At 66.5% G+C, this 56,086-nt stretch carries 55 protein-coding genes and 4 tRNA genes (2 of these 59 running past the window's edge); 34 read left to right on the top strand and 25 right to left on the bottom strand.

Annotated features, from left to right (window positions below):
* From G6N51_RS15610 to pstB, 4 genes are all read left to right on the top strand, one after another.
* Nucleotides 1–770, top strand: the 3' portion of a protein-coding gene (locus G6N51_RS15610) for a winged helix-turn-helix transcriptional regulator (RefSeq protein WP_083168226.1). The gene continues 7 nt to the left of window position 1, outside the view; only the last 770 of its 777 coding nucleotides appear in the window; its start codon lies beyond the left edge, outside the window; its stop codon occupies nt 768–770.
* Nucleotides 767–1,672 (top strand): mycothiol synthase, encoded by a 906-nt coding sequence (gene mshD, locus G6N51_RS15605; RefSeq protein WP_083168231.1) that lies wholly within the window; start codon nt 767–769, stop codon nt 1,670–1,672. The genes G6N51_RS15610 and mshD overlap by 4 nt, the downstream gene beginning before the upstream one ends.
* Nucleotides 1,673–1,836: 164 nt before the next feature.
* The gene (gene pstS / locus G6N51_RS15600) at nt 1,837–2,961 is read left to right on the top strand and encodes a phosphate ABC transporter substrate-binding protein PstS (protein ID WP_083168236.1); all 1,125 of its coding nucleotides are present in this window, start codon (nt 1,837–1,839) and stop codon (nt 2,959–2,961) included.
* A 180-nt stretch (nt 2,962–3,141) separates the two neighbouring features.
* Complete coding sequence (gene pstB, locus G6N51_RS15595) at nt 3,142–3,918, top strand: phosphate ABC transporter ATP-binding protein PstB (RefSeq protein WP_083168241.1); 777 nt, start codon at nt 3,142–3,144, stop codon at nt 3,916–3,918.
* A gap of 19 nt (nt 3,919–3,937) precedes the next feature.
* On the opposite strand, the gene phoU is transcribed toward pstB, so the two are convergent.
* The 5 genes from phoU to G6N51_RS15570 all read right to left on the bottom strand — a co-directional run bounded on the left by phoU (nt 3,938) and on the right by G6N51_RS15570 (nt 9,824).
* Entirely contained in the window at nt 3,938–4,603 is a 666-nt protein-coding gene (gene phoU / locus G6N51_RS15590; protein WP_083168246.1) for a phosphate signaling complex protein PhoU, read from the bottom strand.
* A gap of 58 nt (nt 4,604–4,661) precedes the next feature.
* Entirely contained in the window at nt 4,662–6,689 is a 2,028-nt protein-coding gene (locus G6N51_RS15585) for an LCP family protein (protein WP_083168250.1), read from the bottom strand.
* 215 nt (nt 6,690–6,904) lie between these two features.
* The gene (gene dusB / locus G6N51_RS15580) at nt 6,905–8,038 is read right to left on the bottom strand and encodes a tRNA dihydrouridine synthase DusB (RefSeq protein ID WP_083168254.1); all 1,134 of its coding nucleotides are present in this window, start codon (nt 8,036–8,038) and stop codon (nt 6,905–6,907) included.
* Nucleotides 8,039–8,044: 6 nt separating this feature from the next.
* Nucleotides 8,045–9,067 carry an acyl-ACP desaturase gene (locus G6N51_RS15575; protein ID WP_083168259.1) on the bottom strand — a complete coding sequence of 341 codons (1,023 nt, stop codon included), beginning with the start codon at nt 9,065–9,067 and terminating at the stop codon, nt 8,045–8,047.
* 151 nt (nt 9,068–9,218) lie between these two features.
* Nucleotides 9,219–9,824: a TetR/AcrR family transcriptional regulator gene (locus tag G6N51_RS15570; protein ID WP_083168263.1), complete on the bottom strand. Its 606-nt coding sequence runs from the start codon at nt 9,822–9,824 to the stop codon at nt 9,219–9,221.
* A gap of 67 nt (nt 9,825–9,891) precedes the next feature.
* Between G6N51_RS15570 and G6N51_RS15565 the strand changes: the two genes are divergently transcribed.
* Nucleotides 9,892–10,920 carry an oxygenase MpaB family protein gene (locus tag G6N51_RS15565; protein ID WP_083168268.1) on the top strand — a complete coding sequence of 343 codons (1,029 nt, stop codon included), beginning with the start codon at nt 9,892–9,894 and terminating at the stop codon, nt 10,918–10,920.
* 6 nt (nt 10,921–10,926) lie between these two features.
* On the opposite strand, the gene G6N51_RS15560 is transcribed toward G6N51_RS15565, so the two are convergent.
* The 3 genes from G6N51_RS15560 to G6N51_RS15550 are packed head-to-tail and all read right to left on the bottom strand — an operon-like array spanning nt 10,927 to nt 12,070.
* Nucleotides 10,927–11,127: a zinc transporter Slc39a7 gene (locus tag G6N51_RS15560; RefSeq protein ID WP_083168272.1), complete on the bottom strand. Its 201-nt coding sequence runs from the start codon at nt 11,125–11,127 to the stop codon at nt 10,927–10,929.
* 13 nt (nt 11,128–11,140) lie between these two features.
* Complete coding sequence (locus G6N51_RS15555; RefSeq protein ID WP_083168277.1) at nt 11,141–11,527, bottom strand: ArsR/SmtB family transcription factor; 387 nt, start codon at nt 11,525–11,527, stop codon at nt 11,141–11,143.
* A gap of 42 nt (nt 11,528–11,569) precedes the next feature.
* Complete coding sequence (locus tag G6N51_RS15550; RefSeq protein WP_083168281.1) at nt 11,570–12,070, bottom strand: nucleoside deaminase; 501 nt, start codon at nt 12,068–12,070, stop codon at nt 11,570–11,572.
* Nucleotides 12,071–12,165: 95 nt separating this feature from the next.
* Here G6N51_RS15550 and G6N51_RS15545 point away from each other — a divergent pair, with 95 nt between their 5' ends.
* Nucleotides 12,166–13,065 (top strand): class I SAM-dependent methyltransferase, encoded by a 900-nt coding sequence (locus G6N51_RS15545; RefSeq protein ID WP_083168285.1) that lies wholly within the window; start codon nt 12,166–12,168, stop codon nt 13,063–13,065.
* Nucleotides 13,066–13,097: 32 nt separating this feature from the next.
* Here the strand turns inward: G6N51_RS15545 and G6N51_RS15540 are convergent.
* Nucleotides 13,098–13,170 (bottom strand) — tRNA-Lys (locus G6N51_RS15540).
* A gap of 122 nt (nt 13,171–13,292) precedes the next feature.
* Here G6N51_RS15540 and G6N51_RS15535 point away from each other — a divergent pair.
* The 4 genes from G6N51_RS15535 (at nt 13,293) to G6N51_RS15520 (ending at nt 14,100) form a co-directional block, all read left to right on the top strand.
* Nucleotides 13,293–13,365 (top strand) — tRNA-Glu (locus tag G6N51_RS15535).
* Between the two features lie 29 nt (nt 13,366–13,394).
* Nucleotides 13,395–13,468: transfer RNA gene (locus G6N51_RS15530), tRNA-Asp, on the top strand.
* Between the two features lie 29 nt (nt 13,469–13,497).
* Nucleotides 13,498–13,574: transfer RNA gene (locus G6N51_RS15525), tRNA-Phe, on the top strand.
* Between the two features lie 181 nt (nt 13,575–13,755).
* Complete coding sequence (locus tag G6N51_RS15520) at nt 13,756–14,100, top strand: antibiotic biosynthesis monooxygenase family protein (RefSeq protein ID WP_083168299.1); 345 nt, start codon at nt 13,756–13,758, stop codon at nt 14,098–14,100.
* Nucleotides 14,101–14,119: 19 nt separating this feature from the next.
* Here G6N51_RS15520 and G6N51_RS15515 read toward each other — a convergent pair whose 3' ends face one another.
* Nucleotides 14,120–15,790, bottom strand: coding sequence for an APC family permease (locus G6N51_RS15515; protein ID WP_163750721.1), 1,671 nt, complete (start codon nt 15,788–15,790; stop codon nt 14,120–14,122).
* Between the two features lie 71 nt (nt 15,791–15,861).
* Nucleotides 15,862–18,948, bottom strand: coding sequence for a GNAT family N-acetyltransferase (locus tag G6N51_RS15510; RefSeq protein ID WP_083168309.1), 3,087 nt, complete (start codon nt 18,946–18,948; stop codon nt 15,862–15,864).
* Between the two features lie 272 nt (nt 18,949–19,220).
* Between G6N51_RS15510 and G6N51_RS15505 the strand changes: the two genes are divergently transcribed.
* Nucleotides 19,221–19,970 carry a GNAT family N-acetyltransferase gene (locus G6N51_RS15505; protein WP_083168312.1) on the top strand — a complete coding sequence of 250 codons (750 nt, stop codon included), beginning with the start codon at nt 19,221–19,223 and terminating at the stop codon, nt 19,968–19,970.
* Nucleotides 19,971–20,211: 241 nt separating this feature from the next.
* Here the strand turns inward: G6N51_RS15505 and G6N51_RS15500 are convergent, their stop codons facing one another.
* Together G6N51_RS15500 and G6N51_RS15495 are read right to left on the bottom strand one after the other, a co-directional pair.
* Complete coding sequence (locus G6N51_RS15500) at nt 20,212–20,529, bottom strand: hypothetical protein (RefSeq protein WP_142274824.1); 318 nt, start codon at nt 20,527–20,529, stop codon at nt 20,212–20,214.
* A gap of 46 nt (nt 20,530–20,575) precedes the next feature.
* Complete coding sequence (locus tag G6N51_RS15495) at nt 20,576–22,285, bottom strand: CocE/NonD family hydrolase (RefSeq protein ID WP_083168317.1); 1,710 nt, start codon at nt 22,283–22,285, stop codon at nt 20,576–20,578.
* 61 nt (nt 22,286–22,346) lie between these two features.
* Here G6N51_RS15495 and G6N51_RS15490 point away from each other — a divergent pair, with 61 nt between their 5' ends.
* From G6N51_RS15490 to G6N51_RS15460, 7 genes are all read left to right on the top strand, one after another.
* Nucleotides 22,347–22,946 carry a TetR/AcrR family transcriptional regulator gene (locus G6N51_RS15490; RefSeq protein WP_142274825.1) on the top strand — a complete coding sequence of 200 codons (600 nt, stop codon included), beginning with the start codon at nt 22,347–22,349 and terminating at the stop codon, nt 22,944–22,946.
* 42 nt (nt 22,947–22,988) lie between these two features.
* On the top strand, nt 22,989–23,690 hold the full coding sequence (locus G6N51_RS15485; protein ID WP_083168673.1) for a M15 family metallopeptidase: 702 nt from the start codon (nt 22,989–22,991) through the stop codon (nt 23,688–23,690).
* A gap of 57 nt (nt 23,691–23,747) precedes the next feature.
* Nucleotides 23,748–24,560 carry a methyltransferase domain-containing protein gene (locus tag G6N51_RS15480; protein WP_083168320.1) on the top strand — a complete coding sequence of 271 codons (813 nt, stop codon included), beginning with the start codon at nt 23,748–23,750 and terminating at the stop codon, nt 24,558–24,560.
* Between the two features lie 97 nt (nt 24,561–24,657).
* Nucleotides 24,658–26,235, top strand: a complete 1,578-nt coding sequence (locus G6N51_RS15475; protein WP_083168325.1) for a methylmalonyl-CoA mutase family protein — start codon at nt 24,658–24,660, stop codon at nt 26,233–26,235.
* Nucleotides 26,235–26,660 carry a cobalamin-dependent protein gene (locus tag G6N51_RS15470; protein WP_083168329.1) on the top strand — a complete coding sequence of 142 codons (426 nt, stop codon included), beginning with the start codon at nt 26,235–26,237 and terminating at the stop codon, nt 26,658–26,660. The genes G6N51_RS15475 and G6N51_RS15470 overlap by 1 nt, the downstream gene beginning before the upstream one ends.
* Nucleotides 26,645–27,601, top strand: coding sequence for an LLM class F420-dependent oxidoreductase (locus G6N51_RS15465; protein WP_083168331.1), 957 nt, complete (start codon nt 26,645–26,647; stop codon nt 27,599–27,601). The genes G6N51_RS15470 and G6N51_RS15465 overlap by 16 nt, the downstream gene beginning before the upstream one ends.
* Nucleotides 27,598–28,635: a CaiB/BaiF CoA transferase family protein gene (locus G6N51_RS15460; RefSeq protein ID WP_083168334.1), complete on the top strand. Its 1,038-nt coding sequence runs from the start codon at nt 27,598–27,600 to the stop codon at nt 28,633–28,635. The genes G6N51_RS15465 and G6N51_RS15460 overlap by 4 nt, the downstream gene beginning before the upstream one ends.
* A 138-nt stretch (nt 28,636–28,773) precedes the next feature.
* On the opposite strand, the gene G6N51_RS29690 is transcribed toward G6N51_RS15460, so the two are convergent.
* The 3 genes from G6N51_RS29690 to G6N51_RS15445 are packed head-to-tail and all read right to left on the bottom strand — an operon-like array spanning nt 28,774 to nt 29,596.
* Nucleotides 28,774–28,917 carry a hypothetical protein gene (locus G6N51_RS29690; protein ID WP_249025990.1) on the bottom strand — a complete coding sequence of 48 codons (144 nt, stop codon included), beginning with the start codon at nt 28,915–28,917 and terminating at the stop codon, nt 28,774–28,776.
* A gap of 5 nt (nt 28,918–28,922) precedes the next feature.
* The gene (locus G6N51_RS15450) at nt 28,923–29,237 is read right to left on the bottom strand and encodes a DUF4286 family protein (protein WP_083168675.1); all 315 of its coding nucleotides are present in this window, start codon (nt 29,235–29,237) and stop codon (nt 28,923–28,925) included.
* Between the two features lie 23 nt (nt 29,238–29,260).
* Nucleotides 29,261–29,596 carry a 2Fe-2S iron-sulfur cluster-binding protein gene (locus G6N51_RS15445; protein ID WP_083168337.1) on the bottom strand — a complete coding sequence of 112 codons (336 nt, stop codon included), beginning with the start codon at nt 29,594–29,596 and terminating at the stop codon, nt 29,261–29,263.
* Between the two features lie 122 nt (nt 29,597–29,718).
* Here G6N51_RS15445 and G6N51_RS15440 point away from each other — a divergent pair, with 122 nt between their 5' ends.
* Genes G6N51_RS15440 through G6N51_RS15425 form a run of 4 tightly spaced genes read left to right on the top strand, consistent with a single transcriptional unit; the run spans nt 29,719 to nt 33,905 of the window.
* Nucleotides 29,719–31,122, top strand: a complete 1,404-nt coding sequence (locus G6N51_RS15440; protein WP_083168339.1) for a class I adenylate-forming enzyme family protein — start codon at nt 29,719–29,721, stop codon at nt 31,120–31,122.
* Nucleotides 31,100–32,005 carry an acyl-CoA dehydrogenase family protein gene (locus G6N51_RS15435; protein ID WP_083168678.1) on the top strand — a complete coding sequence of 302 codons (906 nt, stop codon included), beginning with the start codon at nt 31,100–31,102 and terminating at the stop codon, nt 32,003–32,005. The genes G6N51_RS15440 and G6N51_RS15435 overlap by 23 nt, the downstream gene beginning before the upstream one ends.
* The gene (locus G6N51_RS15430; RefSeq protein WP_083168342.1) at nt 31,992–33,080 is read left to right on the top strand and encodes an acyl-CoA dehydrogenase family protein; all 1,089 of its coding nucleotides are present in this window, start codon (nt 31,992–31,994) and stop codon (nt 33,078–33,080) included. The genes G6N51_RS15435 and G6N51_RS15430 overlap by 14 nt, the downstream gene beginning before the upstream one ends.
* 57 nt (nt 33,081–33,137) lie before the next feature.
* Nucleotides 33,138–33,905 carry an enoyl-CoA hydratase/isomerase family protein gene (locus G6N51_RS15425; protein ID WP_083168345.1) on the top strand — a complete coding sequence of 256 codons (768 nt, stop codon included), beginning with the start codon at nt 33,138–33,140 and terminating at the stop codon, nt 33,903–33,905.
* Nucleotides 33,906–33,910: 5 nt separating this feature from the next.
* On the opposite strand, the gene G6N51_RS15420 is transcribed toward G6N51_RS15425, so the two are convergent.
* Entirely contained in the window at nt 33,911–34,780 is an 870-nt protein-coding gene (locus tag G6N51_RS15420; RefSeq protein WP_083168348.1) for a proline iminopeptidase-family hydrolase, read from the bottom strand.
* Nucleotides 34,781–34,968: 188 nt separating this feature from the next.
* On the opposite strand from G6N51_RS15420, the gene G6N51_RS15415 reads away from it, so the two are divergent.
* From G6N51_RS15415 to G6N51_RS15405, 3 genes are all read left to right on the top strand, one after another.
* Entirely contained in the window at nt 34,969–36,108 is a 1,140-nt protein-coding gene (locus G6N51_RS15415; protein WP_083168351.1) for a thiolase family protein, read from the top strand.
* Complete coding sequence (gene meaB, locus G6N51_RS15410; RefSeq protein ID WP_083168354.1) at nt 36,109–36,987, top strand: methylmalonyl Co-A mutase-associated GTPase MeaB; 879 nt, start codon at nt 36,109–36,111, stop codon at nt 36,985–36,987. It begins immediately after the preceding gene.
* Between the two features lie 141 nt (nt 36,988–37,128).
* Nucleotides 37,129–38,043 carry a thiamine pyrophosphate-dependent enzyme gene (locus G6N51_RS15405; RefSeq protein ID WP_174814318.1) on the top strand — a complete coding sequence of 305 codons (915 nt, stop codon included), beginning with the start codon at nt 37,129–37,131 and terminating at the stop codon, nt 38,041–38,043.
* Here the strand turns inward: G6N51_RS15405 and G6N51_RS15400 are convergent.
* Nucleotides 38,036–38,689: a response regulator gene (locus tag G6N51_RS15400; protein ID WP_083168357.1), complete on the bottom strand. Its 654-nt coding sequence runs from the start codon at nt 38,687–38,689 to the stop codon at nt 38,036–38,038. The genes G6N51_RS15405 and G6N51_RS15400 overlap by 8 nt on opposite strands.
* Before the next feature lie 107 nt (nt 38,690–38,796).
* On the opposite strand from G6N51_RS15400, the gene G6N51_RS15395 reads away from it, so the two are divergent.
* Entirely contained in the window at nt 38,797–40,017 is a 1,221-nt protein-coding gene (locus G6N51_RS15395; RefSeq protein WP_083168684.1) for a sensor histidine kinase, read from the top strand.
* 3 nt (nt 40,018–40,020) lie between these two features.
* Here G6N51_RS15395 and G6N51_RS15390 read toward each other — a convergent pair whose 3' ends face one another.
* The gene (locus G6N51_RS15390; protein WP_083168360.1) at nt 40,021–41,637 is read right to left on the bottom strand and encodes an FAD-dependent oxidoreductase; all 1,617 of its coding nucleotides are present in this window, start codon (nt 41,635–41,637) and stop codon (nt 40,021–40,023) included.
* A gap of 14 nt (nt 41,638–41,651) precedes the next feature.
* A complete protein-coding gene (locus G6N51_RS15385) occupies nt 41,652–42,329 on the bottom strand; it encodes an IclR family transcriptional regulator (protein ID WP_083168363.1) in 678 nt (225 codons plus the stop codon).
* Nucleotides 42,330–42,456: 127 nt separating this feature from the next.
* On the opposite strand from G6N51_RS15385, the gene G6N51_RS15380 reads away from it, so the two are divergent.
* From G6N51_RS15380 to G6N51_RS15345, 8 genes are read left to right on the top strand one after another with little or no spacing between them, the layout of a single operon-like run.
* Nucleotides 42,457–43,320, top strand: coding sequence for an alpha/beta fold hydrolase (locus G6N51_RS15380; RefSeq protein ID WP_083168366.1), 864 nt, complete (start codon nt 42,457–42,459; stop codon nt 43,318–43,320).
* Entirely contained in the window at nt 43,320–45,041 is a 1,722-nt protein-coding gene (locus G6N51_RS15375) for a bifunctional 3-(3-hydroxy-phenyl)propionate/3-hydroxycinnamic acid hydroxylase (protein ID WP_083168369.1), read from the top strand. Before G6N51_RS15380 ends, G6N51_RS15375 begins: the two co-directional genes overlap by 1 nt.
* The gene (locus tag G6N51_RS15370; protein WP_232078400.1) at nt 44,989–45,906 is read left to right on the top strand and encodes a 3-carboxyethylcatechol 2,3-dioxygenase; all 918 of its coding nucleotides are present in this window, start codon (nt 44,989–44,991) and stop codon (nt 45,904–45,906) included. Before G6N51_RS15375 ends, G6N51_RS15370 begins: the two co-directional genes overlap by 53 nt.
* Nucleotides 45,903–47,642 carry an FAD-binding protein gene (locus G6N51_RS15365; protein ID WP_083168375.1) on the top strand — a complete coding sequence of 580 codons (1,740 nt, stop codon included), beginning with the start codon at nt 45,903–45,905 and terminating at the stop codon, nt 47,640–47,642. The genes G6N51_RS15370 and G6N51_RS15365 overlap by 4 nt, the downstream gene beginning before the upstream one ends.
* A gap of 2 nt (nt 47,643–47,644) precedes the next feature.
* The gene (locus G6N51_RS15360; RefSeq protein ID WP_083168378.1) at nt 47,645–48,958 is read left to right on the top strand and encodes an LLM class flavin-dependent oxidoreductase; all 1,314 of its coding nucleotides are present in this window, start codon (nt 47,645–47,647) and stop codon (nt 48,956–48,958) included.
* Nucleotides 48,959–48,978: 20 nt separating this feature from the next.
* Nucleotides 48,979–49,803, top strand: a complete 825-nt coding sequence (locus tag G6N51_RS15355) for a coniferyl-alcohol dehydrogenase (protein ID WP_083168381.1) — start codon at nt 48,979–48,981, stop codon at nt 49,801–49,803.
* Nucleotides 49,791–50,780: a cyclase family protein gene (locus G6N51_RS15350; protein ID WP_083168384.1), complete on the top strand. Its 990-nt coding sequence runs from the start codon at nt 49,791–49,793 to the stop codon at nt 50,778–50,780. The genes G6N51_RS15355 and G6N51_RS15350 overlap by 13 nt, the downstream gene beginning before the upstream one ends.
* A complete protein-coding gene (locus G6N51_RS15345) occupies nt 50,780–51,604 on the top strand; it encodes an alpha/beta fold hydrolase (protein WP_083168387.1) in 825 nt (274 codons plus the stop codon). Before G6N51_RS15350 ends, G6N51_RS15345 begins: the two co-directional genes overlap by 1 nt.
* Here G6N51_RS15345 and G6N51_RS15340 read toward each other — a convergent pair.
* The 5 genes from G6N51_RS15340 to G6N51_RS15320 form a co-directional block, all read right to left on the bottom strand.
* Complete coding sequence (locus G6N51_RS15340) at nt 51,601–53,238, bottom strand: multicopper oxidase family protein (protein ID WP_083168390.1); 1,638 nt, start codon at nt 53,236–53,238, stop codon at nt 51,601–51,603. The genes G6N51_RS15345 and G6N51_RS15340 overlap by 4 nt on opposite strands.
* A 110-nt stretch (nt 53,239–53,348) precedes the next feature.
* Entirely contained in the window at nt 53,349–54,071 is a 723-nt protein-coding gene (locus tag G6N51_RS15335) for an SDR family NAD(P)-dependent oxidoreductase (protein ID WP_083168393.1), read from the bottom strand.
* A 59-nt stretch (nt 54,072–54,130) separates the two neighbouring features.
* On the bottom strand, nt 54,131–54,991 hold the full coding sequence (locus G6N51_RS15330) for an ABC transporter substrate-binding protein (protein ID WP_083168396.1): 861 nt from the start codon (nt 54,989–54,991) through the stop codon (nt 54,131–54,133).
* A 14-nt stretch (nt 54,992–55,005) separates the two neighbouring features.
* The gene (locus G6N51_RS15325) at nt 55,006–55,749 is read right to left on the bottom strand and encodes an SDR family oxidoreductase (RefSeq protein ID WP_083168399.1); all 744 of its coding nucleotides are present in this window, start codon (nt 55,747–55,749) and stop codon (nt 55,006–55,008) included.
* A 29-nt stretch (nt 55,750–55,778) separates the two neighbouring features.
* Nucleotides 55,779–56,086, bottom strand: the end of a protein-coding gene (locus tag G6N51_RS15320; RefSeq protein ID WP_083168402.1) for an SDR family oxidoreductase. Its footprint extends 460 nt past the window's final position; only the last 308 of its 768 coding nucleotides appear in the window; its start codon lies beyond the right edge, outside the window — the gene reads right to left on this strand; the stop codon is at nt 55,779–55,781.

Raw genomic sequence — 56,086 nt, 5'->3', positions numbered from 1 at the left:
TATTACTGCTGACCTCGGAGCTGCATCCCGACCCGGTCCTGCCGTCGCTGTCGCTGCTTCCTCACGCCGTCCGGACGGCGCCGGCCGAACCGTCCTCGTTGCTCGAGGCGGGGACGGCGGACGCCGTGCTCGTGGACGCGCGCACCGACCTGTCGTCGGCGCGCGGCCTGTGCCGGCTGTTGAGCACCGCGGGCCGGTCGGTTCCCGTCCTGGCCGTGGTGAGCGAAGGCGGCCTCGTGGCGGTCAGCGCCGACTGGGGACTGGACGAGATCCTGCTGCCGAGCACCGGCCCCGCCGAGATCGACGCCAGGCTGCGGCTGGTGGTCGGCCGCCGCGGCGGGCAGGCCGACCAGGAAAGCGCCGGCAAAGTGAGCCTGGGCGAGCTGGTGATCGACGAGGGCACCTACACCGCGAGACTGCGGGGCCGCCCGCTCGACCTGACCTACAAAGAGTTCGAGTTGCTCAAGTACCTGGCCCAGCATGCCGGGCGCGTGTTCACCCGCGCCCAGCTGCTGCACGAGGTGTGGGGGTACGACTTCTTCGGTGGCACCCGCACGGTAGACGTGCACGTGCGTCGACTGCGCGCCAAACTCGGCCCCGAGTATGAGGCATTGATCGGCACCGTACGCAACGTCGGGTACAAGGCCGTCCGGCCGGCACGCGGCCGCGCGCCGATAGCGGATCCCGCTGAGGACGAAGCCGCCGACGACGTCGAGGCCCACTCCGAGGACCTGCAAGAACCCCTGGGCGACCCCCTACGCAGTCAGTGACCCCGCCCGCCTGGCGCTCGACGCTGACCGCCGACGAGCAGCGGCAAGTGCGCGAACTCATCAGCGCGGCAACGGAATTCGATGGTGTGGCGCCCGTCGGCGAGCAGGTGCTGCGCGAGCTCGCGCACGACCGCACCGGGCACCTGCCAATCACCGAGGCCGACGAGATCGTCGGCTACCTCAATCTCTCGCGCGACACGGATGCCGCAATGGCCGAACTCGTGGTGCACCCGCGGGTCCGGCGGCGTGGGCTCGGTACGGCGCTGGCCCGTGCGGCGCTGGCCGAGACGGCCGGGCGCAACCGGTTCTGGGCGCACGGCACCCTCGAGCCCGCCCAGGCCACCGCCTCCGCGCTGGGTCTGGTCCCGGTGCGTGAACTGCTGCAGATGCGACGCACGTTGCGTGACGCCCAGGACCTGGCGGACCCGGTGCCCGGCGTGCGGGTGCGCACCTACGCGGGCGACACCGATGACGCTGAGCTCCTGCGCGTCAACAACGCCGCCTTCGCTGACCATCCCGAACAGGGTGGCTGGACCGAAATCCAGCTGGCCGAGCGGCGCAACGAACCATGGTTCGACCCGGCCGGGTTGTTCCTCGCATTCGACGAAGCCGATCAGGGGGGCAAGCTGCTGGGCTTCCACTGGACCAAGGTGCATCCCGATCAGCCCGGCTTGGGAGAGGTCTACGTCGTGGGTGTCGACCCCGCGGCGCAGGGCCGCGGCATGGGGCGGATGTTGACGGCCATCGGTATCGAGTCATTGGCGCACCGGCTGGCCGGCTCGGCCGACCCGACCGTGTTGCTCTACGTGGAGTCCGACAACGTCGCCGCGGTGCGCACCTACCAGCGTCTGGGCTTCAGCACCTACAGCGTGGACACCGCCTACGCGGTCGCTCCCGAGTGACCACCCGCGCAGGCGGCCGCCCGGTATCCCCGGCCGTTCACCTGCGTTTGCTAATGAGATGGTGCCGCGGGGTGCATCGGAGCATACTTTCGCCGCGACCCGGCAACCTCTTGGGGGATGGCCGGCGGCGCACGCGGGTCCGAATGGCTCAGGGAGCGGGATCGGTGAGACTCGACAGGGGAGGCAGGGCGCTGGCGGCGCTGATGGTGGCAGCCATCGTGAGCGCCGCGCTGGCGGGCTGTGGCAGAGATCACGACCGCCGGGCGGCGTCAACGGCAGCCCTCTCCGGGCCAACGGGCACCGCGGGATGCGCCGGCAAGAACAAGCTCACGGCCGAAGGCTCGACGGCCCAACTGAACGCGATGGCGCTGTTCAACCAGGTCTGGGGGCAGTACTGCCCGGGCAAGAGCGTGTCATACAACCCGACTGGTTCGGGCGCGGGTCGCGAGCAGTTCATCGCCGGCCACGTCGATTTCGCGGGGGCCGACTCCCCGCTGGCCGCCGACCAGATCGGTCCGGCCGCCGCCCGCTGCGACGGAAACCCGGCGTGGGACTTGCCGCTGGTGTTCGGGCCGATCGCCCTGGTCTACAACCTGGCTGGAGTCCCGGCGCTGGTGGTGAGCAGCGACGCGTTGGCCAAGATCCTCAGCGGACGGATCACGGCCTGGAACGACCCGATCCTCGCGGCCCTCAATCCCGGTGTCTTACTGCCCGATACGAAGATCACGCCGATCTACCGGGCGGACTCGTCGGGGACGACCGACAACCTGCAGAAGTTTCTGACGGCCGCCGCGCCGCAGAGCTGGACCAAAGGCGTGGGCACCGACTTTCAGGGCGGGGTGGGCGAGGGCGCCCCGAAATCGGCCGGGGTCATTGAGGCCGTGCGGGCCACCCCGGGAGCCATCGGATACGTCGAGAAGGGGTTTGCCGACCAGTCCGCGATGCCCTACGCGCGGATCGCCACCAACAACGGCGTCGTAGTCCCGCTTACCAACGAGACGGCCGGCAACGCGGTGAAGGCGGCCAATTTCGTGGCCGACGGCAATGACCTGGTGCTCGACCTGAACCCGATGTACTCCTCCCAGGAGCCGGGCGCCTACCCGTTGCTGCTGGCGACCTACGAGATCGTCTGCTCGAAGGGATCCGATCCGGACACCTCGGGAGCGATCAAGTCGTTCCTCACCGTCGCCGCTGGCAGGGGGCAGACGGATCTTCCCTCGGCGGGCTACGTTCCGCTGCCCGACAAGGTCAAAGACCGGCTGGCTGCCGCGATCGAGGCGCTGCAGTGACCAGGTGGGGACATTGCGGGAACTTCGTCCGCCGAAAGACCGCCTGGCATGATGTAGAAGCAGACCAGCGCCGGCCTGAACCCGATCCCCACGGATCGGTTGTGGGGTGCCGCCCGAACCCTCATCCTGGTGATCGCCACCATCAACATGGCGCCGAAACGTCGTAGGCAGGAGCAGTAAGTGGCCAAGCGGTTGGACCTCAAAGCCGTCAACATCTACTACGGGTCGTTCAAAGCGGTCGCGGATGTGACGCTGTCCATTCTGCCCCGCAGTGTAACGGCGTTCATTGGCTCGTCGGGTTGCGGCAAGACGACCGTGCTGCGCACGCTGAACCGGATGCACGAGGTCATCCCCGGCGGCCGGGTCGAGGGCAGCGTGCTGCTCGACGACCAAGACATCTACGGCCCCGGTGTAGACCCGGTTGGTGTGCGTCGGGCGATTGGGATGGTGTTCCAGCGACCGAACCCGTTCCCCGCCATGTCGATTCGCGACAATGTGGTGGCCGGCCTGAAGCTGCAGGGGGTACGCGACCGCAAGCTGCTCGATGAGACATCCGAACACTCACTGCGCGCCGCAAACCTGTGGGATGAGGTCAAGGACCGGTTGGACAAACCCGGCGGCGGATTGTCCGGGGGGCAGCAGCAGCGGTTGTGCATCGCGCGGGCCATCGCTGTGCAACCCGACGTGTTGCTCATGGACGAGCCGTGCTCCGCGCTGGACCCGATCTCGACGATGGCCATCGAGGAGCTGATCAGTGAGTTGAAGCAGGACTACACGATCGTCATCGTCACCCACAACATGCAGCAGGCCGCCCGGGTCAGCGACTACACCGCGTTCTTCAACCTGGAAGCGACAGGAAAGCCGGGGCGGTTGATCGAAGTCGACGACACCGAGAAGATCTTCTCCAACCCCAGCCAGAAGGCCACGGAGGACTACATCTCCGGCCGCTTCGGCTAGCTGGACGTGCTTTCGCCCACTACGAGGGGGGATTCGTTTCCTCGTCGGGCAGTTTGCCGGTCGCCTGGAAGATGACGCGACGTGCCACTTCGACGGCGTGGTCGGCGAAGCGCTCGTAGAACCGGCCCAGCAGGGTCACGTCGACCGCGGCCGCCACACCGTACTTCCATTCGCGGTCCATCAGCACCGAGAACAGATGGCGGTGCAGATCGTCCATCGCGTCGTCCTCTTCGCGGATCCGGGCGGCTTTCTCCGGGTCGCGCGACATCACCACCTCTTGCGCGCTGTTGCCCAATTCAACTGCGACCCTGCCCATTTCGGCGAAGTAACCGTTGACCTCTTCGGGCAGCGCGTGTTGGGGATGCCGACGGCGAGCGATCTTCGCGACGTGCAGGGCCAGCGCGCCCATCCGGTCGATGTCGGCCACCATCTGAATCGCGCTCACGATGGACCTCAAGTCGCCGGCCACCGGCGCCTGCAGGGCAAGGAGCACGAAGGCGCTTTCCTCGGCCTGGGCGCTCAGCGCGGCGATCTTTTCGTGATCGGAGATCACCTGCTCGGCCAGCACCAGATCCGCTTGCAGCAGCGCCTGGGTGGCCCGCTCCATGGCGACGCCCGCCAACCCGCACATCTCGCCTAGGCGCTCGGATAACTCCGAAAGCTGCTCATGGTAGGCGGTCCGCATATCGCCAAGCCTACGTTCTCGGCGCCGAAAATGGGGGCCGCACCGCCGCCAAATGCGCTCACTCGCAGGTGGTGTCGGCGGCGTTGGTGACGGTCAGGTCCTCGGGCAGCTTGGGTGGGGCGCTGCCGGAACCGCGTTCGATCTGCAAGCTGATCGACGAACCGCTCGGCTGGGGAGTGGCGACCGCCTTGAAGTCAGGTCCGAGCACCACCTGCACCACCTGCCCGTAGCCGGAAACCCGCTGGACCTTCGCATTGGTGAAGGAGGACGCCACGGTCGCCGCCGCCTGCTCGTTGCCGGGCGAGAACAACACGGTCGTCGTGTTCACCGAACTCGGATAGTCGTCCGGCGTCATCACATTGAAGCCGTCGCGCTTGAGCTGGCTGGTGGCGGTGGCCGCCAGGCCGCTCTGCGTCGTGGCGTTGGAGACCCGCACCGTGACGTCGCCCGGTGTGGTCGTGGTGATCTGCTCGTGTCGGGCCTCGGGTGTCGGCGCGGGGGCCGGTGCCTTCTTGGTAGCGGGCGCCTTCGTCTGCCCCGACTTGTCGTCGGAGGTCTCCAGATTCTTTGCGTTCTGGTCGTTTTCCTCCGGCAGCGGATCGTCGTTGATGATGGCGTCGAACAACGCTCGCATATCGGCCATGCGCGGCGGCTCGTCGCCGTTCTGGTCGGTGATGCCGGTCGGCACGGTGACGAAGGTGACGTGCCCGGCCGCCATCCCCTGCAACGACTGACCGAGCTGAATCAAGTCCTTCGACTGCACGTTGTCGACGACGGTGTCGCTGATGAACATGTTGACGACGTTGTTGAGCTTGTTGAGGTCGAGCAGCGTGTCCTCGGAGATCAACGAACGCAGCAGCGACGACAGGAACAGCTGCTGGCGTTTGATGCGGCCGTAGTCCCCGTTCGTTTCGGTGGTGACCTGCCTGGCCCGGACGTAGTTCAGCGCGGTGGTGCCGTCCAGGACTTGGCGCCCGCCGTGTTCGAGGACCGTGCCCAGTTCGTAGTCGTGCAGCGGGGTCTTCGAGCAGACCTCGACACCGCCCAGGGCGTCGACCATTTTGGCGAACCCGGAGAAGTCGACGGCGATGAAACGGTTGATGCTCAGGCCGGACAGCTTCTGGATTTCCTTCACCAGACATTTCGGGCCGCCGAAGGCGAATGCCGAGTTGAGTTTGGTCTCGGTGTAGACCATCTTGGGACCCCAGGACTTGGACTTCGCGTCGTAGAGCGGCCCGTACTTACCGGTGTTCGGGTTCCACGCCTCGCACTGCATCGGGGTGATCGCGAGATCGCGGGGGAACGACACCGCCACCACGCGTTTGCGGTTGGCCGGAATGTTGACCAGCATCACGGTGTCCGAGCGGGCGCCGTCCGCGTCATCGGTGCTGCCGGCGCCCATGTTGGCGTTGTCGCCGGCGCGGGAGTCGAGGCCGACGATCAAGAAGTCCTCGTCCCCGTATTGTCCGTTGCGGTCGCGAATGTCACTGGAGTCCTGGTCGAGGGCGCTGATGGTGTTGAGCCGCGCGTTCTTCGACGTGCTCCATTTCCACGCCCCGCCGGTCATGACGAGGGCCAGCGCGGCGAGCAGGGCCGCCAGCGAGCGCGCGGCCAGCAGCATCGGCCGGCGGCGGCCGGTTCTGCGCGTGTCCGCGTCGAGCTTCCCGCCGGACGCGGACCCGTCTCCGTGCGGATAGTCGGCGGCGCCGAGGTCGGGGAGCTCCGAGACCGCGCCGAGCGAGTACGCCAGGTCCTCGATCACCTGAGTCTGTTGCAGCTCGACCGGCAGGCCCGATTCGGCGTCGTCTGCGGGTTCGGGCTCCGGTTCGGCGCGGCGGTGAGTGGACCGGCCCGTCGACGGGGCACCGAGTTTCGCGATCAGGTCGGCGACGCTGACCCCGCCACTCGTGTGGCACCCGGAGTCGTTGTCATCGGCCGCTCGAGGCGCAACGGTCTCGACCACACCATCGGTCTGCCATAAGTGAAGGCGGTAGTCGGACGGCGGCTCCGAGAACCGCTCCCACGGCGCGGCGCCCAACGCCGCGCGCCGAGCGCCAGGAGTGGCGTCGCCCTCGGCGTCACTCATGTCCTACCGGCCTCCGAAGCTCTGATGCGGATGTCCGTGTCCGTGCGTGGTGTCGGCCCAGCGTGTTGTCAGCGCTGCGGCTCGTGCCACCCGTGGGTCGCATTCCTTTGTCGCCCCCGGGTGGCGGCGCGTTACCGATCCGCCCCACCAACGCGCAATGCAGCAAGGTCCACATGGTACTGAGTTATCGGTCCGGACGCGATTTCGAGCGGTCGTCAGCCGCCGGAGTGCATCACGTCGGCGCCGGCCGGGACGCGGCAGTCGTCGGGGTCGGTCAGCCAGCCTTCGGGCAACGCCACCCGGGCGGGTGAACCCTGCCGGCCCCGGGGGCCGCTGGCCGCGTCCGGGAACGCGACGGTGGCGTCCAATTGGCTGAGCAGCGAATCGAGTTCGTCGAGCGTCTTGACCATCGCGAGCGCCCGGCGCAGCTCGGAGCCGGCCGGAAAGCCGTGCAGGTACCAGCCGATGTGCTTGCGGATGTCGCGCATGCCCTTGTCCTCGCCGAAGTGCGCGGCCAGCAACTGGCCATGGCGGCGGACGATGTCGGCGACTTCGCCCAGCGTGGGCGGGGTGGGGGCCGGGCTATCGGTGAACGCCGCCGACAGCTCGGCGAAAAGCCAGGGCCGGCCCAGGCAGCCGCGGCCGATCACGACGCCGTCACATCCTGTGGTGGCCATCATCGTCAGGGCGTCGCTGGCGTCGTAGATGTCGCCGTTGCCCAGCACGGGGATCGTCCGCACGTGCTGCTTGAGCAGGGCGATCTGCTCCCAGTCGGCGGTGCCGGAGTAGCGCTGCGCCGCCGTGCGGGCGTGTAGCGCGACGGCGGCGGCACCCTCGGTTTCGGCGATGCGGCCGGCGTCGAGGTGCGTCTGGTGCTCGTCATCGATACCGATGCGGAACTTGACGGTCACGGGAATCTTCGTGCCCTCGGTGCCGCGCACGGCCGCCGCCACGATCTGGCCGAACAACCGTCGCTTGTACGGCAGCGCCGCCCCGCCGCCGCGCTTGGTCACCTTGGGCACCGGGCAGCCGAAATTCATGTCGATGTGGTCGGCCAGCCCCTCGTCGGCGATCATCTTGGCGGCGGCGTAGGTGGTGGCCGGATCGACGGTGTAGAGCTGCAATGAGCGCGGCGACTCGTCCGGCGCGAACGTAGTCATGTGCATGGTGACCGGGTGCCGCTCGACGAGAGCGCGCGCCGTCACCATCTCGCAGACATAGAGCCCGCTGACCGTGCCGACCTTCGACTGCTCCAGTTCCCGGCACAGGGTCCGGAATGCAACATTAGTAACGCCTGCCATTGGGGCCAGCACCACCGGGCTGGCGAGCGTGATGGGACCGATGCGCAAGGCTGACTACCGGCGGCTCATCACCAGTTTGCCCGCGGTCTGGTGCAGCTCGAACGCCGTGGTCTTCTTGCCTGTGCGGGCTTCCCGGTCGAGCTGGCGCTGCTTCGATATCTCGAACTTTTCGCAGGCCTGCTCGAGTTCCTTGATCAGCAGGGCGAGGTCGTCGCGCATCGCCGCCGCTTCACCGGTGAAGTCCTCGCGCTCGAAGATGCGCCACTTCTTCAGCACCGGCATGACCACGTCGTCGAGGTGGATGCGGGGGTCGTAGACCCCTCCGACGGCGATAAAGACGGCCTTGCGCCGGAACTCGGGGACCTGATAGCCCGGCATCTGGAAATTGCGCAGCACCTTGTGCAGGGACTTCATCGCCTGGTTCGGCGACGCAGAGAACCCGGCGTCGCTGACGTCGCGGTAGAAGATCATGTGCAGGTTTTCGTCGGCTGAGATCTTCGCCAGCAACTGGTCGGCGATCGTCTCGTTGCACGCCTTGCCGGTATTGCGGTGCGAAATCCGGGTCGCCAGCTCCTGGAAGGTCACGTAGATGACGGAGTCGAACAGGCTCTCGGCGAACAGGTCGGCTCGGATCTGCTGGTTCTGGCCCGGGCTGAAGCCCCGGTTCACCACCTCGATGCGCAGCTTCTCCAGCTCGACGGGGTCGACCGCGCGGGTCACCACCAGGTAGTCACGTAGCGCGATCCCGTGCCGGTTCTCCTCGGCGGTCCACCGGTTGACCCACTGGCCCCACGGGCCGTCCAGGCCGAAGTTCATCGCGATCTCGCGGTGATACGACGGCAGGTTGTCCTCCGTCATCAGGTTCTGCACCATCGCTACCTGGGCGAGGTCGGAGAGCTTGCTCTCCTCGGGGTGCCAGTCCTGCCCGCCCAGTGCGTAAAAGTTCTTGCCGTCCGACCACGGGATGTAGTCGTGCGGGTTCCAGTTCTTGTGCATGCTCTCGTGCCGGTTGAGGCATTTCTCGACCACCGGTTCGAGCTCGTGCAGCAGCTGTAGGTTTGTCAGCTCGGCTGACATAGGGCCTCCGGTTATCTGTGTCGATGGGTAGCAGTCAATATATCTGTGTACCCCAGTAGCATCAAGCTGCTCGGCCGCGCGCCGCATAACAGTTCGATGCCATCGGTCTTGAGATTTGCCGCTCCGGGGCGGGCGATAAACAGGGGCCGCACTACCCCAGGTCGGGGGCGGGCACGTACGGGGCCGCCGTGACGTAGAGCATGTTGACGCAGTAGTCGATGAATTGTTTGCGCGTCGCGCCGAGCTGTCCGTTGAGGTACGCGGTGAACAGGCTCGACAGTCCGCCAACGAGGCTGGTGGCGATCATCTTCTGCAACACCGGATCGCCGATCCGGGACAGCTTGCGCTGCAGCAGTTCGATGAAGTTGGGCATCCACTCCGCGCCCGAGCGGGTCAATATCGGCTCGACCGCCGGCGCGAGCAACAGCACGCGGCCCCGGACCGGGTCGTCGACCATCAGCTCGACAAACTTTTCGACGGCTTCCCGCGGGGTGTTCGCCGACGTGAGGGCATCCATGGCGCGCGTGCACACGTCGTCGTAGACCGCGCGCACGAACTCGTCACGGTCAGCGAAGCTTTCGTAGAAGTAGCGTTCGGTCAGCGCGGCCTTGCGGCACACCGCACGCACGGTCAGCGCGGGCCGACCGTCGCCGCCGAGCAATTGCACACCGGCGGCGATGAGGTTCTCGCGACGGAGGGTGAGGCGATCCCCCAAGGGGACGCCGGTCCAACGGCCCCGTCGTTGACCGGACTGCACATCGCTCCTAAGCTTGAAACTGACAACGCATGTAGTCAGTTTTGCAGATACCTACAGGAATCCAATAGTGACTCAACATACGTCCGGACCCCGCCCAGCGACTAGCGACGTCGTGCGCGGCGCTTCGGGCGCGCCAACCGTGGCCGCTGGCTGCCCGGTGTCGCCCATGGGCTATGAAGCACCACCGATCCCGCTGGGGCCCGATTCGCTGACGTGGCGGTACTTCGGTGATTGGCGCGGCATGCTGCAGGGCCCGTTCGCGGGATCCATGCAGAACATGCACCCGCAGTTGGGCGCCGCGGTGGAGCAACACTCGACCTTCTTCCGGGAACCCTTGCCGCGGGTGATGCGGTCGCTGTACCCGATCGGCGGGGTGGTCTTCGATGGCGACCGGGCTCCGACGACGGGTGCCGAGGTCCGCGACTACCACACCGACATCAAGGGCGTGGACGACCAGGGGCGTCGGTACCACGCGCTGAATCCCGACGTCTTTTATTGGGCACACTCCACTTTCTTCATGGGCACGATCCTGGTGGCCGAACGCTTCGGCGGCGGCCTGACCGAGGCCGACAAGCGCCAACTCTTCGACGAACACATTCAGTGGTACCGGATGTACGGCATGAGCATGCGCCCGGTGCCCAAGACCTGGGAGGAATTTCAGGATTACTGGGATCACATGTGCCGCAACGTATTAGAGGATAATTACGCGACGCGGGCCGTGCTTGATCTGACCATATATGACAAGCTGCCGATCGCTCCCTGGCTCCCGGATTGGCTGTGGGGCGGCCTGACCAAGCTGTCGCGGCCGTTCTTCGTCTGGCTCACGGTCGGCTTGTATCACCCGGCCGTTCGCGAACGGTTGGGCTTTGAGTGGACCGACCGCGACGAGTGGCTGCACCGGCGCTTCGGCAACCTGGTGCGGCTGGTCTTCGCGTTTGTGCCCCCCAGGTACCGCAAGCACCCGCGGGCCCGCGCCGGCCTCGACCGCGCATCCGGGCGCATCCCGGCCGACGCGCCGCTGCCGCAGACGCCGGCACGCAATCTGCCGCCGCTCGACCGGCGCGGCGACCCGAGCCACTACTGCCCCGAGGTTTAGTGCCCTCTAGTGGGCGTGACCGTGCACGTCCTCCAGGCCCGCCTGGTGCACGTGCTGATGGCTGTGCTCGGTGCCGTCGGCGTGGCGGTGGGCGTGTTCGTGCTGGACATGGTCGTGCTCATGGGCGGTGTGGGCGTGCGCGTGGCTGACGTCGCCGTGTTCGTGGTCGTGCGCGTGGGGCGCGTCGTGGGTGTGTTGCGCGGGCATCGGTGTCGTCTCCTTAAGTAGATGCGCCGTGTCGATCGCCGACGGCCTTCAGGCCGCCCGCCTTGCGGTGGTGACCGGGCACGCCCGGACCGGCGTGCTCGGCGTTGAAGACGGCGTCCGTGACGAGCTGCCGGACGTGGTCGTTCTCCAGGCTGTAGAAGATGGTGGTCCCCTCCCGGCGGGTGCGGACCAGGCGTGCCATCCGCAGTTTCGCCAGGTGCTGGGAGACCGACGGTGCCGGCTTGCCCACGTGCTCGGCGAGTTCGTTGACCGACATCTCGCGGTCGGTGAGTGACCACAGCACCTGCACCCGGGTGGCGTCGGCCAGCATCCGGAAGACCTCGACGACAAGGTTCGCCTGGTCATCCGGCAACCGGCCTGCGCCGTTATCTGCGTGCATACGCAAATAATAATGAGACCGGGCACCCCTGCCAATGGGTGTTCAGGCCGACGGGACGAACGTGGACCGGGGCTGGCCGCCGTTGCGCTCGTTCCACAACCGGTAGACGTCCACCGCATCTTCTTGGGGTTGGTAGCGCATGGGCAAGCGCCGCTGGTCCCAGCTCTTGGCGAATTCGTCGTAGAAGGTCGACACCTCGAAGTACTTGCGGTCGTCGAGGTAGTACTGCTCGTAGGCCTCGCGGGTGATCAGGAAGATCACTTGCTTCGGTGAGCAGTAGTACAGGGAGCCCAGGCACATCGGGCACGGGTGTGCCATCACGTAGATCGTGGCATCGACGAGGTGCTCGGTGCCCAGCTTCATGCACGCCTCGCGGATGGCCAGGATCTCCGCGTGCGCGGTCGGATCGTTGGTCTGGGCCACCTTGTTGGCGCTTTCGGCGAGGACTTCGCCGTCGTTGACGATCACCGCCGCGAATGGGCGCCCGCCCTCCGCGACGTTTCGGCGGGCCAGCTCGATCGTCCGTTGGGCGAAGTCGGTCACAGCTCGGAGAGTAGTCCCGCCGGGCGCCGGGGATCGGCCCTGCGATACTGACTAGATTGTCTATTTAATTTTCTGAATCGGGATGAGGGAGCACGATGGCGCGCACCGATCGTGATCGTTGGAACCTGGCGACGAGCGTGGGGGCGACGGCGACGATGGTCGCGGCCCAGCGGGCCCTGTCCTCCGACGCGAAGTTGATCGACGACCCCTACGCGGCTCCGCTCGTGCGGGCCGTCGGGATCGACGTCTACGTCCGGCTGGTGAACGGCGAGATCCCGGCCGGCGGGGCTTCCGAGTTCGATCCGCAGCGGATGGCGCGGGGAATGGCCTGTCGGACAAGGTTTTACGACGACTTCTTCTTGGAAGCGACGCGCAGTGGGATCCGTCAGGCGGTGATCCTCGCCTCGGGGCTCGATGCGCGCGCCTACCGCCTGCCGTGGCCGACCGGCACTGTCGTCTACGAGGTCGACATGCCGGAGGTGATCGAGTTCAAGACGCTGACCCTCGAGGACCTCGGCGCCGAGCCGACCGCCGAGCGGCGCGCCGTCGCGGTCGACCTGCGTGACGACTGGGCCACGGCGCTGCGCGACGCGGGATTCGATCCGGAGGCGCCGTCGGCGTGGAGCGCCGAGGGGCTGTTGGTGTACCTGCCCGAGGCGGCGCAGGACGCGCTGTTCGACAACATCACCGCGCTGAGCGCCCCGGGCAGCCGCTTGGCCTTCGACTTTGTGCCCGACACCGCCGTTTTCGCCGATCCGCGGTGGCGGGCGCATCACGACCGGATGCGCGAGCTCGGGTTCGAGGTCGACTTCAACGACCTCGTCTATCACGGCGAGCGCAGCCACATCGTCGACCACCTCGGCCAGCGGGGCTGGCGCACCTCGTCGCAGACGGTCGCCCAACTGCACGCCGCCAACGGGTTCGTCTACGCCGACGACGAGGTCGCCCAAGCCTTCGCCGACGTCACCTACAGCAGCGCGGTGCTCGGGCGATGAGCGCCAGCTGCCGAGGCCAAAAAACGCTTCGGTGCCCCCACTAGGACTCGAACCTAGGACCTGCGGATTAAAAGTCCGTAGCTCTACCAACTGAGCTATAGGGGCCGAAGACACAGGATACTTGGACCCGAAACGCGGCTCGTTTGAGGATTGTGCCCGCGGTGACCTAAGCTGACGTGGCTCCTAACGAAACCACGTTGCGAGTACCCCGGAGTGATTCGGTTCTGGCCCCCATCGTCTAGTGGCCTAGGACGCCGCCCTTTCACGGCGGTAGCACGGGTTCGAATCCCGTTGGGGGTACGCGACGCGGTAACGCGAAGCAGCAGCAAGGCCCTGTGGCGCAGTTGGTTAGCGCGCCGCCCTGTCACGGCGGAGGTCGCGGGTTCGAGTCCCGTCAGGGTCGCCGATTCGGCGAGGCACTTCATGCCTTCCGGCCAGGTAGCTCAGTCGGTACGAGCGTCCGCCTGAAAAGCGGAAGGTCGGCGGTTCGATCCCGCCCCTGGCCACCAAGATTCGTGCGCGTGATTCATGTGTTCGCTCTCTGGATGCGGTCGGGAACAGCTGTCCCGATTGAGCGCGACCGCGCCGACGTGCGGTAGCCACAAACGACGAGGAACAACCCGACGACCGGGCGGATGGACTGTTACGGTCAGGCCAACGAGCGGTCGCATTGCGTCTAAGGAGGCTGCGATGGTGATTGTGGTGTTTCGATCGCGGCTACGCCCCGACGCCGATCTGGCGGCCCTGGAGGCACTGGGCGCACGCATGTACGAGCTAGGCACCCAGATGCCGGGCTTCGTGGACTATAAGGAATTCGCCGCCGAGGACGGCGAGACGCTGACGCTGGTCGAATTCGAGACGGAGGCGCAGTTGCTCGCCTGGCGGAATCACCCGGAACACCTGGAAACCCAGGTCCGCGCCCGCGCCGAGTTCTTCAGTGAGTACGCGATCACGGTCTGCGAGCCGCGCCGGGCCTATCACTTCAATCAGGCAGACGGTCGCGTGGAGTCGTTGGGCGGGATCCCCTCGGGCTAAGGCTCCGATGCTGCGCGCGTCAATGGTTTGCCCGGGTGGGCTGGCGTCGTCGCAGCGGTCCCAGCGCGCTATCGCTGCCAGGCTCTGTCGCGGCATCGGTGAACACAGTCTTGTCATTGAGGGTCTTGCCCCTGAAGAAGGCACGTTGGCGGAGGGCGCATAGCAGTGCAAGCGGGATGCCGAGGACGAGCAGCCCGACGCCCATGATGAACACGCCGCCGACCGGGCCTACGTGGGTCTTGCCGTAGGCGGGCGAGTAGGCGTCGATGGCGTTCCAGACGAAGGCCCACGTCATAGCGAGAGCGCCGAGCAACGGCAGCACGCCGCGCAGCAAAAATGTTCCTGCGCTCTCGCGCAAGTCGCCCCGGTAGATCCACACGCACGCGTAAGCGGTCAGGGCGTAGTAGAAGGTGGTGACCAACGCGAGCGAGGAAACCATGTCCGGCAACGAATTTCGGCTCAACAGCGTCATCAGCGCATAGATCGCAAAGCCGCCCAAACCGATGACGAGGGTGGCCAGCCACGGTGTCTGGTATTGGCGGTGAAGCAACGCGAACCGCCGTGGCAGGGCGCCGTAGACCGCCATCGCCAGCACCGTCCGCGCGGTGGGGGCTACATAGGTCAGCACCGCGCCCACCGACGACGAGCTGATCGCGAGCAGCAGAACCACGGCCAGGCCGGTGCCAATGACCGGGTTGCCCAGCGCGGCGAGTGTGTCGTTGGCGTTCGCCGGATTTCTCAGGCCGATTCCGGTGCTGCCGAAACCGGCGAAGGCCTGCAACGCGACGCTCACCAGGACATAGGTCAAGAGCAGGATAAAGGTGGCGATCACGGCGGCGCGACCGGGGTTGCGGCGGGGTTCTTTGGTTTCCTCCGACACCGACAGCGAGGCGTCCCAGCCCCAGAACGCGAATACGCACAGGACGGTGCCGCCGGCAATACTCGAGGCCGATAGCCCCCGCGGCAAAAACCAATTCACCTGCGGCATCACGGCCTGCGGTCCCGCGTCGTGGGTAATGACCTTCCACAACGCGACACCGCTGACCATCAACAGCATGGAGAGCTCGATCGCCAGCAGCACCGCCTGGTAACGCTGTGTGCCGTCGATGCCCCGTAGACACAAGGCGACGAGAACCAGGACGGTCACGCCGCCCACCGCGATCTGGGTCGCGACGGACTGCGCGTGCGAGCTGAGCATTACCAGCGCGACGACGGTGAGCAGCACCAGAACGGCGGCCTCTATCACCAGCAGGGCGGTCGAATGGCGCTGTGTGCCATCATTATCCGGCAACCGCAGGGCGACGAGCACGACGAAGACAGCGACGGCCACGCCGCCCACCGCGATTCGCGTCGCCGTGGAATGCGCGAGCGAATGCAGGTCCAGCGCTTCCAGCAGGTAGACCGTCGCGACCTGTGCGCCGTTGCCGACGCCCACCATCGAGGCGATGACCAAAGCCCAGCCGGAAATCCAGCCCACCCAAGGGCCGAAGGCGCGCGTGGTCCAGGTGAAGGTGGACCCACAGTCTGGAGCTTTCTTGGCCAGTTCGCGAAACGCGAACGCGGTGAGCATAGTCGGGATAAAACCGATGATGAACAGCGCCGGCGCTTTTGGGCCCACCAGGGCCACCAGAGCCGTGAGCGTCGCGGCCAGGCTGTAAGCCGGTGCGACGGACGTGACGGCGATGACCACATTTTCCGTTGCGCTGAGAGTTCCCGACCGCAAACCCTTGTAGGTTACCCACCCGCGTGGTGAGCGCGCGGTCACGATTCACCATTTTCGCGCTTTGACTTTGCCTTGATCTCGAAATCACCCTGCAGGCATTTTTCGAGTTTGCCGACGTCTGGTTTGGGCGTGCCGTACGCCGACTCATCAATCTCCCTGACGACCTGGAGGAGCACCTTGCTGTTGATGGTGGGGGGATCGTACACGCGACCAAACGGCTTGTACATCAGGCGAATTGGACGGGCGGGCGGCGGAGGTAGTGGGTACTCAAGGTCGAGTTCCCAGAAGCCGGTGTCCAGCAGCAAGTCTTGCCTTGTCGGGTCGGCGCATTCGATGTACCAGCCGCGCGCACCTGCACCGTTCAGTCCCTTTTTCTTGTCGTCCTCGAGCTTCTTCGTGCCGGCGTCCCGCATTTCTTCGCCCAGTTCCACCGTCTTCTTCTTGCCGGAGCGGCCCAATCGCTTGCCGTGGCGAATCATTTGCTCGCCGTCGCGCTTCATCTGCTTGCCCGAGCGAATGGCGTCGCGGACCATGCGCTCCTCGATGCGTGCGATCAGGCCACGGAGCATGTCGGAGTCGGGCCATCGATCGTGAAACTCGATGTACCGGACGAACCCCGCGTTGGGCAGCGTGACGAAGGAGGCCACTCCTTCGCATTGCGCTTCCGCGGCGCTGCGAATCGTCCACAGGTGGTCGCGGCACTCGATGCGGTCCGTCAATCCGTCGGGTGGCCGGGACACCTTCCAGTAATCATCCTTGCCGATCTCACGGCCAAAAACGTTGTTGTACAGCTCAAGCGCGCGGACCAGTTCGGGATCTTGGGCGCCGATGACCTCCTTGGCGTCTACAAGCCCATCTTCCGGTCCGAGATATTTCTCCAGGTCGACCAGCGGAACTTCGTCCGGCATGGAGTTATGCATCGCTTGGAAGTCCTCGTGGTGCTGCGGATCGTCGATTCGCATTGCCAAGCGCAGGTATGCGATGAGAAGGCTTTCGATGTCCGACTTCGGGAGAAATTTCTTGTCGCTGTGTTTTGGCTGAAATTTCCCGCCATGGCAGAGTTTGGCGCTGAGAAACATCGTATCGACGGGTTTCTTAGTTTCGGCGAGGGCCGGTTGGCGGTACGGGAAGTCGAGCAATCGATATCCCCATTTTCCCCATTTTCTTGCCACCGCGAAGGGGTCGACTCCCTGCAGGGGCCGTGGGGTGACGAACGGGTCGTCAATCTCCGCCGCAATCCAGTCGAGCGGACGATTCTGGGCTTTGTCCGCGTCGTCGTGCAGGACGCGCTCGACGCATTCCAACAGCTGACTGCCCAACCCGGCGTTCCGGTGTTCGGGCTTGATGACGATGTACTCGATCACTCCGGCATTCGGTTCATTGAGGTAGTCCGCAATCGCGCCCCCGAGCAGTTCGTCGTCTTTATCGAGCATGAGAATGACATGGTAGTTGTTCTTCTCGTACCAACCGAACTCCTTGGCGCGTAAGTAATTTTCTATCTCCTCGCGTGATTCGCGTTCGTTTTCGTCAGGGAATTCGGGTTCGAAGCAGTCGTCGTAGAAGATCCTCAGCAGATCGAGATCGGATTTGCGGGTGTATCGCAGCTCTCGAAACTCGAGCCCTTTCGCGTCGATGTCTTCATAGAAACGCTTCACTATTTGCGGCAATGCGCACGAAGCGTAGTCGCCGTGCTCGAAAGGTTCTTTTGAGGCAAACTCTAGCCGCCGTAGCGCCGACCCGTGCCCCTGTCTCTTTGCCTCGTCGGCGAACCGCCTCATTATTGCCGAGATCTTTTCCGTGGGCGATACGGGCAGTACATAGGGCGAGTCGTGACCGCAGCCGGTTTCGTCGATCGCGCAGGCAAAACGTAGAATCAGGTCTTGCTCATCCTCGAGCAACTGTATGGCCGCTTCAACGGCTTCCCGGGCGAGTTGCCTCGCATGAAATTCGTAGGCGACGGGGTCGGCGATGTTGGCGTGAATGAAAAAGGGAATAAGGTCGCGCCACTTGTTCTCGGGGTTCAGTGGTTTTGGTTCGTGCGTGTCGGGATCTGCCTTGCACATAACGAACGCGATCCACAGGTAGGCCGAGTAGTACTGCGCCTTCACTTGTTCGGAAGTGCCGCCGGCGGGGCGGATCCCCCCTGCTCCGCCGGATATGTCGAGGACGAGTCGCTCGTCGCTTCTTTGCGCGATGGCGTCCTGTGCCGGGCAAAGCCCGACGGTGCTGAGGTCCGGCCCCCACTTCAAAACGCCCGAAACACGGGCCCTCAGGGCCAGCCCGTCGTGGCCGCCGTCGTTCTGCCCGAGCAGCGTGCGAAAAATTTCGGGCGACGAACAGCGCAACGCTAGCGAATTGTCTTCGTCGCCGTAGCCGTACTGCAGGGCCACCTCACCCTGCCACTGCGGGCAAATACAGATGGGAATGCTCGGGCCCCACAGCAGCCAGCAATCGAAAATGAATGACTGCATCTTGCGCGCCTGCTTCTCCCTGAAGTCATCGCCTGGGTGAATGACGGATTGACCGTACGCGTTGACGACGGGCTGCCAATGCTGCTCGTAGAATGTCATGACACCGGTTAACAGGTGCAGCGGGGCGACGAAGCCAGAATTGATCGTCACCTTCGATAAGAAGCTCTTCTCTGCGCCCCGGTATGCATTGAAATAGCGTGCGATATCGTTGTCGCGAAGCAGTGCCGAGCAAGTTTCGACGTCGATCGTGCGCTCTTTTTCCTCTTCCTTCGCGATCGCCGACATCCGCCTGCGGATCCGGTCTTTCCATTGTTTCTTTTCGTTCTTCCATTCGAGCGTGGCGTCGTGGAAGTCCTTTTTGTTGTCGAATTTCAATTCAATCGGACGCTTAGGTGGCCGGTCCAGCAGTTCAATTTCGATCCGTAAGCGCGCGGCCTTGTGTAGCGAGCGCACCTGCAATCCGCGCAGAATCAACCAGAGCAGTGTAACGAAGGCCTGCCATGGCAGAAAGGCGCGTTCCTCCCGAGGCAAACTGCGGGTCAATAGCATCCAGCTCTGGTAAAGCTGGGTGTACAAAAGGAGACCGAGCCCGGATATCGCTATTAGGAGGGCGTAATCCTGCCAGTAGACTTTAAAATGGTCTAGCCAATGCATGGGGCCAACTTCGGTTCAACGGTTTTCTGCCACCAACCCTGCCAACTTGCAATTACGGCTCTTCGGCCCGACCTCACGATCTACTCCGATTTGCACGCCCGTGGACGGGCTCGAGGTCGACTGTTACCGGGACGTGGGGCACGATTGAACCTCTCCTGGCAGCACTCCGATGTCTGGGCTGACGCGGACGGCGCGGCACAAATATCTCATAGAGCGCACCGATCTGACAGAGGCACAACGACGCCGACCCCGGGTAATGGCAGCATCGAAGGATGACCAACGGGATCGCGGTCCGTGACATACGGACCGAAGCCGGCGCGGGCGTTATCGAGGAGATCTATCGCGAAATCCTCCATCCCTCGTTCGGGCCCGACGAACTCGACTCGTTGGACACTATCGTTGGCGCACTGGCGGATAGCGGCAGCGACGCGCCTTGGGGGCTCTGCGCGTTCGACTACGAAACGCCGGTCGGCTGCCTGCTGGGATATCCCTATCCACACTCGGGTGCGCTCCTCATTGGCTACGTCTCGGTGAAACCCGGGCTTCGGGGTGGTGGCATCGGTCATGTGCTGATGGACGCCGCCGAGCGGAGATGGCACGCGGACCCGAACACCACGCTGGTGCTCGCGGAGGTCGAAGATCCGCGGCGCCACCCGGTCGTGGGCGACATCGACCCGAAGCGACGCGCGGCGTTCTACGCACGGCGCGGTGCGCAGGTCGTGGTCGGACCGTACTTTCAGCCGCGGCTTGACGCCGAGGGAAAAAAACGCGTACACGACCTGTTCCTGACCGTCCTCAGTGGCAGCCGCGACGCGATCACCCCCGAAAACTCCGTGTGCGCAGAACAGCTCGCGGACTTCCTTATCGAGTATTTTAGGGACTCAGGCGAGGGCAGCGATTTTCCTCGGGTCGACGACGAGGAGGGAAATCGGCTCCTCGCCTGGTACCGCGACCGCGAGACGGTCGCATTGCACCCGCTCGCTGACTACGCACGGATCGAGATTCCGCGGATGAGCGGATAACTTTGCGTTCCCAACGACTCTCGGCAGAGTGATCCTGCCGCCACGGACCACTCCGAAAACACTTCATCCCTGGTTGGGAGATTTGGCCGGAGTGCGTCGACGAGCCGCTGCTCACCGGCAACCTTTGGGAGCTGTCCTCGCGTCGTCATCGGTGTCCGGCGGCTGATTCCGAGTCGCGCGTTCGAGCCCCTTAGTTCAGCCGGCGCCTACCGACATTGCCGCAAAAGAACTGTCCGACTGCTCAGCTAAGGGCCTCGTCCGCCGCCGAAAGACGAGTTCGTTCCGGCGCCGAGGATTTGCTTTGCCGACTTAGTTCACCCAAATTATCCGGACATACTGCTCGATCCTGAACTCGGAGAAACACGTCGCCAGGCACAGGTACACAACAAAACCGAACAGCCTCGATTCGCGAACGCTTGAGCGTCGGAAGCCGGCCATGTTGCCACCAATATCCGGCGCGCTCGGCCCGCAGCAGCGCGGTCACCAGTTCGTCGGCCAGCCGTCCCAACGCGTCGTCCTCCACGGAGCCACGCACGAATGTCAGTTCGATCATCGACATCGCACGATCATCCCGCGTGGCGCACCGCCCGGCCACACCTCGACGGCTACCCGAGCACCGGCAACAGCAGCCGCGACGACGAGCGCACCGTGTTCAGGCTGGACGTACCGACGCCGGCGTGCCGGAAGTTCATGATTGCCGGCACCGAGGGGTCCTGGTCGTCGCTGGTGAGCGTCAGGCGAATGCGGTGGCCCGCCTTGAACCGGCGGGCGTTGGGGACCAACGGAATTCGGTACTCGACGTCCTCTCCGAGCGGCACCGCTTGCGGGTTGCGGCAGGGCAGCACCGGCGCGCCGGGGCGGCTGGCCGCTTCGTCGACCTCGCGCAGGCTGGCGCGCAACCAGCCCGCGGTCACATCGGTCGTTCCCCCGTCGGGTGCCACGTCCTGCAGCATCGCTATCCAGGCGGTGTCGATCGCCGTCGCCGACGCGATAAGGCGCAACTCGATGTCGCCCACGACATCGATGTCGTGGCTCAGCACGGCGCTGGTCCAGGCCAGTATCGACGGTGGGTCGACCTCGCTGGCTTTGATGCGGCCCAGGCCGGAGCCCAACACCATGAATTCCCGGCTGCCCGGATCACCCTCGTCGGCGTCCAGACCGCCGTCGGCGCGCAGGGCCAGTTCGCGATGCGCGGCCTGTGACGGCGGCCAGGTGTCGGCGGTTCGCCACTCGTCGGCGCCAGGCAAAAAGTAGCGGATCGGCGGCCCGTCGGTGATCCCGGTGTCGCGGCCCTTCAGCCAATGGTCGTACCAGGCCAGCGCCTCGATGTGCATGCTTTCCCATGGCCAGGTGAGCCCGAACTCGCCGAGCATGCCCATCCGCACGCGCGCGTTGTGCGACAACCCGCTCCAGCTGGCGAACGTCGAGGGCAGGTGCAACGGCACGTTCTGCCAGTCGCACCCCAGGTAGACCGGGATGTCGATTTCCTTCAGTAATGGCAACAGGTTTCGCTCCTCCCACCACTCGTCGCGTGTCGGGTGCTTGACCGCGGCCTGCTGCCACAACTCGTCCCACGGGTGGGGATTGTGCGGCAGCTTGAGCAACTGGCGCAACATGGTGACCGCCGCCTCGCCATTCATCGTCTCGAATTTCTTGTGCACCTTAGGGTTGTTTAGGACGCGCCGCGCCAACCCCACCGGCTTGCTGCGCCACACCTTGTCGCTGCGGTCGGAGGTCAGCCCCATCATGGCCAGAAACGGTGTGATGAAAGACGAACTCAACAGCCCGTGGTGGTTGGCGCCCTCGTACAGATCGCTCGTCACGGCAAGGGGAAAGATCGCTTTGAGGTGGGGCGGCCGCTCCACGGCCGCCTCCAGCTGGGTCATCGCGAAGTAGCTGATGCCGATCATCCCGACGTTCCCGTCGCACCACGGCTGGGCCGCGACCCACTCCACCAGGTCGTGCACGTCCCGGCGTTCCTGGGCATCGAAGAAGTTGAAAGTGCCTTCGGAGCCGCAGGTCCCGCGCAGGTTGGCGATGACGTGCACGTAGCCGCGCGGCACCCAGAAGTCCGTCCGGCCGGCCTCGATGAACCCCGCCGGCGCACCGAGATCCTGCATCTGCCGCGGATATGGTGAGGCGGCCAGCAGCGCCGGGAAGCGACCGTCGGCGTCCGGCCGGTGAATGTCGGCCAAAAGCGTTGTGCCGTCGCGCATTCTGATCGCGGTATTGATGTCGGTGCGCGCCGCGTACTGCGGCTCGCTGAGGTTCCGGTATTCCCGGCCGGTGGTCTGCGGGCCGTTGAGCGTCGTCACAGTTTCACGCTACGTTGAAATTAGTTTCAACGCAAGTTGAGACTTCCGGTATGGTGAGACGGTGCCGAAGCGACCGATCACCCCGGGGCCGCGCGACGAGCGCGGCGTGCTGGCGGCACGCATCCTGGCCGCCGCTCGCGACGAATTCGCCGATCACGGCTGGGCCGGCACGGCCATTCGTGCCGTCGCCCGGACCGCGGACGTCGACCCGGCCCTCATCTATCACTACTTCGGCTCCAAGGAGGGCCTGCTCGATGCTGCCACCACGCCGCCGCAGAAGTGGCTCGACGCGGTGGCGGCGACCTGGGCGACGCCCAAGGCCGACCTGGGTCGGCAACTGATCCGCACGGTGCTGGGCACCTGGGCCGACGAGGAGGTCGGTCCGATCCTGCGCGCGGTGGTGCTGACCGCCGCCCACGAAGACAAGACGCGAGAGAAGCTGCGGCTGATCGTCGAGCGCGGCCTGATCGGCGGTTCCAGCCTGGGGGCCGACGAGGACGAACGACTGCGGCGCAGCGGGCTGATCGCCACCCAGTTGATCGGGTTCGCGTTGTTGCGCTACGTCTACAAGATCGAGCCGATCGCGTCGATGCCCGACGACCAGGTGGTGGCGGCGATCGCGCCGAACCTGCAACGCTACGTCGAGGGCGACATCGCCTAGCGGATAGCGCGATTCGGCGTGGCCAACCGCGACAATGACCGGATGCGTCTTTTGCGCCCCGCCCTTGCGTTAACGGTCGTCGCGGGGTTGGTCGCGGTCTCCTGGGACCGGACCGCCCAGGCGGCCCCCGATGTCCCGCCCGTCAGCGATGCGGCACGAGCGGCCGGATTCGTCGACGTCCGCAATGTCGTCCCCGACGCCATCATCGACCTTCGCTACGCGACGACCAACAACTTCACCCACACGCAGCTGTACCCGTCCGACGCCCGCTGCCTGGTGCACCAATCGATGGCTTCCGGGCTGGCCGCTGCCGCGACCGCGCTGCGCCCGCAGGGCCACCTCCTGGTGTTCTGGGACTGCTATCGGCCCCACGACGTCCAGGTCAAGATGTTCAGCGTCGTCCCGAACCCGGCGTGGGTCGCGCGCCCCGGCCAATTTGCGCACAGTCACGAATCGGGGCGCTCGGTGGACGTGACGTTCACGACGATGCAGCAGCCGTGCGCCTCGGGGCAGCATGCGGACGGGCTCTGCCTGGCCGACATGGGCACGGACTTCGATGACTTCTCCTCGCGCGCCAACGCTTTCGCGACGCAGGGTGTCAGCGCCGACGCCCAAGCGAACCGGGCTTCCCTGCGGAACGCCATGAAGTACGGCGGGCTGTCGCCATATTCCGGGGAGTGGTGGCATTTCGACGGCCCCGGCGCCGCGGTCGACCGCCCGATCCTCGACGTCCCCGTCGACTGAGGTCTCATATTATGAGACAATAATTTCATATTGTGATTCAATCGGTAGGCTTCGGGGATGACCGACGAACGCGGGGCCACCTACACGCATGGACACCACGGATCGGTGCTCCGGAGTCACCAGCGACGCACCGCGGAGGATTCGGCGGCCTACCTCCTGCCCCACCTCAAGCCGGGGTTGTCGGTGCTGGATATCGGCTGCGGACCCGGGACGATCACCGCCGACCTGGCCGCCCGCGTCGCACCGGGACCGGTCACCGCCGTCGACCAGTCGACCGACGTCCTCGACGTGGCCCGCGCCGAGATCGAGCGACGTGGTCTGTCGAACGTGTCGTTCGCGATGGCCGACGTGCATCGCCTCGACTTTCCGGACGGCGCATTCGACGTCGTGCACGCGCACCAAGTGCTGCAACACGTCGCCGATCCGGTGGGCGCCCTGCGGGAGATGAAACGCGTGTGCGCACCGGGCGGTGTCGTGGCGGCCCGGGACGCCGACTACGCGGGGTTCATCTGGTTCCCAGAGTTGCCGGCGCTGGATCTGTGGCGCGACATCTACCGGCGGGCCGCTCGTGCCAACCGCGGCGAGCCCGATGCCGGGCGGCGGTTGTTGTCCTGGGCCCAGCGGGCGGGTTTCGCCGATGTCACGGCGACCGGCAGCGTCTGGTGCTGCGCCACGCCCGCGGCGCGCGAATGGTGGGGCGGCATGTGGGCCGAGCGGATCGTGCATTCGCGGATCGCGCGCGATCTGGTGGATCTCGGTCTGGCCACGACGGCGCAGCTCGAGGAGATCTCCGCGGCGTGGCGCGCCTGGGCCGCCGCGCCCGACGGGTGGATCGCCATCCCCCACGGCGAAATCCTCTGCCGGAGGTAGCGCGTCCCGGGGCCGAGGCGCGGCCATCGTGGAGTATTTGGCCAGGTCAGGCGTATGGTATTGGCATTCTCTTTTTTTGCAAGTACGTTATTCAGCGATGGATAATACGGCCCGCACTCCGTCTGGCATCCCGCTGCAGCCCGTATACGGGCCGGCGGATGTAAGCGCGGAACCTCCGCAGCCGGGGCAGTTTCCCTTCACCCGCGGAAACTTCGCGTCCGGCTATCGCGGCAAGCTCTGGACGTTCCGCCAATACTCGGGATTCGGCACCGCCGAGGAATCCAACCGCCGGTATCGCTACCTGCTCGAACAGGGCGGTACCGGTCTGTCGGTGGCCCTGGACCTGCCGACCCAGTGCGGATACGACTCCGACGACGCGGAGTTCGGCGAGGAGGTCGGGCGGGTCGGCGTCGCGGTGGACACCCTGGCCGACTTCGAGATCCTGTTCGACGGCATTCCGTTGGACAAGCTCAGCACGAGCATGACGATCAACGGGACGGCGGCGATCCTGCTGGCGTTCTACGTCGCGGCCGCCGAGAAGAAGGGCGTGCCGCGGGCGAAGCTGACCGGCACCATCCAAAACGACATCCTCAAGGAGTACGCGTCGCGCGGAACGTGGATCTGGCCGCCGGAGCCGTCGCTGCGGCTGATCGCCGACACCATCGAGTTCTGTGCGGCCGAGGTTCCGAGGTTCAACGCGATCTCGGTGGCGGGTGCGCACTTCCGCGACGCGGGGGCGAACGCGGTGCAGGAGATGGCGTTCACCCTGGCCGACGGGGTGACCTATTGCGACACCGTGGTTCAGCGGGGCCGGATGACCATCGACCAGTTCGCGCCGCAGATCTCGTTCTTCTTCTACACCCACGGGGACTTCTTCGAGGAGATCGCCAAATACCGTGCGGGGCGCCGCCGTTGGGCCACGATCGTGCGGGAGCGCTACGGGGCGACAACGGCAAAGGCGGCGATGTTCCGCTTCGGCTGCGTCTGTGGTGGCGCGTCGCTGTATGCGCCGCAGGCCCACAACAACATCGTCCGGGTGGCCTATGAGGCCATGGCCGCGGTGTTGGGCGGCGTGCAGTCGATGTTCACCGCGGCCTGGGACGAGCCGTTCGCATTGCCCACCGAGGAAACCACGACCCTGGCCCTGCGCACCCAGCAGATTCTCGCGCACGAGACCGGTGTGGCCAGCGTGGCCGACCCGCTTGGGGGCTCGTACTTCGTGGAGGCCCTGACCGACGCCACCGAAGCCCGCATCGTCGAGATCATGGACGACCTGGAGCGGCACGGGGGCATGGTGCACGCGATCGAGGACGGCTATCTGCAGGGCCTGATCGCTGACGAGGCCTACCGGGTGCATCAGGACATCGAAGCCGGCACCCGGCCGGTCGTCGGCGTCAACCGGTTCATGACCGACGAACCCGAACCGGATGTCGTGACCTACGAGCTGGACGCCGAGGGCCGCGACCTTCAGCTCAAGAGGCTATCCAAAGTGAAGGCCGAACGGGATTCGGCCGCAGTTCAATCCAGCCTCGCGGCCCTATCGCGTGCCGCCGAAGGAGACGACAATCTGATGCACAAGCTGATCGACTGCGCCAACGCGTACTGCACGGTCGGCGAAATGGTCTCCGCGCTCAAGGCGGTGTGGGGCGAGTTCCAGCAACCGGTGGTGTTCTAGTGGCCGCCCGAATTCTGGTCGCCAAGCCCGGCCTGGACGGGCACGACCGCGGCGCCAAGATCGTCGCCCGCACGCTGCGCGACGCCGGCTTCGAGGTGATCTACACCGGCATCCGGCAGCGCATCGAGGACATCGCCTCGATCGCCGTCCAGGAGGACGTGGCGGTGGTGGGCTTGAGCATCCTGTCCGGTGCCCACCTGGCACTCACCGCCCGCACCATCGAAGCGTTGCGGGCCGCCGACGCCGCCGACATCGCCGTCGTGGTCGGGGGCACGATCCCGCATGCCGACGTGCCCAAGCTGCTATCCGCCGGCGCCGCCGCGGTATTCCCCACCGGGACATCGCTGGACGACTTGGTCCGCGAGATCCGCGCGCTCACCGGCACCCCCGAACCCGTTGTGGAGGAACAGTGCGCGTCGGAGTAATGATCGGCGCCGAACGTGGCGATATGGCCCGTAAGGTGCACAAGCTTGTCGCCGATATCGAATGGGCCGAATCCGCGGGTCTGGACACCGCGTGGATGCCACAGGTGCCCGACGACTTCGACTGCCTGACCATGGTGTCGTTGATGGCCGCGCACAGTTCGCGCATCGAGCTCGGCACCGCGGTGGTTCCGCTGCAAGCCCAGCACCCCATTGCCCTTGCCCGCCAGGCTCTCTCGGTGCATGCCGTCGCCGGTGGACGGCTGGCGCTGGGCGTCGGGCCGTCGCACCACTGGATCATCCGGGACATGCTCGGCTTGCCGTATGAGAAGCCGGCCGCCTACACCCGCGACTACCTGCAGGTGCTCAACTCCGCCATGGCCGGACCGGGACCGGTTGACGTCGAGAACGATTCCTTCAGGGTGCACAATCCTCTGGCGATCGGGGCCGATACCCCGATGCCGGTTCTGGTCGCCGCGCTGGGGCCGGTGATGCTGCAGCTTGCCGGTGAACTCGCCGACGGCACGGTGCTGTGGATGGCGGACGAGCGTGCGATCGGTGACCATATCGCGCCGAAGATCACCAAGGCCGCCGCGGACGCCGGGCGCCCCGCCCCGCGAATCGTCGCGGGCATCCCCGTATGCCTGTGTGCGCCCGCACAAGTCGACGAGGCTAAGGAGCGGGCCAACCGCATCCTGGGCGAGGCCGAGGTGTCGCCCAACTACCAGCGCCTGCTCGAACGCGGCGATGCCCGCGACGTCGGCGATCTGTGCGCGGCCGGCGACGCGGAGCAGATTCTGGCCCGGATGCGCCGCTTCGCCGACGCCGGCGTGACCGATCTGTCGGTGCGGCTGCTGCCCATCGGCGACAATCGGGACGAGCTCGTCGCCTCCAAACGCCGGACACGCGAGATGATCGCCTCGCTCGCAACGGAATTGCGTTGACACCGACATCCGCCGGGCCGCTGGCGGGGATACGCATCCTCGAGGTCGGCACCATGCTGGCCGGCCCGTACGCCACCATGCTGCTCGCCGACCTGGGCGCCGAGGTCACCAAGATCGAGCCGCGCGGCGGCGAGATCTCGCGGGGCGTAGGTCCCGCCTACTTCGCCAGCCTCAACCGCAACAAAGCCAGCATTTGTCTGGACCTCAACTCCGAAATGGGACAGCAGCGGCTGGGTGAGCTGGTAGCGGAATCCCATGCGCTGCTGGTGAACCTCAAGCCGTCGGCGATCCGCCGGCTGGGCCTGACCTACGAGCGGCTGCGCCGGCACAACGAGCGGATCGTCTGCGTGGCGATCACCGGGTTCGGCCTGCAGGGCGGCGACGATCCGGCCTTCGACTATGTGGTCCAGGCGGGCGTCGGCACCGCCGCCTTGACCGGCGACCCGGACGGACCGCCGACGCTGCCGGGTTACTCCTCGGCCGACAACTCCACCGGAATGACCGCGGCGCTGGGGCTGTTGGCCAAGATCATCTCAGGCACCGGTGGACAAGTGGACGTGTCGCTGCGCGACGCCATGCTGTCGCAGCTCAACTACCACGCCTCCGCCTACCTCAACGAGGGTGTCGAACCACAGCGAAGGCCCCACGGTGCCCATTCGTATTACGTTCCGGCACAACTCTTCCCGACCGCCGACGGGTATCTGGCGCTGTTCATCACGCACGACGGCTTCTGGAAATCCTTTGCCACCGAGGCGGGTATCGGCGGCTTCGAGACGATGGCCGAACGAGTGGCCCGCCGTGATGAGGTGCTGACGGTGGTCTCGGCCATGCTGGCGACCGACACCGCCGCGGGGTGGGAACGCCGGCTGCGCCCGCTGGGGGTGCCGGCGGCGGCGGTCAGGACGCTGCCCGAGGCGCTCGAAGCGACCCCGGAGGTTGTTGTGACCGCGGGTGACTTCCGCCTCGTCGGGAGTCCGATCCGCGTTTCGGGGTACCAGCCCGAGTACCGGCCACCGCCGGAGCTGACCGAGTAGGCCGTTCACGCCGGTGTGAGGCTAGCCGCACACTCGGCGACGACGGCCGGTAGGCCGCGTCGTCACGTCATCCCGGCGAGTTGCTTCTCCCGATAGAGCCGCGCCCACTCGGCGCGCGGCCGGGTGGACACGTCCACGTCAACCGCATTGGCGCGCAAGGCCTTCACCGTGGAAGGCGGACTTCAGGTCGGGGTAGGCGCGCATCGCCGGGCCCCACAGCAGATCCTGGGCGCACATCGCCGAGACCTGGGTGGCCAGGATGATCAGGTCATCGACGTTCATGAGGCTTAGCGGCTCCGCTCGCTGGTCGTCTCGAGCAGCCGCGGGACGGGCGCGGGATTCAGCTGCAACGCATCGGACATGTGCAACCGCCCGGCGTTGGCGATCATGTTGTCCAAGATGGCCTGCAGATCATCGCCTTCGAGTTCGTAGATGGCGACATAGGGACCCTGCCCGTCAATCGGGCGCAGCCGGCGTGCCGCGACAATTCCCTCGAGCCCCAGCAGTTCGGGTATGTGTACTTGGTCGTACCAGGTGTTGTACTCCTGTTCGCGATCCGGCGAACAGGGCCGGCTTTCGACGTACATGATTCCCTTGGCCATCGCCGCCACCTCTCTTCGGGCCGCTACTCGTAACGCACCGTGACCGAATCGGTGTCCGGCACGCCCTGGCACGTCAGAATGTAGCCCTCGGCGACCTCGTCATCGTCGAGGGCATCGTTGACGCGCATGGTCGCATGGCCTTCTTCGAGCTTGGCCATGCACGTGCCGCAGTTACCCGCCTCGCAACTGAACGGCGGCTCCAGGCCGGCCCGCCGCGCGCTCTGCAAGAGCGTCTCGCCGGGGACCAGCGGCACCGACACCTTCTTGCGGTCGATGTGGATGGTCACCGTGCCCGCGCCGGAGCCGTTTGACGGATTTGTCACCCGTGGGGTCTCCTCGATGCTTCGGGCGACTGACACGTCGACCGCCCTCCCGTACTTGCATTCTTCACTATAGAGAATACTATTCTCACAGAGCGATAGGATCTTCTCAAGAGTGTGGGGATGTCAGGTCAGCCCGGCCTGTCAGGGAAGGACGGGACGTGACCGAGCCGGCTGCGGTCGTGTTCGAGGAACGGCGTTTCAGCCTGCCTCAGCTCGACACGCTCGCCGGCGGCTGGGCCGCAACCCTGGCCAGGAGAGGTGTCGCCGCAGGTCAGCGGGTCGCGGTGATGGCGTCCAACCGGCCGGAATTCGTCGCCGTCCTGCTTGCGATCTGGCGGATGGGGGCAACGGCCGTGCTGATCAGCCCGGCATGGAAGAGTGCCGAAGTCGACCACGCGCTCGCCCTGACCGAACCCGCCCACGCCGTCGGCGACCACCCGGTGCTGGACGGCGCGATGCCGATGCTGCACCTCGACGAGCCGGTCGCGCCCGGGGAGCCCACGGCCACGGCGCCGCCACCGCGATCCGACGCCGTGCTGGTGTTCAGTTCCGGCACCACCGGGCTGCCGAAGGCCGTCCGGCACACCCACGCGGCGCTGGACGAGGCGGTGCGGCACTGGCGCCAGGCGCTGCGGCTGACGCCGCGCGACCGGATTCAGATCGCCACCCCGCCCTCGCACATCCTCGGCCTGCTCAACATTCTCACCGCGCTACGCACCGGGGCCTGCGTGCGTCTGCATCCCCGATTCGACGTCGAACAGATCCTTTATCACATCGAAAACGACCGCATCACAGTGGAAATGGCGGTCGCACCGATCGCGCTGGCCCTCGCCTCTCACCCCACGCTCGAGTCCTATGACCTGTCGTCGCTGCGCTTCATCATGTGGGGGGCCACGCCGGTGAGCGCCGACGTCGCGGAGACGGTGACCCGACGCACCGGCGTCGGTTGGGTCCCGGCTTACGGGACCACGGAACTGCCGGTCATCGCCTGCAATCCGATCGAGGGCGCCCGGCTGGACGCCGTCGGGCGCCCGGTGCCGGGCGTCGACCTGCGGGTGGTCTCGATGGACACGGGCGAGCCGGTCTGCCCGGGGGAGGTCGGCGAGATCCAGGCCCGCTCTTCGTCGCTGATGGCCGGCTACCTGCCGGCCGAAGCGACCGCCGAGGTGATCCACGACGGCTGGTACCGGACCGGCGACGTCGGCTGGCTCGACCGCGACGGCTGGCTGAGGATCACCGACCGCCTCAAGGAGATGATCAAAGTGCGCGGTTTCCAGGTCGCGCCCGCCGAAATCGAGACGGTGCTGCACGGCCATCCGGCCGTCAGAGACTGCGCCGTGTTCGGCGTGCCCGACGGAATCAACGGGGAGGCGGTGGTCGCCGCGGTCGCGACATGCGCCCCCGTGGATGCCGGCGAGCTCACCGCCCGAGTCGATCAGCGGCTGGCTTCCTACAAACACCTGAGCCGGGTCGTGTTCGTGCCCGAGATTCCTCGCCTGCCTTCGGGCAAGGTGCTGCGCCGAGTCCTGAAGGAGCGCTATGGATGTACGTCTGACAGCTGAACAACAACAGTTGCGCGACGCCGCCGCCAAGCTGGCCGACGACCTCGGACCCTCGGCCGTCCAAGACCTCGACGACCCGAGCCGGATCGCGCGCCTGGACAAGCAAATTGCGGCGACGGGCTTCAGAACGCTGCGCTCCGACGGGGCTTCGGGTGTCGAACTGGCCATTGTCGCCGAAGAATTCGGACGACGACTGGTCGACACCCCATTTCTCGGTCCGGCGCTCGCCGACGACCTGATCCGTCACGTCGGAGCCGACGGCGCGGGCGCGACGGTGGCGGTCGACGGTCGCGCCATCGACGCGCGCGGCGCCCAGCGGGCCCTGAGCCTTTCCGATGGCAAGGTGTTGGCCGCCGACGTGCAGGGCGCGCTCGACGGCGCGGATTTGACCCGAGCGGATGCGCAAATTGCGGGAGCGCCGGTGGCGCTGGGCGAGGTGCCGGTCGACATCGCGGCGCGGTGGCGGGCGCTCGCGCTGGTCGCCACGACGGCGGACTTGGTGGGCATCGCCCGGGGCGCGCACGCCGTCGCCTGCGACTACGCCAAGATCCGCGAACAGTACGGCAAGCAGATCGGGTCCTATCAGGCCATCGCCCACCTGCTGGCCGAAAGCCTTGCGCTGATTGAAGGTTCGATCAGCGTGTCGCGCCATGCCGCGTGGGCGGTCGACGAGGTGGCCCCCGCCGAGGCCATCCGCGCCGCGCAGATCGCGAAGGTTTACTGCGCGCGCGCCGCCCGAACCGTCTGTGAAACGGCCATCCAGGTGCACGGCGGCATCGGCAACACCTGGGACTGCTTGGTACACGTCTACCTGCGCCGCGCCCTGACCTCGACCGAGCTGTGGCCGGTCGCGTTGAAGGAGATCGATCTTGGACTTTCGTGACTCACCGGCGGAAGCGGCCTTCCGCGACCGGCTGCGGTCCTGGCTTTCCGCGCACGCAGGAGAATTCTCCGGGTCCGGCGACGAGTACTGGGCGCGCCAGGCCGAATGGCACCAGGCGTTGTATCGGGAAGGGTTCTTCGGGCTGTCGTTCCCCCGTGAGTACGGCGGACAGGAGTTGCCGCCGGTATACGACGTCATCATCGACGAGGAGCTGGCCCGAGCCGGCGCCCCGCCGCGGCCCAGCGTGGGCTACCTGATCTACGGGATCGGTCGGCACGCCAATGACGAAGTGCGGCAACGCTTCCTGCCGGGCATCATCAACGGCACCGAGCGCTGGTGTCAGGGCTTCAGCGAACCCGGCGCCGGTTCGGATCTGGCATCGCTGACCACCACCGCTCGCCTCGAGGGTGACACGTATGTGGTGAACGGGCACAAGATCTGGACCAGCTACTCCGATGTCGCGGACTGGTGCCTGCTGCTGGCCCGCACCGACCCCGAGGCCAGACGCCACCGCGGGTTGTCGGCTTTCGTGCTGGAGATGAAACAGCCCGGCGTGCAACAGCGCCCGCTTCGCATGATCAACGGGGTGACCAACGAATTCGGTCAGGTGTTCTTCGACGATGCGAAGATACCGGCCGACCGGATGGTCGGAGCCCCCGGCGACGGCTGGGCGGTCGCCATGACCGTCGTCGGGCACGAGCGCGAACCCTCCACCCTCGGCTACGCGGCCCGATACGGCAAGCTGGTCCGAAGCCTGTTCGCGCGCAACGAGGGTCCGGTTCCCGAAGAGCTCGCGTGGGCGGCGGTCCAGTCGGAGATGTTGACCCATCACGTGCGGCGCCGGCTCTCCGAACAGCTCGACGGTGTCTCGCACGGGCCCGAGGGGTCGCTCGACAAGCTGCTGATGACCTGGGTCGAGCAATCCGTCGGACACGCCGCACTCGCGGTCACCGGGACCCGCGATCCGGACCTGCTCAGCGCCTATCTGTACAGCCGCGCGCAGAGTGTGATGGGCGGGACATCACAGATACAAAAGAACATCATCGCCTCACGCATCTTGGGATTGTCGGAGTGATCGCGAGCGCGGGCGAAGCCCGGGTGAAGCGGGTCACGACCATAGAAGGAGTCTGACGTGTACGACATGCCTGCCGAAATCGACGTCCAAGCCGATGGCCCATTGCGGATCATCACCTTGAACCGGCCGGACTCGCTCAACTCGGTCAACGACGACCTGCACGTCGGGCTGGCGCGGCTGTGGCAGCGACTGACCGATGACCCCGCCGCCCGCGCGGCGGTCATCACCGGGGCCGGCCGGGCGTTTTCAGCCGGCGGCGACTTCTCCTACCTGAAGGAACTGTCGGCCGACGCCGATCTGCGCGCCAAGACCATCCGGGATGGACGGGAGATCGTGCTGGGCATGGCGCGGTGCCGAATTCCCGTGGTGGCCGCGGTGAATGGGCCCGCCGTCGGGCTGGGCTGCAGCCTGGTAGCGCTGAGCGACATCGTCTACATCGCCGAGGATGCCTACCTCGCCGACCCGCACGTGCAGGTGGGGCTGGTGGCGGCCGACGGCGGCCCGTTGACCTGGCCGCTGCACATCAGTTTGCTGCTGGCCAAGGAGTTCGCGCTCACGGGCACCCGCATCAGCGCGCAGCGCGCCGTCGAACTGGGGCTGGCCAACCACGTGGCCTCCGACCCGCTTGCGCAGGCAATCGCCTGTGCCAAGAAGATCTTGGACCTGCCGCAGCAGGCGGTCGAAAGCACTAAACGGGTGCTGAACATCCACCTGGAGCGGGCGGTGCTGGCCAGCCTGGACTATGCCCTCTCGGCCGAGCACCAGTCGTTCACGACCGAAGATTTCCGGTCGATCGTCACCAAGTTGGCCGCCGGCAAGAACTGAGCGCGTCACGCCGGCGGCGAGTCGTGTCGCCGCAGGAAGCCACGCATCACCCGGTCGAACTTGTCCGGCTCCTCGATGAAGGGCATGTGGGAGCTCTTCTCGAACAACTCGAAGCTCGATCCCGTTATGCGCCGGTGCATGTCCCACATGTGCTCGGGCGCGCATTCGTCGAACCTGCCGGCAAGGATGAGGGTGGGCAACGAAATTTCGGCCAACCGATCGAACACGTCCCAGTCTCGGATGGTGCCGACGATGCGAAAGTCGCTCGGCCCGAACATCGTCTCGAAGATTTCGGTGCCCATGTCGGCGAAGGCCGCCAAAAGCTCTGGGGGCCAAGGGCGTGCGCGGCAGAGGTAGGTTTCGTTCCAGGTGCGGATCGCGTTCTGGTATTCGGTCGTGTACGTCGTCCCGGCGGCCTCGTGACGTTCGATGGCCGATTGCGTCGCCGGATCGAGCCCGTTTTTCAGCCGGGCCACCATCTCGGAGAACTGCGGGATGGACGCGATGCTGTTGGAGATGGTGAGGCTGACAGCGCCCGACGTGACGTCGAGCGTGTACTGCTGCGCCATCATTGCGCCCCACGAGTTGCCGAAGACGTGGAAACGGTGGAGGTCGAGAGCCCTTACGACGGCATCCATTTCGGCCACCGAGCGCTGCATGGTCCACAGGTCACGGTTCGATGGGCGGTCGGACTTGCCGCAGCCGAGCTGATCCCAGTAAATGACTTCTCGCTCGTCGGTCAACCGCTCGAGCGACCGCAGGTAGGTGTGGGGTAAGCCGGGCCCGCCGTGAACCACGAGCAGGGGCACGCCGTCCCCGCTACCGACCCGCTTGAACCACACGTCGCCGCCCGGGACCCCGATCTTTCCCTCCATGCCGAGGATGCCTCCTGGGTTGCTTGCCAAGCAGAGTCGTACCGTATACGCCGGTGTCTGCGATTCTGCGTCAGTTCGCGAGCTCAAGTCTCCTTGCAACGCTGACTCTCAGAATGAGAGAATAGTGTTCTCATAGGCCGTGGGGGCTGTCGAGCCCTCGCGACGTTCGCCGAACTGGAGAAGACCACGTGCCTGAAGCCGTCATCGTGTCCGCCCTGCGCACCCCCATCGGCACCGCCCGGAAGGGCACCCTGCGCGACACCAGCGCCTTCGACCTCGCGAACCACGTGGTCTCGGAAGCGGCGAAGGAATTGGACCCGGCGCAGGTCGACGACGTGATCCTGGGGGAGGGGCTGTACGGCGGCGGCGTGGTCGCGCGCCACGCCGCCATCACCGCCGGGCTGACCCAGGTGCCCGGCCTGGCCAACAATCGCCACTGCGCGGCCGGCCAGGCGGCGGTGCAGAGCGCGGCGGCGAGTGTGCGCGCCGGCATGGATCGACTCGTCATCGCCGGCGGCGTGAACTCCGCCTCCACGTCCCCCCGGTCCCGGATGCAGGTGGACGGCGAATGGGTCGACTGGTTCCCCCCGACCCATCCGGACCGTCCCGACGCGCCGAACCTCGACATGTCGATCACCGTGGGCTGGAACGCCGCGGTGAAAGCCGGCGTGAGCCGGGAAGAGATGGACGCGTGGGCGCTGCGTTCGCATCGCAACGCCATCGCCGCGATCGACGAAGACCGCTTCAAAGAGGAGATCGTCCCCATCGAGACGCCGCATGGGCTGTTCGCCGTCGATGAACACCCGCGCCGCGACACCACCATGGAGAAGCTGGCCGCGCTCAAGCCGCTGCATCCCGAAATCGAGGGCTTTTCCATCACCGCCGGCAACGCCTGCGGCGCCAACGACGGTGCGGCCGTGCTGACCATCGCGAGCGACGAGCTTGGCCTGCCGCCGCTGGCGACCGTGCGGTCCTGGGCCTCGGTCGGGGTCGACCCCGCGATCACCGGGCTGGCACCTGTCGAAGCGATTCCGAAAGCTCTTGCCCGCGCCGGACTTTCGGTCTCGGATGTGGACTTGTTCGAGATCAACGAGGCCTTCGCCGCGATGTGCGTGGCCACCGTCAAGCTGCTCGATCTCGACCCGGACAAGGTCAACGTCAGCGGCAGCGGATGCTCGTTGGGGCACCCGGTGGCGGCGACGGGTGCCAGAATGCTGGTTACCCTCGTCTACGAATTGCGCCGTCACGGCGGCGGAATCGCGGTAGCGGCCATGTGCGCGGGCGGCGGAATGGGGTCCGCGACCGTCATCGAGGTACCAGCACCGTAAATGGAGATCGCCGACTTGATCGCCGGCGCGCGCGACGGATCTCCGCGCGCGGCGGGTCGGCTCCTTTCCCTGGTCGAGGGCGAGCGCCGCGACGAGGTGCTGGCCAGTATCGAGCCGTCATCGGTCGACGTCATCGGCATCACCGGCCCGCCGGGCGCGGGCAAGTCCACTACGATCGCCGCTCTGGTCGGCGCCTACCGGAAACGGGGGGACCGAGTGGCGGTGCTGGCGGTGGACCCGTCGTCGCCGTTCAGCGGTGGGGCGCTGTTGGGCGACCGGATACGAATGGCCGCGCATATCAACGACTCCGACGTGTTGATCAGGTCGGTGGCGACAAGGGGCCACCTCGGCGGGCTGGCCGCGGCGGTCCCCGCCGCCATCCGCGTGCTGGGGGCGATCGGTTATCACGTCGTCCTGCTGGAGACGGTGGGGGTGGGGCAGTCCGAGATCGAAATCGCCGCCGTCGCCGACCCCACCGTCGTCATCCTCAATCCCGGTGCGGGCGATGCGATCCAGGCGGCCAAGGCGGGGGTGCTCGAAGTCGCCGACATCGTCGTCGTCAACAAGGCCGACCGCGACGGTGCCGAGCAGACCGTACGGGACCTGCGGGCCGAGACCGATGCCCCGATCATCAGCCTCATCGCCGATCGCGGCGAGGGCATCGCGGAGTTGATGGCCGCCATCGAGGACCACCACCGGACCGACAGCCGTGCGCGCCGCCTAGCCCGTGCCCGAGCGCAGATCCTGTCCTTGGCGCAGACGCGGTTGCGCAGCCGGCCGGACCTCGACCGGCTCGCCGAGGCGGTCGTCGACGGCGACCGGGACCCCTACTCGGCGGCCGAGCGGCTGCTGTCCCCGACCCCCCGGGAGCAGGACTAACGGCTTCGCGTGTCCCCCGATCGGGGGAACCGGGATTCATCCCGTTTGCGGACCGATCGGCGGAGGCCCGGCCGCGCCAATCTCCCTACGTTGATCTTGTGCCCAACGGCACGATCTGCGATGAGTTAGGAGACCCGGCACATGGCTCGCACACCCGAACGGTCGGCCGCACACCTCGGTGAACAGCTGGAGCTGTACCGGCGGATGTGGGTTCTGCGCCTGCTGGACATGGCATTGGAAGAATCGCGCATCGACGGTCTGCTCAACGGACCCATGGTGGCCGCATTCGGCCAAGAGGCCGTGGCCGTCGGCACCATCGCGGCGTTGCGACCGGGCGACATCATGAGCACCGCGATCCGCCATTTCGAGCACGCTGAGCGGGTTGGTCGCGCCCTGCCCTTGGGCCCGGCCATCGCCGAGATGATCGCCCCCAGCCCGGTTGCGGCCGGCGGTGTGCAGGAAAGCCCGTTCGCGACCGAATGGAAGCAGATCTTCGCCACTTCGAACCCACTGCGGCAATCGATCCTGTTCGCGCTCGGCGACGCCTATGCGCAGCAGGTGGCCGGTGGAGGCAAGGTCACGCTGTGCGTCATCGGGGACGACGCCGTGAGCTCCCCCGAGTTCAAGTCGGCGGCGACGATCGCGCTGTCGTGGCGCCTTCCGGTGGTGTTCGTCGTCGAAAACATCCGCGATGGGTCCGGTGTGCGCCGGGGTCCACGCGAGCGCCACGGATTGCCGGTGGCGCCCGTCGACGGCAAAAACGTTGTAGCGGTGTATGACTCGGTCTCCCAGGCGGTGCGTCGAGCCGGCGCGGGCGGCGGCCCCACCATGGTCGAGGCGGTCACCTACCGGACCAACCACCCAGCCGGGGTCGATCCGTTGGTCTATGCGCGCCGCCAGCTGACCCGTGCGGGCGTGAACGCCGGCCACCTCTACGAGGTAGAGCGACGGGCTCGCCACCTGGTGGCCGAGGCCGCGGCGTTTGCGAACGCACAACTGCGCGAGGAGCGTCCGGCGTCGGTGAGCGAACCGGACCACTGGTCGCCCGCTAGCTGAGCAGACCTTGCCGCATCGCCTCGGCAACGGCGGCCGCGCGATCGCTGACGCCGAGCTTCTCGTACAGCCGCTGTACGTGGGTCTTGACCGTGGACGGAGCCACGTACAGCTCAGCCGCGATCACGGGGATGCTTTGGCCACGCGCAATCCGGTTGAGCACCTCCCGTTCACGCGCGCTCAGTACGGGACCCGTTGGTTCCGCCCGGTGCCGGATCTCTGCGGTGAGCCCGCCCACGAGCGCGGGCGCCACCACGTCCCGGCCGAGTGCGCAGTCGAGCACGGCCTTGACGATCTCGCTGCGCGTCGAGTCCTTCAGCACAAACCCGGCGGCGCCCTGCTGCAGCGCCTGGTAGACGATGGCGGGCTCGTCGTGCGCGGAGATGAGCAGCACGCGGGTCGGCAACCCCTGATTCCGCACCGCCGCCGCCACCTGCCCGCCATCCATGCCGGGCATCCGGTAATCGAGCAGAGCGACGTCGGGCCGGTGCTCCTTGATCAATTCAAGTGCCGCCGAGCCGTCCTCCGCCTCGCCGACGACGTTCACCGAACCGCTCGACGAGAGCGCACGCACCACGCCCTCACGGAAGAGCGGGTGATCGTCGCCAACAACCACCCGCACCTTCTCGGGCGTCGCCGGGCGGGCCATGGCGATGAGTGTAGCCCGCAAAGCGGCGAAGACAATCGGAGAAAACTCTGATGCATCTAGGCGTGATTTGCGGTGAGGCGGCCCGCGCGGATGAGTACTGTGTTCGCGTGGCGGTCGCCAGTGACGCAGAACTGGGCCGGGTGCGCAGGCTTCACCAGCTGCGCTCCTATCGAATCGCGTCAGTCCTTCGGCTCGGTGTGGTGGGCCTGATGATCGCTGCGATGCTCAGCGGCACCCGCCGGTCCGAGTGGGCTCAGCAAACTGTGCTCATTGCCGGGTACGCGGTTGTCGCGACGTGTGCTCTGGCGCTTGCCTTCCCGCGGAGCCGACTACGGCTCGGACGGGGCCGCCTGGTCCAGGTCGGCCGGCTGGAGCCGTTCGTGTTCACCGTCATCGATGTCGTCATGCTGACGGTCTTCCAAGTGTTGTCGACCAACGGACTCCATCCGTTGCTCATCATGACGGCACTCCCGATCCTGATCGGGCTCGACATCTCGTCCCGGCGGGCGGCGGTGGTGTTGATTTTCTCGATGGCGGGTTTCGCGGTCGCAGTGCTCGAAGACCCGGAGATGGTCGGTTCGATCGGCGTCACCGAGGCCACGTTTCGGTTCCTCCTCTACGGATTCTTGTGTGTCACGGCGTTTGTGGCCGTCCGCATCGAGGAGCGGCACACCCACTCGGTCGCCGGACTCAGCACCCTCCGCGAGGAATTGCTCGCTCAGACGATGACGGCGTCCGACGTCGAGCAGCGCCGGATCTCGGAGTCCATACACGACGGGCCGCTGCAAGACATCTTGGCGGTACGCCAGGAGCTCGTCGAGCTGGACGCGGCCCTACCCGGTGATGACCGCATCGCGCGCGCGCTCACCGGTCTGCAGACGGCCTCGGAGCGACTGCGGCAGGCGACGTTTGAGTTGCATCCGGCCGTCCTCGAGCAGGTCGGGTTGGCGGCCGCGGTCCAGCAGCTGGCCACCTTCACCGGCCAACGGTCGGGCATCGAGATTCAGACCGACATCGACTACCCCATTCGCAGCGCCGTCGACCCCGTCGTGTTCGGTGTGGCGCGCGAATTGATGTCCAACGTCGTGCAACATTCGCGGGCCCGGAGCGCCTCGGTGATGCTCGGGATCACCGACGAGACGTGCGTATTGCATGTGGCCGACGACGGCGTGGGATTCGACGACCAGACTGTCGCGCGCCGACTGGGCGAAGGACACATCGGATTGGCGTCGCACCGGGCCCGCGTGGAAGCCGCCGGGGGAAGGTTCACCTTCCTCGACGTGCCCGTCGGCACCCACATCTGCGTCGAGCTGCCGATCGCAAGATAACTGCTACTTCAGGTCGACGGACTTTCCCGTAGCGGCGGCGTGGCCGGCTCGATAACCGAAAACCATTGCGGGGCCCAGCGTTCCGCCAGCGCCACCGTAGGCGCGTCCGGTGACCCCGCCCATCGCGTTGCCGGCGGCGAACAGGCCTGGTATCGGCTCACCGCCCACGTGCAGCACCCGCCCATCGCGGTCGGTGCGCGGGCCGCCCTTGGTGCCCATCGCGCCGATGCGTAGCGGCACCGCGTAGAAGGGGGCGGTGTCGATGGGGCCGAGCGTCTTGCCCGCGAGGGTGGTCGCAGTGTTGTCGCCCCAGTAGCCGTCGTAGGCGCTGGAGCCACGTCCGAAGTCGGGATCGGCGCCGGCGGCCACGTGGCGATTCCAGTCCTCGACGGTCTGGATCAGCCCATCCGCGTCGATGCCGGTCTTGCCGGCCAACTCGGCGAGGTCCGCCGACTCGCAGAACCAGTCCGGAACGGGCTGCCCCGGCTCGATGCCCAGGAATCCATAGCGCTGCAGGTGAATTGAATCGAACACCATCCAACCGCGGTCGTTGACGTACCCACCGCGGGGATCGAGGTAGTGGAACGCGCCGGCCATGGAGTTGTAGTCGGACGCCTCGTTGACGAAGCGACGCCCGGCCGCGTTGACGATGATGCTCCTGGGCCGGGTTCGTTCCAGCCTTACGCTGCGGCTGCGTGGCTTGCCCTCGATGGTGTCGCCGGGAATTTGGACGATCGGGACCCACCAGGCTTCGCCCATGTTGGCCAGATCCGCACCCTGCGCCATCGCCATGCGCAGGCCATCCCCGGTGTTGGTGGGCGGAGAGACCGCGCCGTGCATCGGGCCACGCAGAAACGCCTGCGTCAGAGCGGGATCCCACTCGAAGCCGCCGGTGCCCAGGATGACGCCGTGCCGGGCGCGAACGCTGACGCTGCGTCCCCGAAGCCAGATCCGCACCCCGGTGATTTCTCCGCCCTCGGCGACGAGTTGTTCGGCGCGCGCGTTGATGTGCGGCGTCACGCCGGCATCCTGAAGTCCCTTGAGAAGTCCCGCGATCAGCGCGGTGCCGGCAACGCACAGGTGGCTGGTTCGTTCGTCGATCGCCGCGTGTAGCCGTGCCCTGGTCTCGGCGTCGAAACCGACGTTGGACCAGTCGGCGGGGAACGACGTGATCCGCGTGGCCCATTCGCCCAACTGGGCCAGATCGAATGGCGCGGCACTCAGCGATCGGCCGCCGGTGGGTCGTCCTCCCGGCAATTCGGGGCGGTAGTCGGGGAAGCCGGTGGCGATCTCGAAGCGCAAACCGCTGTGTGCCTCGACGAAGTCGAGCATCGCCGGGCCGGTGTGCACAAAGGTTTCGACCAACTCGTCGTCCATCGAGCCCAGGGACTGTGCGCGCAGGTATCGCAACGCGTCGGCAGGCGTCAATTCCCCGTCGGGAGAACGGTTATGGGCGGGGATCCACACGACGCCACCCGACACCGCGGTCGTCCCGCCGACGGTCGGCGCCTTCTCGAAGATCTCCACCGAGGCACCGGAGGCTGCCGCGGCGAGCGCGGCGGTGAGCCCGGCCCCACCACTACCGAGCACGACGACATCGGCTTCATTGTCCCAGGACATGGACTGTTATCCCTTCAGCTCAGCAGCTCGGACAACTGCTTTGCGGCTTTGACGACCGCGTCTTTTCCGCGCATCACCACGTCCTCCCGGTGGGAGATGAGGTTGATGCAAGTCGGTGGGGAGGGCGGATGGCGCTGCACCGCCACCGCGAGGCCGTAGGTGTTCGGTTCGATCTCCCCGTAAGTGGTCACCCAGCCGCGTTCGCGTGCGCGGGTGACCAAGTCTCGTTCGCCCGGGCGCGGGGGCATGCTTGCGAGCAAGGCGATTCCGGCGGCACCCCGTTCGAGCGGGTATCGACTTCCTTCGTGAAAGGACAGCTGGTAAGCGACATGGCTCGGCACGATGACCGCGACCGCCACCTGCTGGTCGCCCTCGGCGATGAGCAATGACACCGTGGTGCCGAGCTCGTCGGCCAGTGCGCGCAGTGTCGGCAGGCTGACTTGGCGCACGTTGCGGTCGAAGGACGCGCCCAGCACGGCGAGCCCGGATGCCGGCCGGTAGCGCCCGTCCTCTCCCTTGGCCACCAAACGGAATTCGGCGAGCGTGGAAAGCAGTCGATAGGCGATGGTCCGATGCACCCCGACCTGGTCGGCCAGTTGTTGAACGGTAAGCCCGCTGGGGGAATCCGCCACCATCTGCAGCGCGGTCAGACCCCGGGCCAGCGTCTGTGAACCTGTCGCCGAACCTGCCACAGCCTTGACAGACCTCCTTGCGAGAGCGAAGCTCTATTAATAACGCACGCTAGTGTGCGATATTAGCACACAAGGTACGTCAAGAACGAGAATACGATTTCCACGATCTGAAGGCCAGAGAGGAACCGTGGCGGAGTTCGAGAGCATCTGGAGCGATCTCCAGGGCGTCGCATTTGAGCAGGGCTACCTGGACGCCGGGGGAGTGCGGACCCGCTATCTCCGCGCTGGCGACCCGGGCACGCCGGTGCTGGTGCTACTGCATGGATCCGGTGGCCACGCCGAGGCGTACGTCCGGAACCTGGCGGCACACGCCGAGCACTTCTGGACCTGGTCGATCGACATGCTGGGCCACGGCTACACCGGCAAGCCGGGCCACCCGCTGCAAGTTCGCCACTACGTCGAGCACCTGGTGGGCGTACTGCGCACCATCGGCGTCGATCGCGCCAGCATCAGCGGTGAATCGCTGGGCGGATGGGTGGCCGCCCGCGCCGCGATCGACCATCCCGACGTGGTCGACCGGCTCGTCCTCAACACCGCGGGCGGCTCGCAGGCCGACCCGGTGGTGATGAAGCGGATCGTGACCCTGTCGATGGCGGCCGCCGAGGACCCGACCTGGGACACGGTGCAAGCTCGGATCAAGTGGTTGATGGCCGACAAGTCCAAGGACTACGACGACTTGGTCGCCAGCCGCCAACGTGTGTATCGCCAACCGGGGTTCGTCGACGCCATGCGCGACATCATGGCGTTGCAGGACCCCGAGATTCGGGCGCGCAACATCATCAGCCCGGACGAGTACGGTGCGATCACGGCGCCGACGCTGGTGCTGTGGACCAGCGACGACCCCACCGCGGACGTGACGGAGGGCCGCCGGATCGCGTCGATGATCCCCGGTGCGCGCTTCGAGGTGATGCCCGGCTGCGGTCATTGGCCCCAGTACGAGGACGCCAAAACCTTCAATCGCCTGCATCTCGACTTCCTGCTGGGGCGGTGATGGCCGAGGCGGGGCGCGAGCCGGCAGGTATCGAGGCCGACGTTGTCGTGGTCGGGGCCGGTCCGGTTGGTCTGACGTTGGCCAATATCCTCGGCCTGCAAGGTATCCGAACGGTGGTGGTCGAAGAACGCGACACGCTGATCGACTATCCGCGCGGGGTCGGGCTCGACGACGAGGCGTTGCGCACGTTCCAGTCGATTGGGTTGGCCGAGCGGGTCATACCGCATACGGTGCCCAACCAGATCCTGCGTTTCGTCGACGCCAAGCGGCGCGTGCTAGCCGAAATGGCCCCGCCCGACGCGCGTTTCGGGTGGCCGAAGCGCAACGGCTTCGTGCAACCGCTCGTCGATGCCGAATTGCTGGCCGGGCTGGACCGATTCGAGCACGTCGAGGTGTGGTGGGGACGTCCGATGGCGGCGTGTCAGGAAGACGCCGACGGGGTGACCGTCGAATTGGCGGGTGGGCACGACCACGAAACATCCAGCCTACGAGCGCGTTACGTGGTGGGTTGCGACGGCGGCCGCAGCATGACGCGCCGCATGATGGACGTGTCCTTCGACGGGACGACGTCATCGACGCGCTGGCTGGTGGTCGACGTCGCCAACGACCCGCTCGGCCATCCCAACAGCGAGGTCGGCGCCGACCCGGAACGCCCCTACGCCTCGATCTCGATCGCGCACGGAATTCGCCGGTTCGAGTTCATGATTCACGCAGACGAGACCGACGAGCAGGCCGAAGATCCGGCGTTCCTGACGCAGATGCTGTCCCGGATGGTGCCGCACCCGGACCGCGTCGACGTGATCCGGCGGCGGGTCTACACGCACCACTCGCGGATCGCCGGCGCGTTCCGCAAGGGCCGGCTGTTGCTGGCCGGGGACGCCGCCCATCTCATGCCGGTATGGCAGGGCCAGGGCTACAACAGCGGAATCCGGGACGCGGCCAATCTGGGCTGGAAGCTCGCCGCCGTGGTGAGCGGTCGCGCCGACGACAAGCTCCTGGACACCTACGACGTGGAGCGCCGCAAGCACGCGCGGGCGATGATCGACCTGTCCACCATGGTGGGCCGGGTGATCTCGCCGACCAACCGCCGGGTGGCCGGCGCGCGCGATCTGCTGGTGCGGTCGGCGTCAATCGTGCCGTCGCTCAAGCGGTATGTCCTCGAGATGCGCTTCAAGCCGATGCCCCGCTACGAGCACGGTGCCGTTGTGCACAGCCCCACATACGGCGGGGCGGACTCGCCTGTGGGCACACTGTTCATTCAGCCTCGGGTCGACACCCGCGAGAAGCAAAATGTGCTGTTGGACGACGTGCTCGGTGACTGGTTCGCCGTGCTGTGCTGGAACAACAATCCCCGCAAGATTCTCGGCGACGTCGCCTTCGCGAATTGGAAAGCGCTGGGCGCCCGGTTCGTTGCGCTGCGGCCGGTGACTCAGCTGCACTGGACCGGACACGACGATCCCGACGTGCTGGTCGTGGGCGACCACGGCGGCGCTGTCAAATCCTGGTTCGACACCCACCAGGAATCGGTGTTGTTCCTGCGCCCCGATCGCTGCATCGCCGGTGCCTGCATCGCTCAGCGCGCTCCCGACCTGAGCGCCGCACTGCTGAAAGCGCTCACGCTCACACCGCGAGGGGGTGATTTGCAAAGTGGCACTGGCTCTGTGCTGTATGTCGCACAGCCCGCTCCTGAATCTTCCGGGGCCGTCGCAGGACCTGCTTGACGACATCGAAGGCGCGATCGCCGATGCGCGACGATTCGTCGCCGACTACGACCCTGAGCTCGTCGTCATCTTCTCCCCGGACCACTACAACGGGTTCTTCTACAAGATGATGCCGCCCTTCTGCATCGGGACGAGCGCCAACGGCGTCGGCGATTACGGCACCCATGCCGGTCCGCTCGACGTTCCGGAGAAACTCGCGACCGAGTGCGCGAAAGCCGTGCTCGACGCGGGGGTCGACATCGCGGTGTCCGCGTGCATGGATGTGGATCACGGCACGGTTCAGCCACTCGAGAAGTTGTTCGGCGAAGCCACCTCGCGCCCGGTGATACCGATCTTCATCAACGCGGTCGGCGTGCCGTTGGGGCCTTTACATCGGTGCCGGGCGCTCGGTACGGCCGTGGGCAGTTACTTGGCCACACTGGGCAAGCGGGTCCTGGTACTGGGGTCGGGTGGGCTGTCGCACAGCCCGCCGGTGCCCACGTTGGCGACCGCACCCCCGCCGGTGCTGGAGCGCATCGTCCACGGCCAGCCGATGACACCTGAACAGCGGCAGGCCCGGCAGGCGGCCGTGATCGATGCGGCCAAGAGCTTCGCCGCCGGCGAGAGTGACCTGCAGCCACTGAACCCGGTCTGGGATCAGCGGTTCCTCGAGATCATCGACGGCGGTTGGCTGGGCGAGCTCGACAAGTGGTCGAATTCGTACGTGGCCCACGAGGGCGGCAGCTCCGCCCAGGAAATCAGAACCTGGGTGGCCGCATTCGCGGCGCTGGCGAGCGTCGGGCCCTACGAGATAACCGGGCGCTACTACAAGCCGGCCGCCGAGCTGATCGCCGGCTTCGCCATCAGAACGGCCGTGCCGAAATGAGGGCTGCGGTAAACGACTTCGACCACGTCGTCGACGTACTAGTCGTGGGCTCGGGTGGCGGCGGGATGACGGCCGCCCTGACCGCCCAGGCCGCCGGGCTGGACGTGGTGGTCGTGGAGAAGTCCTCGTTCTTCGGCGGCTCCACCGCGTTGTCCGGCGGTGGCATCTGGGTGCCCGGGGCGCCCGCACAGCGCCGGGAGGGTTACGCCCCGGAGCCCGAACGCGTCGTCGAATACCTGCGCCGGATCACCGACGGACTGGTCAGCGAGGCGCGGATACGCCAGTACGTCGGGTCCGCGCCGGAAATGCTCGCCTTCCTCGAACGGCTCTCGGGGTGGTGTGAGTTCGTCTGGAAACCCGGCTACGCCGACTACTATCCGGAACTTCCCGGCGGGTCCGAACTCGGCAGCACGATCAACGTGCCGCCCATCGACCTGCGGAAGCTCGGGCCCGACGAGCAGCGACTGCTGCAGCCTCTGGCGCTGGCGCCGAGAGGAATCTGGCTGGGCCCCAAGGAACTCCGCACGTTCTACCGAATCCGGCAATCGTGGGCCGGCAAGGGCGTATTGCTCAAGCTGATATCGCGGATGATCCGCGCGCGGTTGTTCGGCGAGCGGATGGCGGCCATCGGGCAATCACTGGCCGCTCGCCTGCGATTGACCATGAGGGAATGTGGCATCCCGCTGTGGCTGGACTCGCCGATGACCGAGCTGATCGCCGACGCCGACGGTTCGGTGACCGGCGTGTCGGTGGTGCGGGACGGCAAAACGCAGCGGATCGGTGCGCGCCTCGGGGTCATCCTGGCGTCCGGCGGCTTCGACCACGATCTGGCCTGGCGCAAGGAACTGCTACCCGTTGTGGACCAGGACTGGAGCTTTGGCAATCCCGCCGCCATGGGCGATGGTATCCGCGCGGCCCAAAAGCTCGGCGCGGCAACCGACCTGCTCGACGAGGCGTGGTGGTTTCCCGCCATCCAATGGCCGGATGGCCGCATGCAATTCATGCTCAACGAACGCATGATGCCGGCGCAGTTCATCGTCAACGGCGACGGCAAGCGCTTCATCAACGAGGCGGCGCCCTACATGGACTTTGGCCATGCCATGATCGACGGCCAGAAATCCGGCGTGACCCATATCCCCTGTTGGCTGATCACCGACCACAGGTCGTGGAATCGCTACGTCATCGGTGGTCACCTGCCGATCCCCAAAATCCCGGGAGCGCCGGTACCCACCGGCCGCAAAGTCCCCTCGGCGTGGCTCGAGTCGGGCGTGGTCAAGGCGGCGACGACGTGGGAGGAGATGGCGACCAAGATCGGCGTGCCGGCGGACAATCTTCGCGAAACCGCCCGCCGCTTCAACGAACTCGCCCGCAAGGGTCACGATGACGATTTCAATCGCGGCGACAGCACCTACGACAACTACTACGGCGATCCGACGCTGCCAAACCCGAACCTGTATCCGTTGGGGCATCCGCCGTATTACGGGTTCCGGATCGTCCTGGGCGACCTCGGCACGTCGGGCGGCCTGCGCACCGACGAATACGCGCGCGTGCTACGGGACGACGACACGGTCATCCCGGGGCTGTACGCGGTGGGTAACACCTCCGCGCCGGTGATGGGACGCAGCTACGCCGGCGCGGGGGCGACCATCGGCCCCGCGATGACCTTCGGCTTTGTCGCGGCGAATCACCTTGCCGCACACGCGGCCAACCGAACCCTTAATTCTCATAGGAGGTAACGATGAAAATATCGCTGTTCTACGAATTCGCCCTACCGCGCCCCTGGGCCCACGACGATGAACACGTCCTGCTGCAGGAGTGCCTCGACGAGGTCGAGGCCGCCGACAAGGCGGGCTTCTCCACGGTCTGGTTGACCGAGCACCACTTCCTCGAGGAATACTGCCACTCGACGGCGCCGGAGATTTTCCTGGCGGCGGCCAGCCAGCGGACCAAGAACATCCGGCTGGGCTTCGGCATCATGCACCTGCTGCCCGCGGTCAATCACCCAGCCCGGGTCGCCGAACGCGTCGCCACCATCGATCTGCTCTCGAACGGGCGTGTCGAGTTCGGCACCGGTGAAGGTTCCTCCGTCGGAGAACTCGGCGGATTCGATGTCGATCCCGCTGACAAGCGGGCGCAGTGGGAGGAATCGCTCGAGGTGGCGATCCGCTGCATGATCGAGGAACCGTTCTCGGGGTTCAAAGGTGATCAAATCCAGATGCCGCCCCGCAACGTCATCCCCAAGCCGCTGCAAAAGCCGCATCCGCCGGTCTGGGTCGCCTGCACGCGGCCGGCCAGCGTACAGATGGCCGCCCAAAAATGCATCGGTGCACTGAGTTTCGCCTACACCGGTCCCGGGCCGCTCACCGAGCGGGTCAACGGCTACTATAAGGAGCTCGAGGAGAACGGCGTCCCGATCACGCCGCAGATCAACCCGAACATCCTGGCAATAGGCGGGGACCTGTCGATGATGGTCGCCAAGACCGAAGAGGAAGCGTTACAACGGCTCGGGCAAGGCGGCGGATTCTTTTCGTTCGGGATCATGCACTACTACCTGACCGGGATGCACACTCCAGGCCGCACCGGGGTGTGGAAGCGGTACCTCGAAGAGGTCGAGAAGGACCCGACGCTGGCGTACGGTCCCGGGCGCGGTGCGATCGGGACTCCGGCCACCGTTCGCGAATTCCTGCGCGGCTACGAGGACAGCGGGGTCGACGAGATCATCCTGCTGCTCAACCCGCGCAGCCACGAGGGCACCATGGAATCCATCGAGCTGATGGGCAGGGAGGTGCTGCCCGAGTTCATCGAACGTGACGAGAAGGCAGTCGCCGCCAAAGCCAAGCGGCTTGCACCGGTCATCGAGAAGGTCGAGGCGCGCCGGCCGAAGTCGACGACGCCGCTGTTCGACGAAACCTATGCCTTCGGAGGCCTACCCACCGGGCGAGACAAGTTCACCGCCAGCGAGATTCCCGAGGCGATGGCGGAGATCAACGAAGGCCGGGTGCAGGCGGCGAAGCGCCTGAAGGAACAGCAGGCAAGAGAGCAGGGCAAGTGATACCGGAAGCGGATTGAGCGTTGGGCGAGATCGACGGGCTGTGGCGCTACGACGGCCGCCGCGCGGTGGTGACCGGATGTGCGTCCGGCATCGGCGAGCATGTCGTGCGCCAGCTCACCGAGCTCGGCGCCGACGTCGTCGGCCTGGACAAGCGCCGGCCGCGCTTCGGGCTCAAGGAGTTTCACGAAGCCGACCTCGCCGACCCGGCCTCGATCGACGGCGCGGTGGCGTCGGTCGAAGGCCCGGTGCACGCCCTGTTCAACGTCGCCGGTGTCTCGTCCGGGATCGGCAACCCGCTCCTCGTCGTCACCATCAACTTCCTCGGGCTGCGGCATCTCACCGAGGCGCTGATTCCGAAGATGCCCGCGGGCTCGTCCATCGTGAGCGTCTCCTCGCTCGCGGCAGCCGCCTATCGCGAGCACGCGGCGGCAGTGGCACCTCTGCTCAACACCGCGACGATGCAGGAGGGCATCGACTGGTGCCAGGCCAATCCCGCCGGCCTTGGCAACGGCTACCAGCTGTCCAAAGAAGCGATCGTCTTCTACACCATGCGAAGCGCCACCCCGCTGGGGGCCAAGGGCATCCGCATCAACTGCACGGGACCCGGGGTCACCGAGACCCCGATCCTCGACCAGCTGCGCACGGCGTACGGCCAGGGCTTCCTCGACGACATCCCCAAGCCCTTGGGCCGGGTGTCCGACCCCGCCGAGCAGGCCACGGTACTGCTCTTCTTGAATAGCGGTGCAGCCAGCTATATCACGGGGCAGATCATCTGGGTCGACGGCGGAAACGTGGGCGCGGCGGTCGCTCGTGAACTCGAGGAAGGAGCCCGGTGGCCGACTTGACTGACTTCCGGCGGGTCGCGCGCGACGTCTCCAATTGGGGACGGTGGGGCGACGACGACGAGCTGGGCACGCTGAATTTCATTACCGCGGACAAGGTCGCTCAGGCGGCGGGTTTGGTCAGGCACGGCAAGGTGTTTCCGCTTGGCATCGACTTCGGCGCCTCGGGGCCGCAGGGCGCCTTCGGATTCCGGCACAATCCCATGCTTGTGATGACCGTGGACGGTGGGGATGCCAACACGCTGGCCCAGTACGGACCCGGTTGGGCGCAGAACCCGACGGCGACGCAGGTCGGTGGCTATTTCGTCGACAGCCTGTTCCGCTTCAACGAAGACATGATCATCATGCCGTTGCAGGCGGCCACCCAGTGGGATGCGCTGTCACACGTCTACTACGAGGACAAGCTCTACAACGGCTTCGCGGCGAGCTCGGTGACGAGCCTTGGTGCCTACCATTGCAGCATCGACAAGGTGGACGTCAAGGGCATCACCTCGCGTGGCGTGCTACTGGACCTTGTTCGACACCGAAAGGCGGAAGTTTTTCTCGAGCAAGGAAATCCGATCACCCCCGAAGAATTGGACGACGTCGTCCGCGCGCAGGGCGTGACGATCGAGCGTGGCGATATCGTGCTGATCCGGACCGGCTGGTGGACGAGGTTCGTACAGACCGGCAACAAGACGGAACCCTTCTCAGGATTGGACTGGCGCTGCGCGTCGTGGCTGCACGACCACGAGGTCGCAGCGGTCGCCTCTGACAACCTTCAGGTCGAGGATCTGGTATCCGGTGTTGAGGGAGTATTTCTGCCGTTGCACCTGCTGTGCCTGCGCGACATGGGGCTGATGCTCGGCGAATACTGGGATCTCACCGTGCTGGCCGAGGACTGCGCCGCGGACGGCGTATACGAATTCCAGCTCGTGGCCCCACCCCTGAGGGTTGTTGGAGCTGTGGGCTCACCGGTGAACCCGATCGCGATCAAGTGATGGACATTCAGCTCAAGGCCATGCTGGTGGACGGCCTGACGACCAGCTATCTGGAAGCGGGCGACGGCGACCCGGTGGTGCTGCTGCACGGCGGTGAGTTCGGCGCCAGCGCCGAACTGGGCTGGGAACGCAACATCGCCGCGCTCGCCGCGCGGTACCGGGTGCTGGCGCCCGACCAGCTGGGGTTCGGCCAGTCGGCGAAGGTCATCGACTTCGTCGACGGACGCGGGATGCGGATTCGGCACGTGGCGCGGTTCTGCCAACTGCTCGGCGTGGACTCCGCGCACTTCGTGGGCAACTCGATGGGCGCGATCAACCTGCTCACCGACGCCACCTCGGACGCGCCGCTGCTACCCGCCCGCAGCCTGGCGATCATCTGCGGTGGCGGCGAGATTCAACAGAATCGGCACTTCGAGGCGCTACAGCAGTACGACGCAACGCTGCCGGGCATGCGCCGCATCGTCGAGGCCCTGTTCCACGACCCGGGCTATCCCGCCGACGACGGCTACGTGCGGCGCCGCTACGAGTCGAGCACCGCGCCCGGAGCGTGGGAAGCCGTCGCCGCCGCCCGGTTTCGTCGCCCGGGCGCCACGCCGTCCGGCACGCCTACGAGCACGCGGCCCTACGAACGCATCACGGTGCCGACGCTCGTCGTGGAGGGCGGAGACGACAAGCTGCTTCCGGCGGGCTGGGCCGCCCAGATCGCCAAGGCGATCGACGGCGCCCATGCGGCAGTCGTCGACAAGGCCGGCCACTGCCCGCAGATCGAGCAGGCGACGACGGTGAACCGGCTGCTGCTGGACTTCCTCGCCGCGACGGTCTAGAAGACGTAGTCCAACCGCGTCTCCATGCCGGCCTCTTGGTGATACGTGTTGTGGCAGTGCAATTGCCACAGGCCCGGGTTGTCGGCCACCAGCACGGCGAGCAGCCTCTGCTTGGGCAGCACCATGAGAGTGTCCTTGCGCGCGCCGGGGCTGCCGTCGGCCTTGATCAGCTGGAACGTGTGGCCGTGCAGGTGCATCGGGTGATACATCATCGTGGCGTTGTCGAAGGTGATGGTGGGCCGCTCGCCCTGCCGGACGTGCAACGGTTCGGTGTCGCTGTAGGGTTTTCCGTTGATCGTCCAGTTGTATTGGGTCATGTTGCCGCCGAGTACGACCGGCAGGTTCAGACCGGGCTGCGGCCGCCCCAGGTTGACCGGCGTCGTCGCCGTGAACATCTCCACGGTGCCTACCCGCCGGTTCAGTTCTGCCGGTTGAAACCCGGGGTCGGGTGCGCTGCCCGCCCCGGTGGACAGCAGCGTCCGCGCCAGGGCGTTCTTCCCTTCCGCGAGCGCGACCAGCGGGAAGACACCGTCGGCGGCGGTCACAATGACGTCGTAGCGCTCGGCCATGCCGATGAGCAGGGCGTCGGCTTGGGCCGGCACGACCGGGTAACCGTCGGTGTGGGTGACCGTCATCGAATGACCGGCCAGCGCGACGCGAAACGTGGTGTCGGAGGCGGTGTTGATGAATCTGATCCGGATGCGCTGGCCCGGCTTCGCGTTGAATGTCATGGGAGCGGCGGGAATTCGGCCGTTGATCAAATAGTAGGGGTAGGCGATGTCCCCGGCGTCGCCGCCGAGCAGATCGCTCCTGCCGACGCTTCCCGCGGGTGCCGGTGCAGCGCTGGACGGACCGCTCGAGGTGCTCGGGCTGGTCGACGTTGTCGAAGTCTCACTGCTCGACGTCGTCGGTGTCTCGCTGGTCGTTGAGGTCGTCGAAGTGGTGGGCGTCGTGGTCTCGGTGGTGCTTGGTGGGGCGGGCTTGTTCGGGCTGGTCAGTTCGGTGTAGAGCTGCTGGGGCGACTTTCCGACGCCATCAGTCCAATCATCAAGGATCACAATCCATTCGGCGTCATAGTTGCCCTCGGTCGGGTCGTCGACGATCACCGGCAGGTACAGGCCCGTGTCGGCGTCGAGGCCGGTGTGCGGATGGGCCCAGTAGGTGCCGGCGTTCGGGACGGAGAAGCGGTAGGTGAAGTCCTGGCCGGCGGGGATATTCGGGGTGGCGGGCGCGGCGCCGTCCATGTCGTTGCGCAACGCGATGCCGTGCCAGTGCACCGACGTCGGACGGTCGAGCCGGTTCGACACCGTCACCACCAACTCGTCGCCGATGCGCGCCCGGATCGGCGTGCCCGGGATGGTGTTGCCGTAGGCCAGCGTGCGGACGACCGGTCCGCCCAGGTCGACCTGGACCTGCTGGGCGGTCAGGCTGGCGGTGACGGTGCGGCCGCTGTGCGGCCTGGCTGCCTCGGCCGCGGCGATGGCGGCGGCCAGTTGGGCGTTGCCCGATTGTGCGGGCTTGGACTGACTGCACGCTGCCAGCGCGAATCCGCCGGCGATGCCGGCGGCCATGAACCCGCGCCTGGTGAGCCGCATCTTGTCGAAGGGCACGTCGCTGACGGGTAACGCGGGCATGGATTGCTCCTCGTCCTCTCCTCGACTCACCCCTGTTTTCTTATACCGTGCCGGGGCGCGGGCCGGAGCGCAATCGCCAACCCCGAACCGGCGGGGAACAGCTCCCTCGCTCAGACGGCGGCGCCGCCGCCGTCGACGTGCAGCGTGGAGCCGGTGATGAAGCTGGACCGAGGGGAGCTGAGGAAGAGCACCGCCTCGGCGACCTCGGACGCGAACGCCGTGCGGCCTAACGGCAACGCTCGCCCGAGCTCTTCGTTGACGTCGCCCCATTCCGCGGCGACCCCGAGCGTGCGGGTGGGCCCGGGCGCCACACTGTTCACCCGGACGCCGGCCCCGCCGAACTCCGCGGCCCAGGTGCGGGTGAGCGACTCCAGCGCGGCCTTGGAGGCGCTGTAACCCGACGCGCCTGGGATCCCCTTGAACGCCGCCATGGTGGTGACGTTGACGATGCTGCCTCGGCCGCGCCGCAACATGCCCGGAACCAGCCCGGCGACAAGGAAGTAGGCGCCGCGAACGTTGGTATCGAACGTTGCCTCGAAGGTCCCCATGTCTTGTTCGACGGTCAATGCCGACGGAAAACTGCCTGCGTTGTTGACGATGATGTCGACCTCACCGCACTGGTGCACAAGCGAATTCACGGAATCGGCGTCTGCCATGTCGGTCTGAACGAATCGTGCATTCGGGCCGATGGCCCCAACGGCTTGCTCACCCCTGGCCCGGTTGCGGCCCGAGACGACGACGACGGCGCCTTCGGATGCGAGCAGACGCGCGGACTCCAGTCCGATACCCGCCGTGCCACCGGTGACCACCGCTGTCTGGTCCGACAGTTCCATCTCTGGCTCCTAGATTCGTTGGGGCAGTAGGCTTGCGGATCGAAAGTGCATGTCCCCTCTCAGCACCGATAGACCTGCTCGGCAGGCGGCGAAGGGGTACCGAGTTCGGCCGCCACCGCATCAACCGCCCGCCGTGCGACGTCGAGGTCCGCCCGTCCGTCGGAGGTGAAGTACGGCCCGATGTAGCGTTCGTAATGACGTTGCACCTCTTCACGCGTCGACCGGTTCAGAAAAGACGCCATGTAATCGATTGCGAGTTCGGGCCGGTCGGCCAGCGTCTGCAGGGCGCGCCGGTTGGCCCGCACCACCGCCTGCACCGCGGTACCCTCAGGCTGGAGTCGGGTCGAGTCGACCGCGACCCCGACGGTTGGAATCTGGAAATGATCTCCCACCCAGGCCAGTAGGTGGAAGCCCTCCTCCTCGGCGACCTGCTCGGGTACCAGGGTGCTGCCGACGTAAGCAGCATCGATCGAACCATCGCGCAACCTTCGCAAATCCATCTGATAGTCACCCGGGGAACGAGCCACACACTGCAGGTCCCGATCGGGATCAAGACCGCACCGGCGCAACACAATTCGGGCAAAACATCCGGGAGCTGTGTGCGCCGCATGTACCGCGAGCCGGCGCCCGCGCAGATCCGCCATCGATCTCACCCGGGCGCCACCGAGAAACCAGAATAGCGGGCGGTGGGTGTTCACGCTCAGTGCCGTCCACTCGATGCCTTCGGTCAACCGCGATAACAGGGCGCGGCCCAGGCCGATCGTCGCGCAGTTACGCAGACGCTCTGAGCCCCAGCCGATCCCGTCCCGCACGGCGACGTGGACCCCTTCGTCTTCGAAGTAGCCCTCCTGATCGGCCACGTAGGCGACGAGTTCTTCGTGGATGCCGCGCCCGACGTACGCCAGGTCGATCGTATGCATGGTGGTCGGCTCCTTCAGTCCATCGCAATACCGCCGTTGACCGGCAGGTAATGGCCGGTCGTGAAACCGGACTCCTCGCTCGCCAAAAATGCGATCGTGTGGGCCACCTCGGCCGGCGTGACCAGCCGCCCCATCGGCGCGGCCTCTCCGAGCTCACGCACCCGGTCGGACGTGAGTTGCCCGGTCACCGTCGTTCCGCTGACGGTGGCCGGTGCGACGAGGTTGGCGGTGATTCCGCGCGGTGCGAGTTCGAGTGCGACGTACCGGACGAACTGGTCCAGGGCCGCCTTCGCTGTGCCGAGCGCGATCATCCCCTCGCGCGGGCGCCGGGACAGCCCCGTGCTGAGGTAAACCAGCCGGCCGTAGCCGCGCGAAACCATGCCCGGCACAACGGCCTTCGTCAACATGTAAGCGGCGTGTAGCTCCGCGTTCACCTTGCCGCCGAGTTCCTCCCAGGTCAGATCGGCCAAGGAGGTGACCACGAACGGTATCAACGCGTTGTGCACCAGCACGTCCACGCCCCCCCAGCGCCCAGCGATCTCGTCGACCATCGCGGAGACGTCACCGGGCACGGTGACGTCGGCCTGAATCGCCAGCGCCTCGCCGCCGGCCCCCGTGATGCCGGCAACCACCTCCTCGGCTTGCCGGCCGCTGGCGCGGTGGTTGACCACCACCCGAAATCCGCGTTCGGCAAGGACCCCTGCGGTCGCCGCGCCGATGCCGCGGCTGGCCCCGGTGATCATCGCAACCCGTGACATCGATCCACCCCCGTCCCTACGACGCGCGCCTAATGCGCGTCGCTCGTCGTTCTCGTGGCCATCCACTCGCCGAAGCGGGTCGAGTAGATCGTGGGGTCCTCGCTGTCGAGCGGAACGATGGTGTGTTCGTCGAGCCCGGTACCGAAATAGCCGGCCGTGGGGTCTCCCACTACCTGACGGGGATCGTTGGATGCGGAAAGTGCGGTCCTGATGAATTCGTCCATGCCACGCTTTTCGGGGCCGGCGATGTTGGTGATGCCGTTGGTCGGGTCGCCGATCGCTGCACGGGTGACGGCCGTGGCGACGTCCTTGGCCGCGATGGGCTGGAACGCCCCAA

Source organism: Mycobacterium paraseoulense, from assembly GCF_010731655.1.
Classification (GTDB): Bacteria; Actinomycetota; Actinomycetes; order Mycobacteriales; family Mycobacteriaceae; genus Mycobacterium; species Mycobacterium paraseoulense.
This window is presented reverse-complemented; position numbering and strand designations above follow the sequence as displayed.

Bases quoted from the DNA above. Each gene is read 5' to 3' on its own strand.
- phoU (WP_083168246.1), bottom strand. From the start codon at position 4,603: ATGCGGACCGCCTACCATGAGCAGCTTTCGGAGTTATCCGAGCGCCTA.
- G6N51_RS15585 (WP_083168250.1), bottom strand. From the start codon at position 6,689: ATGAGTGACGCCGAGGGCGACGCCACTCCTGGCGCTCGGCGCGCGGCG.
- G6N51_RS15575 (WP_083168259.1), bottom strand. From the start codon at position 9,067: ATGTCAGCCGAGCTGACAAACCTACAGCTGCTGCACGAGCTCGAACCG.
- G6N51_RS15560 (WP_083168272.1), bottom strand. From the start codon at position 11,127: ATGCCCGCGCAACACACCCACGACGCGCCCCACGCGCACGACCACGAA.
- G6N51_RS15555 (WP_083168277.1), bottom strand. From the start codon at position 11,527: ATGCACGCAGATAACGGCGCAGGCCGGTTGCCGGATGACCAGGCGAAC.
- G6N51_RS15545 (WP_083168285.1), top strand. From the start codon at position 12,166: ATGGCGCGCACCGATCGTGATCGTTGGAACCTGGCGACGAGCGTGGGG.
- G6N51_RS15520 (WP_083168299.1), top strand. From the start codon at position 13,756: ATGGTGATTGTGGTGTTTCGATCGCGGCTACGCCCCGACGCCGATCTG.
- G6N51_RS15510 (WP_083168309.1), bottom strand. From the start codon at position 18,948: ATGCATTGGCTAGACCATTTTAAAGTCTACTGGCAGGATTACGCCCTC.
- G6N51_RS15505 (WP_083168312.1), top strand. From the start codon at position 19,221: ATGACCAACGGGATCGCGGTCCGTGACATACGGACCGAAGCCGGCGCG.
- G6N51_RS15500 (WP_142274824.1), bottom strand. From the start codon at position 20,529: ATGTCGATGATCGAACTGACATTCGTGCGTGGCTCCGTGGAGGACGAC.
- G6N51_RS15485 (WP_083168673.1), top strand. From the start codon at position 22,989: ATGCGTCTTTTGCGCCCCGCCCTTGCGTTAACGGTCGTCGCGGGGTTG.
- G6N51_RS15480 (WP_083168320.1), top strand. From the start codon at position 23,748: ATGACCGACGAACGCGGGGCCACCTACACGCATGGACACCACGGATCG.
- G6N51_RS15475 (WP_083168325.1), top strand. From the start codon at position 24,658: ATGGATAATACGGCCCGCACTCCGTCTGGCATCCCGCTGCAGCCCGTA.
- G6N51_RS29690 (WP_249025990.1), bottom strand. From the start codon at position 28,917: ATGAACGTCGATGACCTGATCATCCTGGCCACCCAGGTCTCGGCGATG.
- G6N51_RS15450 (WP_083168675.1), bottom strand. From the start codon at position 29,237: ATGGCCAAGGGAATCATGTACGTCGAAAGCCGGCCCTGTTCGCCGGAT.
- G6N51_RS15435 (WP_083168678.1), top strand. From the start codon at position 31,100: ATGGATGTACGTCTGACAGCTGAACAACAACAGTTGCGCGACGCCGCC.
- G6N51_RS15420 (WP_083168348.1), bottom strand. From the start codon at position 34,780: ATGGAGGGAAAGATCGGGGTCCCGGGCGGCGACGTGTGGTTCAAGCGG.
- meaB (WP_083168354.1), top strand. From the start codon at position 36,109: ATGGAGATCGCCGACTTGATCGCCGGCGCGCGCGACGGATCTCCGCGC.
- G6N51_RS15405 (WP_174814318.1), top strand. From the start codon at position 37,129: ATGGCTCGCACACCCGAACGGTCGGCCGCACACCTCGGTGAACAGCTG.
- G6N51_RS15400 (WP_083168357.1), bottom strand. From the start codon at position 38,689: ATGGCCCGCCCGGCGACGCCCGAGAAGGTGCGGGTGGTTGTTGGCGAC.
- G6N51_RS15390 (WP_083168360.1), bottom strand. From the start codon at position 41,637: ATGTCCTGGGACAATGAAGCCGATGTCGTCGTGCTCGGTAGTGGTGGG.
- G6N51_RS15375 (WP_083168369.1), top strand. From the start codon at position 43,320: ATGGCCGAGGCGGGGCGCGAGCCGGCAGGTATCGAGGCCGACGTTGTC.
- G6N51_RS15370 (WP_232078400.1), top strand. From the start codon at position 44,989: ATGTCGCACAGCCCGCTCCTGAATCTTCCGGGGCCGTCGCAGGACCTG.
- G6N51_RS15365 (WP_083168375.1), top strand. From the start codon at position 45,903: ATGAGGGCTGCGGTAAACGACTTCGACCACGTCGTCGACGTACTAGTC.
- G6N51_RS15360 (WP_083168378.1), top strand. From the start codon at position 47,645: ATGAAAATATCGCTGTTCTACGAATTCGCCCTACCGCGCCCCTGGGCC.
- G6N51_RS15345 (WP_083168387.1), top strand. From the start codon at position 50,780: ATGGACATTCAGCTCAAGGCCATGCTGGTGGACGGCCTGACGACCAGC.
- G6N51_RS15340 (WP_083168390.1), bottom strand. From the start codon at position 53,238: ATGCCCGCGTTACCCGTCAGCGACGTGCCCTTCGACAAGATGCGGCTC.
- G6N51_RS15335 (WP_083168393.1), bottom strand. From the start codon at position 54,071: ATGGAACTGTCGGACCAGACAGCGGTGGTCACCGGTGGCACGGCGGGT.
- G6N51_RS15330 (WP_083168396.1), bottom strand. From the start codon at position 54,991: ATGCATACGATCGACCTGGCGTACGTCGGGCGCGGCATCCACGAAGAA.
- G6N51_RS15325 (WP_083168399.1), bottom strand. From the start codon at position 55,749: ATGTCACGGGTTGCGATGATCACCGGGGCCAGCCGCGGCATCGGCGCG.